The organism is Shewanella profunda (assembly GCF_023283765.1).
GTDB classification, from domain to species: domain Bacteria; phylum Pseudomonadota; class Gammaproteobacteria; order Enterobacterales; family Shewanellaceae; genus Shewanella; species Shewanella profunda.
Map to the genome: position 1 here is coordinate 1 of NZ_JAKILG010000005.1, position 57,671 is coordinate 57,671.

Below are 57,671 nucleotides of genomic sequence, written 5' to 3' on the forward strand. Positions count from 1 at the left end.
TCCGCTAAAAGCCAGTAAACCAACCAAAATAAGAAAGGCAGCATGGAATGGTGATTTTAGGAGCGAGATTTTCTTTGGTTAAGAGATTTAACAAAGCTTAATCCCGCCCTGATTGCGCAGGGGGATTTAACTCAGCCGATAAGTGTGAGCGGAAACGATGAGTTGACTCGTCTGGTTAATGCATTACAAATGATGCAGCGTAATTTAAGGGAAGCGATTGTCCATATAGGCAGTTCTTCTAGTCAGCTTGCCTCTGCCGCCGAAGAACTCAATTCAGTCACTGAAGACTCATCCCGTGGTTTGCAGCTACAAAACGATGAGATCCAACAGGCTGCCACTGCGATAACACAAATGAGTGCCGCCGTCGATGAGGTTGCACGTACTGCCCAACAAACCTCGGATGCATCAACGGAATCCGCTAAATTAGCCACAGAAGGTAAAAACCGAGTCGCCGATACAACGGCAGTGATTATAGAAATTAACGACGAGATGACCACAAGCACGAATGTGATTAATCAGCTGGCCGATCAAGTTGTTTCTATTAGCAAGCTGTTGGATGTGATCCGCGCTGTATCTGAGCAAACTAACTTGTTAGCACTCAATGCCGCAATTGAAGCGGCGCGAGCGGGTGAGGCTGGGCGTGGCTTTGCGGTTGTTGCAGATGAAGTGAGAAGTCTTGCCCATAGAACACAATTATCAGCAGGAGAAATTGAGACTATGGTACGGCAAGTACAGCTTTCAGCCGATGCCGCAGTATCATCGATGGCGACTACAAGTGAAAAAACCAACCAAGCCCGTATCGTTGCCGCTGAGGCGAGTAAAGCGCTAGATCAAATTACGACTCGTATTGTTGCCATCAGTGACAGTAATCATGTGATCGCAAGTGCAGCAGAAGAACAATCAACAGTTGCAAGGGAAATTGATAATAATATTATGACCATTAGAGATTTAGCGGCTCAAACCGCTGCGGGTGCCCACCAAACAAGTTCTAGTTCTGCGGAGCTAACCCGTTTAGCGGTAGACTTAAATAGCCTAGTGGTTAAATTTAAAGTCTAGGTCTAGGTCTAGGTTTGGGTTGTGAACTGCTAAAAAGCCGCTATCTCCTTTGGTGAAGGCGGCTTTTTATTGTTATTACAGTGGCTTATTGATAGGTTTTAGCAACCGCACTTCATACAATCCCCCTGCAATTGAGCCGGGTTTGGCGACAAACTTAAGGTTAAAAGCGGTATTGTGATCGCTTAGCATTTCAGTTGGAATAGGGTAGTCCTGAGTGTAAAAGTCTGCGCCTTTTTCACCGCTTAGTTTGACCCTTGCTAATAGTTTGCCATCGATTTGGATCTCAAACTCTCTGCCCGCATCCAAACCAAAGTAGGTGAGCCTTAAAATTGGCGCTGTTTCCCCCTTCGCATTCAATTGGTAACTAAACCAGTCATGGGCATGGCGCCAATGGCGGGTGCCATTGAGTCCAGCTTCACTCTTCGATGCCTTAAAGAAATGATCCGCTTCGGGTTGCTGCTCTCCCGGTAACACTAAATCGAGTGTCTGCGCGGCAATCCTAGCTTCTTGCTGAGATTTAAGGCTTAGCTGCTGCTGTTTCTGTTGCCACTCATTGGGCGCACTTTGACCGAAATAAACCGTATAGCGGCTGTCGTGGATACGAAAGAAGGGAATAAGCTCCAAGGGTTTAGCCTGATTTATCCGCGCTTTGCCAGTGGAGAACTTAAGCTCACTGAAAGGCAAGCGAGTGATATTCTGTAAAAATGCCGTGCCATCGCTGATAAAAATAGGCGCTTGGTCCGGCTCGCACATGGGCCCCTTGGCAATGTGGCCCATTCGGCTACTATCACCAATAAAGTTTAAGGTTTCTTGCGCAATCGGATGGGTTTTAGCTGCAAGCACAATCGGGCCGTAGAGCACTGAGTAATAGGCTGTTTTATCGGGGATTTGTTCCAGTGTTACTACCATTGGTATGGTAATAATGACTTTATCTCCCCTATGCCATTGTCGCTTAAGCTTGATATATTGTCCGGCCTTCGCCTTAATTTTCTGAATTTCCCCATTGATACTCACCGTTAAGCCCTCATCTTTAACCCAACTTGGATATCGCAGATTAAGGCTAAAATTTGCGTCTTTATTTAAGGTGATTTCCGAGGTGTTTGTATCTGGGAATAAGGTTTTTTGGGAGAGGGTGATGCCCTTAGCCTGCCAATTTACCGTCGAATCGATAAATAGGTTCACATAAAAATCATGGTCATCACTGGCGTAGATAAGCTCGCCGTATTTGGCATGATTCTCAATGCCAGAACCAACGCAGCACCACATGCTTTGCTGGGCTGAGGAATACATGCGGTAGTGATCGGGTCGCATAGGGGTAAAGTAGACTAAGCCGCCGTGTTCTGGATGTTGTGATGACAAAATATGGTTATAGAGCGCACGTTCGTAATAATCGATATAACTTAAATCGGCTTTATTTTCATAGAGAAGTTTAGATAACTTAAGCATATTGTAAGTGTTGCAGGTTTCAGGCCCTTCGGCCGACTCAAGCATGCTGCTGAAATCAGTACTGGGATGAAAATGTTCCCGTACGCTGTTCCCACCAATAGACACTGTGCGTTGATGTACGACTTGCTGCCAAAAATAATCGGCACTCGCTAACCAAACTTTGTTATGGCTTAGCTCTGCAATACGACCAATACCGACAATCTTAGGGATTTGAGTATTAGCATGTAAGCCAGTGAGTTTATCTTCTTGATTGAGGAGTGGTTGGAGTAACGATTGATCCGTATAGCGTTTAGCCAGGGCTAAGTATTTATTTTCCCTTGTAATGGCGTAAACATCGGCTAAGGTTTCGTTTAACCCTCCATATTCGGTGCGCAGCATCAGTTGCAGTTGTTCATCGTTGAGCTGATGACTTAAGTTCAGCATCCAATCGGCAAATTGTATTAACATTTTCTTGGCGGTGGGGTTATTGGTGTAGAGATAAGTATCCCTTAATCCCGCAAATACTTTATGGACGTTATACCAAGGCACCCAAGCTTGGTTGAGGGTAAATAAATCTGCCTCTATTTGGCCTTGCTCGATTTGCTGCCATAATTTAGCGCTATTGGGTACACCGCCAAGATAACCATTACCATGGGCTTGCTGGCATTTTTCAAGTTCAGCCACCATATAATTGAGTCGCTCCAACACGGCTTTATCGCCGGTTGCCGCATACATAAGCGCAAGTGCAGAAAGATAATGCCCACCGATATGCCCATCTAAACCTGTATCTTCCCAATTTGGATAGTTTTCAGCCGTGGTGGTAATACCAGCATCTTTACGATAGGGCGCTAATAGGCGCTCTGGATCCATCGACATGATGTAATCTAGATCCGTTTGTTGTGCCTGTAGAAAAGGCCCTGCAGTTATCCGCACATCGTTTAGGGGAATTGCCGAGGGTGATGCAATTGCAATGGGCGTAAACAGCAAACAACTCACCAATAATGCAGATTTCATTTCAGATCCCTTCGAGATAAATGCTTAAGGTTTTCTTCTTGAACACTTGATGCATAAAAACCGATGTGGCAAATAAAAAAGCCCCTAATGCAGGGGCTAAAAATCACAGTTAACTTACTCTTGGACAGATGGCTTACCAAATACCGGCATACCTGATGCATCCCAGCGAAGCGCCTTGACATAGGTGTGACGGTTTGGATCCCATAATGGGTCGCCTTCAATTTCGGTATAAGTACGTGCGTGATACACCAACAAAACCGTTTCACCATCTTCTGCAAGGGTAAAACTATTGTGTCCTGCACCATAAACACCATGCTCATAGCAACTTTCCATCACAGGGTTTGATGATTTATGCCATTGACTTGCATCGAGTAAATCAGCATTTTCATCAATATGTAGTAAACCCATGCAATAATTTTCATCGGTCGCGCTGGCTGAATAAGTGATAAAGATTTTACCGTTGCGTTTTAGTACCGATGGGCCTTCATTCACCCAAAACCCTTTAATTTCCCATGGGTACTCAGGTTTTGTCAGCATCACGGGGGCTGAGCTTATCTTGTCAGGTGTATCCATCTTCGCGATATAAAGATTACTGTTCCCTTGAATATCAGGGGCTTTTTGCGCCCAAACATAATACAGCTGCCCGTTGTGCTCGAATGTTGTCGCATCGAGACAGAAGGTGTCTATGCCAGTATCGAGCTGGCCAAGGAACTGCCATTCGCCCGTTAGTGGGTTTGCATCATAGCAGCGCAATACATACATACGGTGTTGAAATAGCGCATCTTTAATTTCGCGACTTGGGGCTATGGCGACGTACAGATACCAAGCCCCTTGGTTAAAGTGGAGTTCTGGCGCCCACACTAGATCGGAATAGGGGCCCGTATCGGGTTTATGCCACACATCCACAGGGACAGCATCGGCAAGACCTGCAATGGTGGAGGCTCTGCGTAACTCAATACGGTCGTACTGAGGTACAGATGCGGTGAAATAATAAAAACCATCCGTATGCTTATAAATAAACGGATCAGCACGTTGTTCGATTAAAGGGGTAAGCTTTAACATTTGTGACTCCAAAAACGTAATCAAAAAACTAAATGGATACTTGGGTTTGAGCGCTATCCTTGTGGGCAGTACGCTGTGTATCTGGCGCGTCTTCCCCATCAATAATTTCCATATCTGGCAGTGACTGCTTGATTTCCTCATAGACACGGTCAGATATCTTGTATTTGAACATCAATAAGCCCATCAAGGCATGGAAGGCACCGGGGATGACGGTTAACATCAGTGAAATGCCCATCAACGTCGTGGGACTCTGTTCTTGTCCAGGCAGATAGTTAAAGTAAGTCAATAGCATACCGACCACAAACCCTGCTGCGCCCATACCCGCTTTTTGCGCAAATGAGATCCCGCCAAACGCAAGCCCAGATACCCTATGGCCCGTTTTGACTGTGCCGTAATCGACCGATTCTGAAATCACCGACCAGAAAATGGGTGCATGCAAATCCACCACAAAGGAAATCGCGAAATAGAGCACAAAGGCTAAGACTATGTCTCCAGGTTGCACCGCAAAAAACATCACCACGCTCAAAACCCCTACAGCAATTTGGCTGTAACGGAATAATTTGAGTTTACAAAAGCGCTTAGTGATCCAAGTTGACGCAACCATCGCAAGGATTGCCGCGCCCACCCCTGTCGATAAAAAGGCTGAAAGCATCTTGGCGTCCCCGCCAAGGTAGTAGGTGGCGTAATAGGCGGCAACCGAACCGCGGATCACATAGCCAATTGTGCCAATCACACAAATAGCGGTCAGAATTAGCCACTGATCATTTTTCAACAATAGACGTACTTGCATGGCGATAGGTTTAGTTTCAACCTTGTAGGCTACGCGCTCTTTTGTGGTAAAAAAACAGAACAAAAACAGTAGGGTTGCCATTAACGCCATCACCCCCATGGCCTTTTGATAGCCTGCGGCAATGTCATCGCCGCCCCAAGAGGAAGCTAACATAGGCACGATAATAGTGACTAAAAAGGCGGCAATTTTGGCGAAGAATAACCGATAACCGTTAGCGGATAAGCGCTCCTTTGGGTTATCCGTCAGTACGCTAATAATGGAAATATAGGGAATAGTGACTGTGGTAAAAATGATGGTTACTAGAATATAAGTCGAATAAGCCCAAATGAGTTTGGCGTTATAATCCCAATCCGGTGTACTGAAGGTTAAAAACACCGAGAGCCCGAAGGGGATCGCCATAAATAAGAAGTAGGGACGGTAGCGGCCCCAGCGTGTGGTGACTTTATCATTAATGATGCCCATTAAGGGGTCAGTGATGGCATCAATTAATCGCACTAGTAGGAATAAAATCCCCACATCGGCGGGCTTTAAGCCAAAAATATCCGTATAAAAGAAGGTAATAATTAACATCATTGAAGATATCACTACGTTAACGGCCATATCCCCTGAGCCGTAACCGATCTTTTCAATGACCGACATTTTATGAGAACTCATCAGAAATCCTTATTATATTTTTTATAAACAGTGAGTTAATGTGTCAGCAATGCATACTATTGCATCCCCGATGTTAACACATTTTCTTGCTGTTAATTTTCCGCAGTTGATTGTTACTTATTTGTCTTGATAGTATGATAACCTTAATCATCATACAATAGCATAATAACTATTTTATTAGAATGGGATCTCGTTTCATTAAGGAGAAATGATGCCACGTATTTCTATTACCGCTAAAAAGCACCTTAAGCGACATATGAGTAAGCTCCATTGTGCCTTGTTAATCGGGCTTATGGGTACGATTGGCAGCGTAAGCGCAAAACAGGTCAGTATTCATGATCCTGTTATGGCTAAAGAAGCTGGCAATTATTATCTTTTCAGCACTGGACCTGGCATCACCTATTATGCTTCAACGGACAAAGTGCATTGGACGCTGGCCGGACGGGTATTTGATACTGAGCCCACATGGGCGCGCAGTGTGGCTCCTAGTTTTGATGGCCATCTATGGGCACCAGATATTATTGAGCACGATGGTTATTTTTATCTTTATTACTCTATTTCCGCTTTTGGCAAAAACACTTCCGCGATCGGCGTAACCGTCAACAAGACCTTAGATAAAAACTCAAAAGATTATCAGTGGGTCGATAAGGGAATGGTACTTGAGTCTATTCCCCACCGAGATGCATGGAATGCGATTGACCCTAATATCATCGTTGATGAAAAGGGCACGCCTTGGATGAGTTTTGGTTCATTCTGGCAAGGGCTAAAGCTGGTTAAACTCAATCAAGATTTTGTCTCTCTTGCTAAACCAGAAGAGTGGCACACCTTGGCAAAACTTGAGCGTCCGGCCTTGCTAAATGACACCGAACCCGGCCCCGCACAGATCGAAGCGCCGTTTATCTATAAAAAAGATGATTATTACTATCTATTTGTTTCCTACGGCCTTTGCTGTCGTGCTGACGACAGTACCTATCATTTAGCCATGGGGCGTTCCACCTCTGTCACTGGCCCTTATTTAGATAAAGAGGGCAAAGATATGGCACAGGGCGGCGGTTCAGTGTTGCTTCATGGCACTAAGGCTTGGCCGGGTCTTGGGCACAATAGCGTTTATCAGTTTGATGGCAAAGACTATTTGGTTTTCCACGCCTATGAATCTGCAGATAAGGGTCTACAGAAGCTCAAAATGGCTGAATTAACATGGAATAACCAAGGTTGGCCGACCGTCGACCCAAATGCGCTGACTCAATATAAAAGTGTATTAGTTGACCCAATAGGTAATAAATAACTATGACTCATTCTCTGACAAAATTGATGGCCGCGATGGCGCTCACATTCGGCTTTGGCGCTGGTCTGGTTCAAGCATCGCCAATGCTTGCTGATAATCGTATTACCAGCGAAACCTTCGCCAACCCATTGTTTCGTAATGGCGCCGATCCATGGCTAGAGTATTTCAACGGTAACTATTACCTAACGACAACCACTTGGACCTCCGAGCTAGTGATGCGTAAATCGCCCACCATAGCTGGGCTTGCCGATGCACCTGCGCATAATATTTGGACCGGTGATGATAAATCCCGTTGCTGCAATTTTTGGGCATTTGAATTCCACCCCATGCAAACCGCAGAAGGCTTGCGTTGGTATGTGATTTATACCTCGGGTGTCACAGAAAATTTTGATGGTCAACGCAACCATATCCTCGAGAGTGAGGGCAGCGATCCTATGGGGCCCTATAAGTTCAAGGGCACTCCCATGCCGGATCATTGGAATATCGATGGCAGTTACTTAGAGCACAAGGGGCAGTTGTACTTTTTGTGGTCCGAATGGCACGGTAAAGATCAAGTTAACCTCATCGCTAAAATGACCAATCCTTGGACGGTAACGGGCGATCATAAAGTGATCACTCAGCCCATTTATGACTGGGAAAAGTCAGGCTTAAATGTCAATGAAGGGCCTGAGATCATTCAGCGTGATGGACGCACTTTCCTCGTCCATTCGGCCAGTTTTTGTAATACAGAGGATTATTCTCTCGGTGTTGTTGAGCTAACAGGGGATGATCCTATGGATCCTGCGGCTTGGACAAAATTCGACAAACCCTTCTTCAGTAAAGCCAATGGCGTATATGGCCCAGGTCATCATGGATTTTTTACCTCCCCCGATGGCAGCGAAGATTGGTTAGTCTACCATGGCAATTCATCGCCAACAGATGGTTGCAGTGGCACCCGCGCCGCCAGAGCACAACCTTTTAAGTGGGATGATAACGGCTTACCACAGTTTGGTGAGCCATTAGCCGACAAGCAACAGTTGCCCGTTCCAAGCGGCGAGTTTGGGCCATTAAAAGCCCAAGTCGAAGGGGTGAAATACCGCATCATCAACCGTGATATCAATCAATGTGTAGTCACGAATGCGAAGGGAGAGGTAAGCGTTGGTCATTGTGATGATAAGGCCAGTTCTTGGGTTATCGATCCTGCTAACGATGGTTTATATCGGTTTGCTAATGTGGCCGAAGGTACCTTTTTAACGCAAGCTGATTGCCAAGATGAAAAGGCCTCGGGCGTGAATGCCGCGCCTTGGGTTGCGTCCCGTTGCCAGCGTTGGTCGGTTGATGCGAGTCGTGATGGCTGGTTCCGCTTTGCCAACGACAGTTCAATCAAAAACCTGCAAGCGGCCAATTGCAGCAGCAAAAAGGGCGCGGTTGTGGTTGCCGGTGAAAATCGTGTCAGCGAGTGTACCGACTGGCGTATCGAACCCGTATCCCATTTCGCGATTGTAAATGCCCACAGTGGCCGCGTGGTCTCGGCGCAGCAATGTGACGCAAAGGCGAATGCCAATGTCGCCCAATATGAATACACAGGTAACGCCTGCCAGCAATGGCACGCGACATCCACCAGTGAAGGCTATTACCGCCTGCAGTCAAATCAATTAACGGCGAATAAACAAGCTCAGTGCTTAGTCAGTGTTGAGGGCAATTTACAACTTGGCGCCTGTGATAAAGATGACAGCGAATGGCGTACTGAGTTTATGCCAAATGGTTCACTCCGAGTGGTATCGCGCAAGGGCGGTTCGTCGATGAAAGTCGCGGGCGAGTCCTATGCCAATGGCGACAATATTGTTGAGGATGTGTGGAAGAATACCATTTCGCAGCAGTTCTATTTCAGGGAGATGAAAACCAAATAGCCCAAGCTATTTTAGGGAGGGTGATGTTTCGAGATTCATTTTTGTTTGTTCTGGCCCATATTTGCCAAAATCTGGGGCAGGTAGCGACAAAAATAACCCTGAAACATCAACGTACCCTAGACATGCCGTTCTAAGTTGAGGTCGCTTAACGGCATATTTGTTGAGCTTTAATTGCTCGGCGTGTTGGCAGTAACTGTTTGTCTGTTACTGCTTTTTTTTATCTTAAATTTACCACTGGTTAATTGCTTGCCAAATTAACCGCAAGGCGAGTAGTGAAAGCACAACACTAAATATCGTTTGAAAATATCTATCGGCAACCCGTTTCAGCATTTTAAAGCCAATCCAAGTGCCTAATGCGCCGCTCAATATCATCCAGAATAACAGTGGCCACCAGTCAGCAATCGATATCCCCATGCCTTCAAATACAGCAACTTTAACCCCATGTTGAAGTGACATGGCCATAGCAAAGGTTGCGACGGTACGAAAACGGTCCACTTCAAGCTGTTTAATAAATGCCGCCACTAGCGGTCCTGTTGCCCCCGCAAAAAGAGAAATAAAGGTGGTGATAGCCCCAGCAACTAGTGTCCCCAACGTCCCTAAAACTATCTTCGGCAGTTTGGGGCCCCAGCAGGAATACAGAATAAATGCCGCAATGGTGAGATACATGATAGAAGGCGGTAGGGCAACCAATACAAGGCTACCGAGTAAAGCACCAAGTACTGCACCGGGTAAAAAGGTGTAAATAAATCGCCATTGAATATCCTGCCAGCCGACTACGGCTCGTCCAGCATTTGCACCCAATTGCACCACGCCATGGAGTGGAATAATCAGTTGTGGGGGGAGCACTTGAGCCATCACACCCAGTAACATAACCCCACCGCCAATACCAAAACAGGCGGTAAAAAAAGAAGTAAAACCTGCACTCAATATTAAGAGTACAAAAATATCCGTAGGGATAGTGTCAACGAAAAACCACGATGAGAGCATAAATGTCTATTCGGTCACTGTGTGGGTGTTAACAGTAACAAATCACCTATGGCTTTCAAAGCAGAGGATGTTTTTCACTAAAGGAATACAACGCTATCAGCGATCTTGATTGAAAGCCTGTGCCACTAAACGACCTGTAGCCGTTAAAGTGATGTAGAGCAAGGTAAATGCTAATGTTTGCACGGACACTCATCGCAAAAAGAAAAAGCTAATCAGATGATTAGCTTTTTAAAACGAACGAGATACTAAATCTTTAGCTTAGAACGAGTAGCGAACGCCTAAGGCAAATGTACGAGTGTAGATACTATTTGTACGGTTAAACAAGGTCGAATCCTCGTAGTATTCCTGATACACATCATCCAGCAGGTTAGTGGCATCAAAGCTAAGCACTAAATCATCGGTGATGTTATAGCTTAGTTGGAAGTCTAGTGATTGCTCTGGTTTACGATAGATACCCCGTGGCATTGCAAAAGATGCTGAATCGTAACTGTTTAAGAATTCACTGCGCCACGTGTAGGACATACGTGCACTAAAATATTCTTTATCGTAAATCAGTACTGCGCTGTAGGATTCATCGGAAACTCCGAACATATCACGGGTTGTGACACCTATTTGCTCACCGCTTGAAATGTCGAACTCGGGAATGTCCTGTGATGAGTCTAATAGTGTTGCACTCACTTGAGTGCCTAACCCGTCCAGAAAACTAGGTAAATCGTCGGGGAAATACACTGCACCTAACTCAAAACCAGTCAATTTACCGTTAGAGGTGTTGCCTGGGCGGCTCAGAATAAAAGGTTCATCAACCCCATCACCATCATAGTCATAGAAAATCTTGCTTAATGAGTTGTAGACTAAGCCTTCAATATCTCGACGAAAGTAAGTACCGTAAATTGAGTTACCGTTGCCGAAATAGTATTCCAGCGTTAAGTCATAGTTTTCAGATGTCACTGGATCTAGATTAGGGGTACCGCTATTTGCAGTGCCATTACCTACTTTCGTTAAATCTGGGGTGTAGTAGGTAAAAGAATTTAGGTCCGTAAAATCTGGCTGTCGAATCGTCTCTGTGTAGGCAAAACGAGCGAGTAAATCATCTGTTAACCAGTAACGCATCACTAAACTTGGCAGTAGTTTTGACGTATCCGTGCTATCAGTGGTAATGGCTGTGTACTTGTTTCCTTCTTCATCTTCCGCATCTTTATTGAAGAAAGTCATATCCGAATTTGAAGCTTCGTAACGCACACCGATTTGACCATCTAAACGCTTACCAAAGAGTTCAGTATCAAAATCGGCCATAACATAGGCCGCCCAAGAGTCTTCATCGATATCAAAGGTTTTTTGCATCAGTAACTGATCAGCAGTAAATCCCCAAAGTGCTTCGTATTGACTACGGTTGTTATAAAGATTATAGCCATTGATCACTGCCCATGAATCTGGCACATTTGCTCGGCCGTCGAAGAAACCCGATGTAGTGGTAATCATTGATGGATCTAAGTCATTAAACGCAATATTCTTAGCGCCACTGGCAGTACGGTTTGAGTTAGTGGCACCACGCTGCTCATAACGTGTACCAAACTGCATTTTAGTAAAAATGCTGAAGTCGACATATAGACTACCGTCCATTGTCCAAGACAATGAATCACCTTCGTCTTTACTGGCATTGTCATAGAAGTCTGCCGTTTCCCACAGGTCTGGATTCGTCATGTCTGACTCATCGACGGTGGTATCTGGATTATCTAAATAGGCCCAACTTGGAATACCATCGTCAGCATTAGCATCAATCGCAACACCATACACAGTCGCTTGACCGCGCATCGCCGTGAATTCATTTTCATATTGGCTCTGCTGAAATACCACCTCAGACTTTAATTGGAATTCATCAGTGATGTCCCATTTTCCACCTAAAGCATACACATAACTGTCCGTGCTGGCTTTTGAGTGATCGCCACTGGTAAAGTTATAGGCATTGTAAGCTGTACGAGATTTGACCACATTGGTGCCATCGTAAACTTCGACTCCATCAGCGATCACTTGCTGCCAATTAGCTGAAGAGTCAACGGTGCTGAACAGCATGGAGTTAAAGCTTTCATTTCGGAAACCGTTATAAAAGGCCTCAAAAGTATACTCAGAAGTATCGTTTGGTGCCCATTGTAGTGAAATATTAAAGGCAGGGCGCTCACGCTCACCTTCGACAGTATTGCCAAACATTGCATCGCGGGCGAGCAAATATTCTTTACCATCAATAGTAGCGCCAGCACTGGTGTCAATACCATGAGCTAAACCTTGAGTCCAACCACTGGTTATCCGTGTACCATCTTCGACAAAGTAAGGGAAAGATGCACCAGGAGAAACCGTTTCATCTTTATAGTTAGTACGAATATATGAGACGTTAACCAGAGCACCAATGTCACCAATACTGGTATCCCAGCGATCACTAGCTAATGCACTGAAGTTAGGATCGATTTTATCGGGTTGGTCGGAATAAATGCCCTTAGCCGCAACAGAGACTTTACTGTCCTCAAAATCGAATGGGCGATGGGTGCGAATATCAATTTGACCCGCAATACCACTAGCCACTTGGGCAGAAGAACGAGTTTTAAATACTTCTACACTGCCCAGTAATGCGGCTGGAATATCTGCAATTGCAACGGAGCGGCCAGTAGCAGTGAAAATCTGACGTCCATTAACGGTTGTCGTGACATCGGTTAAACCCCGAATACTGACGACATTGGCTTCGCCACCGGCTCTGTCTGTTACCTGCACACCCGTCACACGTTGTAGGGCTTCAACGACGTTATTGTCAGGAAATTTACCAATATCCTCAGCAACAATAGCATCAACGACTTGAATATTTTGGCGCTTAAGTTCTACGGCTTTATTTAAACTTCCACGAATGCCCTGAACCTGAATAATTTCCATAGGTTCTTCATTCGGTCGAGGTTCGGTGACTTGGGCTTCTTGCTGAGTGACAGGCTCAATATCTACCTGGCTCTCTTGTGCAACATCTTTGTCTGCCGCAAACGTAGCTTGACTGGTGAGAGCGAGAATGATCGCACTTGCCAAATAAGTCTGTTTAAACATCTAGTTAATCTCCGGTAGTTTATTATTTGACCCGGTAAGCCTAAGACACCCACTGACATCCCGGTCTTTTTATCCCACTTCAAAGTCACCTACTTCCCCAACTGTGCCCCTGAAAAGTTAAGAATTTGATAACGCACGTTGCACTGAATAGGGTATTGAACTGCCTTTGAGTGCAAAGTTAACAATGTATGACAACTGTTAAAATCATATTGTATGACTATTGCTGTGTCAACTTGTAGATCCCTGCAATAGCCAACTCATGTCACATTTATCACTGGTTATCCATTTTACCTGAAATTTACTTATCTATTTGTATTTAAACATTATTATTATTTTGTCAACTTACGGCGATGGCGGTATTAGACTAAAGTCGTAAACCCGCAGTAGCAGCCAAGCTCACGCCAGTTCACATATAAAATTCAGAAAATTCCTGTCACAACATATTTACTTCTATTTTAAGAATGCTACTGTTAACTTTAGTGTTACAGTAGTATTGTATTACTTATTTAAATAATGACATTTATTAACAACCAACCTTAATATTTAAACACAACAATAAAAGGATCGACGCTCATGGTGCTTCAACGCTCATTCGTGTCTGTAGGATTGATTCTGGCACTTGCTTCCTGTGGTGGGGACGACAGTAGCTATAGTGCTAACGACACAAACACCTTTACACCTCCTCCTCCGGTTACGTCTGCGGACCCAACCGTTTCCGGTGAAGTGAACTATACCAATGCGGTAGTTCATGATCCCTCCATCATTAAAGATACTGACGGAACCTATTATGTTTTTGGCTCCCATCTTGCTGTGGCGAGTTCAAAGGATTTAATGAGTTGGACTCAAGTCGCTCTTGACGGTGTTGAGTCCAGCAGCTTGTTTAATACTTATGCGACTGAAATCGCAGAAGGTACAGCATGGACTGGGGGGTTTATTGGTTCATGGGCTCCCGATATCAAAAAGTTAGCCGATGGTAAGTATCATTTTTACTATAACTTCTGCGCTGGGCCTGTTAAATCGGATTGTGTTTCCCGCTCCTACCTCGGAGTGGCGACGTCTGACAAGATAATGGGGCCTTATGTTAACCAAGGTTTATTCCTAAAGTCTGGGCATGAGGGTGCCGAAAACCCTGGCGTTAACGGCAAAGACTACAGTGGATATACTGATCCTAATGCTATCGATCCTGCCATTTTTTACGATAAAGATGGCGGCCTTTGGATGACCTATGGCTCATATTCGGGTGGTATTTGGGTTTTACAGCTCGATCCAACAACGGGTAAGCCACTCGATGGCCAAGGGTATGGCACTAAGATCATGGGCGGCGATTACAGTCCGATTGAAGGCTCTTATGTTATCTATAGCCCTAAATCTGAATATTATTATATGTTTACCTCATTTGGTGGCTATGAGCAAAATGATGGTTATAACATTCGTATTGCGCGCTCTAAAAATCCAAATGGCCCTTATGTCGATGCTTCTGGCAAGGATATGATTAATGCGACGGGTAACGCAGAGATGATTACCCCCTATGGCGTGAAACTGATGGGCAGTTTCCTAGTTGACGCCCATCCTGGAGATGTAGGAACAGATAATGGCTATATGTCACCTGGGCATAATTCCGCTTTTTATGATGCAGATTCTGGAAAATATTTCTTAGTATTTCACACTCGCTTCCCTGATACGGGTGAAGGACATAGTGTTCGAGTGCATGAAATGTTTATGAATAGCGATGGCTGGTTAGTCGCATCTCCACAACGTTACGCAGCCATAACGGGCGAAAATATTGTTGATGAATTGGATATTGAAGGCGCTTATAAATTCATTAATCATGCAAAAGACATTAATACTAAAGCACATAAATCTGTGCATATTCAGCTAAAAAGAACTTGGACAAATAAAGGTGCTATAACTGGCGATGTAACAGGGACTTATGTACAAACTGATGATAGCCAAATCACCTTAACCCTTGATAACTTAGGTACATTTGAAGGGGTGTTGACATGGCAGTGGGATCCAAACCAAGCGAAGTTAATGCCGACATTCAGTGCGTTGTCCAACGATGGTGTGAGTATTTGGGGCTCTAAGTTAGTCGATAAAACTACAGATCAAATATTAACGGATACCGTTAATGGGATTAGTGTTGTTTCCGAAGCAACAACGGATACGATTCTTTTACCAACGCAAGGTACTCGTGGTGCAACCATTAATTGGGTTTCAAGTGATGAGGGCGTGATCCGTACCGATGGAACCGTCATTAGGCCCAATGCAGGGGAAGGCGATAAGGTCATCACCTTAACCGCGACTGTGATGGTAAACGGTAAAAAAGTGACTAAGACTTTCCAAGTCACAGTGTTTGCTAGAAAAGCCTATAACCGCATTGCGCACTATAGCTTTGAAAATAATCTAAACGATACTTTGGGATTATTTGCAGCAGGTCAACCTACGGGTGATAGGATATTTAAACCGGCAGAATCAGTTGGTTATAGCATTGGCCTCGAAGGGCAGGCACTTTCCCTTGATGGTGCACACGGTGTACTGCTCCCGAGCGGTATTATCTCAAGCTATGAGTACACTGTATCGTTTTGGGCAAATCCTAGCGTAATAACGCAATCTACTACCGCATTTTTTGGTGCTGTAAATGAACAAGCAGCTGAAGATGGCAGTAAGTTTTCCAACACTTGGATCAGTATGTTACCCCAAGGTTGGGACGGCAATACCATGTTTTGGAGTCATAGCTCTGCATGGTTTAATGGGGTAACGGGTGAGCGTATTCCTGAAAGCACTTGGTCTCACTTAGCTTTTTCGGTGAAAAATGGCTTAGTGAATGTCTATATCAATGGCATTGAAAAATTTAGCCAAGGTAATCTCGCTGATTTCTTCACGGGTAATCAAGGGGTATTTGGCCTTGGGGTCAACTACTGGGATATTCCCTATAACGGTTTACTTGATGAACTTAAGGTATATGAAGGGGCATTAACGGCTGAAGAAGTCAAAGCACTGGATATCGATAAGTTGCCGGATAGCGAACTGTTGGCTTCTGCAACTGATATTCTTGACCTAGGCGATTTAACCGCAGTACGTAAAGACTTAATTTTACCTACAAGTGGCCCTTATGCAGCAGCCATATCTTGGGTATCTTCCGATCCAACTATTATTGACACTAAAGGTGGTGTCAATCAGCCAAGTCGAGATGAAACCGATAAAGTGGTAACACTTACGGCAACACTTAAACTCGGCCAGGCAACCCAAACTAAAGTCTTTACCGCCACCGTAAAATCAAAAGCACCGCCAGCGCCGATAGCAATTTATAGTTTTGAAGATAACCTTATCGACAGCACTGCAAACTTTGGTGCAGGTAATGTGGTGGGTAATTTGATTGGCACAACGGGTGGTGAGATTAGTTATGCCGCAGGTGCTGTGGGTAAGGCCGCGGTGTTTGATGGGGCTTCAGGTATTGAATTACCGAATAACCTGATTAAAGACAATACCTATTCCGTATCACTCTGGCTCAATCCCACAGTACTCAATAACTACACAACAGCACTGTTTGCTTATGCCAGTACATCGAGCTGGACCAGTGTATTACCCGGCGGCCAAAACGATTATGAGCGTTTGGTACTCTGGTCAGGTGAAGCTTGGTATGATGGCAGAACGGGTTATGTGATGCCTAAAGATCAGTGGTCGCATATGGTTTACACCGTCAATGGGGGTGATGTTAAGGTATACATTAACGGTAACTTGATGTTTACTGGGGCTAATTTCCCGGATGTGTTCTCGGTGCCAACCACGAAATTTGCTGTTGGTGTAAACTTCTGGAATGTTCCATTTAGTGGGGCTATCGATGAAATTAAATTCTACGATGAAGCTATTACAGAGCTGGATATCCAGGAGTTATTTGCTGAATCTAACCCATAATTACTGCTAACAGATTGATGTTAAGTTGAAAAGCACTCGAAAGAGTGCTTTTTTATTTACAGGTAAAGCGTAAAGGCTCAATTTCATTATGTGGTGCAGCATTGATTAATATCACAATATGTTGAAAGATGACGGCACTTCAAATTACCTAAGTTCATTATGATTCAGATTGGTATCGGTAAATTATTGATGACAATCCCAGTGGCGAATACCCTAGGGGAAGGAGTGGTATGGGACGATAAAACCCAGTCAATTTGGTGGACCGACATCGAATCTGCTTTGATTTACAACTACAACATTGAGTCTCAATCACTTCGCAAAATACCTACACCGTATCGTGTCGGTTCGTTCAGCTTAACGGATAACCAAGAACAACTTATCGTGGCCTTTGATCGGGGCATTGCTTTATTTCATCTTCAAACATCAGAGGTTCAATGGCTTGCAACACCTGAGTTGAATATTATTGGCAACCGATTTAACGATGGACGAGTTGATAGGCAAGGGCGATTTTGGGCAGGCACTATGGTAGAGGCTCCCCATTCAGTTAGTCAGAATGCCGCGCTATATTGCATCGATAAACAAGGTCAATGTTTAAAAGTATTAGATAAAATCTGCATTTCAAATGGGCTATGTTGGAGCCCAGATGGTTTGACCATGTATCATGCCGATTCACCAAAACATGAGATATTCCAGTACGATTTTGAGCCTAGCACTGCGGCTGTGACTAACAAACGGTCATTTACCAAAACCAATCACCATATTTTTCCTGACGGTTCTGAAGTTGATGCCGCAGGATTTATTTGGAATGCACAATGGGGTGGAGGCCAAGTCGTTCGCTATCATCCTGAGGGATATATAGATTTAATCCTGCCACTGCCCGTTACTAATCCAACCAGTATTGCTTTTGGTGGACCAAAACTAGATTGGCTCATTATTACCAGCGCAAAACATTCACTCAGTAGTGAGCAATTGGCAAAAGAACCCCACGCAGGTGATGTTTTCATCTACCAATTACAAGGTATTAGTGGAGTAAAGGTTCAATCTCTGTACTGCGCCGCTACGTGATATGCATTTGCTGCATTCCATTTACTCACGGGAATGCAGCTTTAGATTTTGATTTAAATAACCTTTGCGATCGACTGCGCTAGATAATCGACATTGTCCTCACTGATCCCTGCAATACTGATACGGCTTGAACCTACCATATAAATGCTGAATTCTTTTTGCAGGCGCGCCACTTGCTCTGGATTAACGCCGAGGAAGGAGAACATACCTTTTTGACGGGCGATAAAACTAAAGTCACGGTCTACGCCATTGGCTTTGAGTTTATCCACTAAAATGGCGCGGTTGCCGTTGATGCGATCGCGCATCACTTTAAGCTCATCTAGCCATTCTTGGGTTAATTCTGCCGATCCTAAAATCGTCTCAACAATCGCTGCGCCGTGAGCTGGTGGCATAGAGTAGAGGCAGCGAACCACATAAAGCAGCACAGATTGGGCGATATTGGCGGTATTGGCATCTTTTGCAATCACAGAGCAGGAACCAATACGCTCACGGTACAAACCGAAGTTTTTCGAGCATGAGCTGCACAGGATCATATTGTCGACCGCGGCTGCCATTTGACGTACGCCGTAGGCATCGATATCCACGCCATCACCAAAGCCTTGGTAGGCCATGTCAATCAGTGGGGTAAAGCCTTGCTCTTTTGTCAGGGCAACCACTTTATCCCATTGCTCTGTGGTTAAATCCATACCGCTCGGGTTATGGCAACAGGCGTGGAGTAACACCACATCATCAGGACTGACTTGCGATAATGCAGCGAGCATCTCGTCAAATTTCAATGATTTGCTATCGTAGTCATAATACGGATACGTTTTAACGGTAATGCCAGCGGCTTCGAACAAACCGATATGGTTAGCCCAAGTCGGGTCGCTCACCCACAATACCGCATTCGGGTTGCAGCGTTTGATAAAGTCACCTGCAACGCGTAGCGCACCTGTACCACCGGGTGTAGAAACGGTGCGGATGCGATTAGCGATAATGGCACTGTGGCCTGCATCAAAGGCTAACTCCGTTATTAAGGTGTTGAATTGTGGTGAGCCCGTTGGACCGATATACACTTTGGTGGCTTCGGTATCGAGACGGAATTTTTCCGCCTTTTTCACGCAGCTGAGAATAGGGGTAACGCCTGTAGGATCTTTATAAACGCCCACCCCTAAATCGACTTTTTGTGGGTGAGTGTCTTCGCGGTATTGAGTCAACAAGCCAAGGATGGGATCTGCTGGCATTGCGATGAGTGAGTTAAACATAGCTCCATCTACCTTTCTGGTTATAGTGCAAACGTGATTGTTCGTATCAGATATGCGTTATTTATCGTTTGAGGCTTAGAATAGCGCGGAAAGGTAACGTATTTAAAGTGAAAACTGTGATTTAGTAAGGCTTATCTTGGCAAAAAAAGCCTGTCAAAAATACCGTTAAATCATAAATTAACCGCCTAAACTTTGCATTTTTGTTATTTTTACACTGAACTCAACAAATAATCCGACTAAAAAGCCATTTTTCTCGAAAAAACGGTTGAATCCTTAGCGACAATCGGTAATTTTATAACGATGAAGCACCAACAAGGTCCCAATCTCCTTTTGTTTGTAATCTTAACTTGACGCTGTGTAGCGTAAAGTTGCCATTTGCCTATTCAGTCCGCGTGATCGTAATGATGACGCCCTAGAGAGAAAGAAGATTTATTCATGAAGCAATTACGTCTTGAACCTGTTGTGCAAGTCCGCGGTGAGATCAATATTCCGGGCTCAAAAAGTATTTCAAATCGTGCCCTATTATTGGCAACCTTAGCCCAAGGCACGACCACGCTCACCAATCTGCTCGACTCAGATGATATCCGCCATATGTTGGCATCCCTAAAGCAGTTAGGGGTGAACTTCCGTTTATCGCAAAACAATACCGTGTGTGAACTCGATGGCATAGGCGGCGTGATTTCATCCGAATCAGCGCAGGAGTTATTTTTAGGCAATGCCGGTACCGCAATGCGCCCATTGTGCGCTGCCTTAACCTTAGGCCAAGGCGAATTTACCCTAACGGGCGAGCCTCGGATGGAAGAACGTCCGATTGGTGATTTAGTCGATGCCTTAAGGCAACTGGGTGCTAATGTCGTTTATCTCAAAAATGACGGTTTCCCACCGCTGACCATTAATGCCACTGGCCTTAATGGCGGTGACGTTGAAATTGCAGGCGATTTATCGAGCCAGTTTTTAACGGCCTTACTGATGGTGGCGCCGCTTGCTAAGGGTAGCGTGAATATCCATGTGAAAGGCGAGTTAGTTTCTAAGCCTTATATCGACATCACGATTGCCCTGATGGCGCAATTTGGCGTGACAGTGATCAACCATGACTATGCCCGTTTTGAAATCGTTGCAGGGCAATGTTATGTGTCACCGGGTAGAGTGTTGGTAGAAGGCGATGCGTCATCGGCATCTTATTTCCTCGCCGCAGGGGCGATTAAAGGCGGTGAAGTCAAAGTCACAGGAGTGGGTCGTTTAAGTATTCAAGGCGACGTGAAATTTGCCGATGTGCTCGAAAAAATGGGCGCAGATATCGAGTGGGGCGATGATTATATTATTGCCCGCGGCTCACAATTAACCGCCGTCGATTTAGACATGAACCATATCCCAGATGCAGCCATGACCATCGCTACTGCTGCACTGTTTGCTAAAGGCACGACGGTTATTCGCAATATCTACAACTGGCGAATTAAAGAAACCGACCGGTTAGCGGCAATGGCGACCGAATTACGCAAAGTGGGCGCCGAAGTTGAAGAGGGCAAGGATTACATTAAAATTACCCCTCCAACTGTGATTAACACCGCTGAAATCGATACCTACAACGATCACCGTATGGCCATGTGCTTTTCGATGCTGGCATTCGCCGATTGTGGCATCACCATCAATGATCCTGACTGCACCTCGAAGACTTTTCCTGACTATTTCGTACAATTTGCCAGTCTTAAACGTTAAGGTGTCAAGACTTACAAACGAATATCCATCTATCTCAAAAATTAGGAAGCCGTATTTGCTCGGCTTCTAATCTTCACAAAAAATCCACGGATTTTGTTTGTCTTTTATTGTACAATGCGGCGCGCTCATTTTCGGGGGCTCACATGATGAACTCACGGATGATGATTATTTTTTTGCGGAGGAATGTATGTCTGAACGGGCTCCTGTAGTCACCATCGACGGCCCAAGTGGTGCTGGTAAAGGTACAATTAGTCAGTTATTGGCTCAGCATTTAGGATGGCAACTGCTTGATAGTGGTGCTATTTATCGAGTTCTTGCGCTTGCTGCAATCCATCACGACGTCGAACTGGAAAATGAAGAATCTATCACGTTGTTGGCGGCACATCTTGATGTGAAGTTTTTAACTGGCAATGATAAAGATCCCGTTCAAGTGATATTGGAAGGTGAAGATGTCACCACGGATATTCGTACCCAAGAGTGCTCAAATGCAGCATCTAAAGTAGCGGCATTCCCACGGGTAAGGGAAGCCTTATTACGCCGCCAACGAGCCTTTAGAACTGCCCCAGGATTAATTGCCGATGGTCGTGATATGGGAACTGTGGTTTTCCCTACTGCATCGGCAAAATTATATTTAACTGCATCTGCGCAGGAGCGTGCCCAAAGACGCTATAATCAGTTGCAGGACAAGGGCTTCGATGTTAATATCGAGCGCCTTTTAAGTGAAATTATCGAACGTGATGAACGCGATATGAATCGTCCGGTGGCTCCTTTAGTCCCCGCCGAGGACGCGCTTGTTATCGATACTAGCGGTAAAGGTATAGATGAAGTGCTTGAGCTTGCGCTTAAACACATCAACGAAAAGTTATCCAACGTTAACTAAGTTAGCCCACTGGATAGGTATTCGTATTAAGGATGATACGGATAATTTGACTGACTCCACGTCTAGGACTGACAGTGGTTTATTAAATAAAGTAACCTAAAACATGACTGAATCTTTTGCTGATCTATTTGAACAATCCCTTCAAACTCTGGAATTCCGTCCAGGTTCTATCGTTCGTGGTACTGTTGTTGCTATCGAAAACGGTATGGTACTGGTTGACGCGGGTCTGAAGTCTGAAAGCCCAATCCCAGCTGAACAATTCAAAAACGCGCAAGGCGTTTTAGAAATTCAAGTTGGTGATGAAGTTGACGTAGCTCTTGACTCTGTTGAAGACGGCTTCGGTGAGACTCAACTGTCTCGCGAAAAAGCGAAACGTCATGAAGCTTGGATCGTTCTGGAAAAAGCTTATGAAGATGCTGAAACTGTAATCGGTATCATCAATGGTAAGGTTAAAGGCGGTTTCACTGTTGAATTAAACGGTATCCGTGCCTTCCTACCAGGTTCTCTAGTTGACGTGCGCCCAGTTCGCGACACCGCTCACTTAGAGTACAAAGAATTAGAATTCAAAGTTATCAAACTAGACCAGAAGCGTAACAACGTTGTTGTTTCTCGTCGTGCAGTTATCGAATCAGAAAGCAGCGCTGAGCGTGATGCACTGTTAGAAAACCTGCAAGAAGGTCAAGCAGTTAAAGGTATCGTTAAGAACCTGACTGACTACGGTGCATTCGTAGATTTAGGTGGCGTTGACGGTTTACTGCATATCACTGATATGGCATGGAAACGTGTTAAACACCCATCTGAAATCGTCAATGTTGGCGATGAAATCAACGTTAAAGTACTGAAGTACGATCGTGAGCGCACTCGTGTGTCTCTAGGTCTGAAACAACTTGGCGAAGATCCATGGTTAGAAATCAGCAAACGCTACCCAGAAAACACACGTTTAACTGGTCGCGTTACTAACCTAACTGATTACGGTTGCTTCGTAGAAATCGAAGAAGGCGTTGAAGGTCTGGTTCACGTTTCTGAAATGGATTGGACTAACAAGAACATTCACCCATCTAAAGTGGTTAACTTAGGTGATGAAGTTGAAGTTCTGGTTCTGGACATCGATGAAGAGCGTCGTCGTATCTCTCTTGGTCTGAAACAATGTAAGACCAATCCATGGGATGACTTCGCAACTCGTTACAACAAAGGCGACAAGGTTTCTGGTAAGATCAAGTCAATCACTGACTTCGGTATCTTCATCGGTCTTGACGGCGGTATCGATGGCCTAGTTCACCTGTCTGACATTTCTTGGAACGGTACTGGCGAAGACGCAGTTTCTGAATACAAGAAAGGCGACGAAATCCACGCAGTGGTTCTGTCTGTTGACCCAGAGCGTGAGCGCATCAGCTTAGGTGTTAAACAAACTGAAGACGATCCATTCAACGCATATTTAGCTGACAAGAAGAAAGGTACTATCGTAAACGGTACTGTTTCTGCAGTTGATGCTAAAGGTGTAACTGTTGAATTGGCTGACACAGTTGAAGGTTACATCCGTGTAGCTGACATTTCACGTGAGCGTATCGAAGATGCATCTACTGTCTACAATGTAGGTGATGCGATCGAAGCTAAGTTCATGGGTGTTGACCGTAAGAACCGTTCTATCAGCTTGTCAATCAAAGCGAAAGACGAAGCTGAAGAAAAAGAAGTAATGGCGACCTTGAATAAACAAGAAGACGCTGTTATTAGTAATGCTATGGCTGAAGCGTTTAAAGCAGCTCGCAAATAATCGCCTGTTGTTAAAGGGTGGTTCGCCACCCTTTATAGGTGACTGTGTTTGGCTTGATAATAGGGGATAGCTAGGATGACAAAATCCGAACTGATCGAAAAACTCGCCACCAGGCAGTCGCAGCTGTCGGCGAAGGAAGTTGAAAGTGCAATCAAAGAAATGTTGGAGCAAATGGCGACAACATTAGAAAGCGGTGATCGTATTGAGATCCGTGGCTTTGGTAGTTTCTCGCTTCATTATCGTGCGCCGCGTACTGGCCGCAATCCAAAAACTGGTTCATCAGTTGATTTGGAAGGCAAATACGTCCCGCACTTTAAGCCAGGCAAAGAACTGCGCGAGCGTGTTGACGCCGTTAATGTGTGATTGACCGCATAGTAAAAGGCCTCCTTATGGAGGCTTTTTTGTATCTAATGTAAGGCAATGCTGGTCAGCTCAGTGAATTTCTTGGATAATCATAAAATTGAAACGCGTTTATGGAGTGCAGCGTGAAATCATTTCTAGTGACTGTCCTAGTGGCACTGTTATTTATTCTGGCGTTGATCTTCGGCGCGCGTAATGAACAAGTGGTAACGATTAGTTATTTTATTGCTCAAGGTGAGTATCGTTTACCTGTTGTATTAGCAATCGTTTTCTTTGCAGGCTTTATGCTCAGTTGGCTATTTGCTTGCTATTATATTGTCAAACTTAAACTTGCTTTAGCCATGACCCGAAAGAAATTGAATGTGCAACTTGCCAAAGCCCCTCAGGATGTAGACGCCTAGTATGCTTGAGATCCTCTTTCTGCTGCTTCCCATTGCTGCCGGTTACGGTTGGTATATGGGTCGACGGAGCATAAGGCAGAATCAAAGTAATCAGCGTAAGCAGCTGAGTCGTGACTACTTTACTGGCTTAAATTTCTTATTGTCTAACGAGTCGGATAAAGCGGTCGATTTGTTTATCAGCATGTTGGATGTGGACGATGAGACTATTGATACCCATTTGTCGCTTGGTTCACTTTTCCGTAAACGCGGCGAAGTTGACCGCTCTATACGTATTCATCAGAATTTAATCGCTCGTCCCACATTAACCAATGAACAGCGTGATATCGCTATGATGGAGCTGGGTAAAGATTATTTAGCCGCGGGATTTTATGATAGGGCTGAAGAAATCTTTATTAATCTAGTGAGTCAAGATGACCACAGTGAAGAGTCTGAAACACAATTAATTGATATCTATCAAGTAATTAAAGAGTGGCAAAAAGCCATTGATATCACAAAACGTTTAAGCCGCAAGCGCCAGCAAGTGCTTAAACCTATAATTGCACACTTCTATTGTCAGTTGGCCGATGAAACCAATGATGATGAACAAAAAATTAAGCTGTTGCAACAGGCGCTTAAACAGGATCCCCAATGTGGCCGCGCCTTACTGACTCTCGCAAAAAAATTTCTCGATATTCAAGATTATCCTCAATGCAAGGCAATGTTAATGGCACTCAAAAAAGCGGATATTGAGCTCTTTGCCGATGCATTGCCGACCGCAAAACAAGTTTACCGTGATACCCAAGATAAAGAGGGCTATCAGGAATTACTTGCTGGGGCTATGGCTGAAGGTGCCGGTGCTTCAGTTGTCGTTGCCTTGGCTCAGCACATGATCAGTCTTGATGAAGTCAAAGCGGCAGAAAATATTGTACTCGATGCGCTATATCGTCATCCAACCATGAAAGGCTTTCAACACTTGATGCAAATGCATTTGCGTCAAGCCGAAGACGGGCAAGCTAAGCAAAGTTTAGCTATGTTAGAGCAACTCGTTGAACAACAAATTAAATTCCGTCCTAGCTACCGTTGTAAGGAGTGTGGTTTTCCATCACATGCGCTTTACTGGCATTGCCCATCTTGTAAAAATTGGGGCAGTATAAAACGGATCCGAGGGCTTGACGGCGAATAATCTATTAGAAAAATATACAGTTTGTGTAACCCCGTTGGAGAGATGATGACCACTAAACCTATCCTAGTAGCGCTTGATTACGATAATAAAAGCCACGCGTTGCAACTCATAGATCAACTCGATCCCAACATGTGCCGCCTGAAAGTAGGCAAAGAAATGTTTACCTTATTTGGGCCTCAGCTCGTTAAGGATATCCATGATCGTGGCTTCGATTTATTTCTCGATTTGAAATTTCACGATATTCCAAACACGGTCGCTAAAGCTGTAACTGCCGCCGCTGAGCTTGGTGTGTGGATGACAAACGTGCATGCCAGTGGTGGTTTAGCCATGATGCAAGCGGCAAAAAAGGCCTTGCTGCCCTATGGGGAGCAAGCGCCTATGCTGATCGCAGTAACGGTATTAACCTCAATGAGTGATGAGGATCTTAAATTGCTGGGCATCAATGTGCCTGCTTTTGAGCATGTTCAGCGTTTAGCGAAACTCACGCAACAAGCGGGTCTCGATGGCGTGGTGTGTTCGGCCCAAGAGGCCACTGCACTTAAGGCATTATTAGGTAAAGAGTTTAAACTTGTTACGCCGGGGATTCGTCCAGTTGGCAGCGATGCTGGCGATCAGCATCGTGTGATGACGCCGCCTGAAGCGATTGCCGCAGGCTCGGATTATTTAGTGATAGGTCGTCCTATTACCAAAGCGGCTGACCCTTTAGCCGCGTTACAAGCGATTCATCAGTCCTTGATTTAGGACCAATATGTGCCCCCATTTGAATGCGGTAGTTTAGGGTATTGAACATACTTTAGTATTTGTACTCACGGTTAACGGAGAACGGCCATGTTTAGCGCTACGATGTTTAATTATCAAGGTAAGAATGTTGTCGTTGTCGGTGGAACCAGTGGTATCAATCTCGCCATTGCGATTGCCTTTGCACAGGCTGGCGCGAATGTGGCGGTGGCGAGTCGTAGCCAAGATAAAATCGATGCCGCCGTGTTGCAGTTACAGCAGGCCAATCCGGACGGTATTCACTTAGGAGTGAGTTTCGATGTGCGCGATCTGAGTGCGTTGGAAGTCGGTTTTGATATAATTGCCTCCGAGTTTGGTTTTATCGATGTGCTTGTCAGCGGCGCGGCGGGTAATTTTCCTGCAACAGCGGCTAAGCTTTCAGCCAATGGCTTTAAGTCGGTGATGGACATCGATTTGTTGGGCAGTTTTCAAGTGCTAAAGCAGGCTTATCCTTTATTGCGTCGACCCAATGGCAATATTATCCAGATTTCAGCGCCGCAGGCTTCTATCGCTATGCCGATGCAAGTACATGTTTGTGCAGCAAAAGCTGGCGTAGATATGTTAACGCGAACCTTAGCCATTGAGTGGGGTTGTGAAGGTTTACGAATAAACTCTATCGTACCAGGTCCGATTGCCGAGACCGAAGGCTTTAAGCGCCTCGCACCGAGTGCGGCATTACAGCAGAAAGTGGCCCAGTCTGTTCCCTTAAAGCGTAATGGAACTGGTCAGGATATCGCCAAGGCGGCGTTATTTTTAGGTTCGGACTTAGCGTCCTATATCACTGGCGTGGTTTTACCCGTTGATGGAGGTTGGTCACTCGGAGGTGCCAGTATTGCGATGACAGAGCTTGGCGAATTGGCTGCAAAAATGTAATTATAATTCTCAATATATTTAATTGATAAATCGGGTAGTAATCCATGGCTAATGCATTACAAGAGCAGCTGCTTAAGGCTGGACTTGCCAGTAAACAAAAAGTTAGAGACGTCAAAACCCAAAAACGCCGTGACAAAAAATCGCGAGTGGATGATGGCTCAAACGCATTAAAGCAAGAAGTGGCTGAGCAAAAACGTTTGCAAGCAGAGAGAGATAAAGCACTCAACGAGCAGCGTTTTGCCGAAGCGACTGCACGTGGGCAAGTGCGAGGCTTAATCAGCGAATTTACTCAGTTCGCGATTAAAATACCAAGTCACGCTGAGATTAAATTTAACTATACTCTTGAAAATAAAATCCATTCTTTATACATAGATGAAAAAATTCAAGCGGAGTTACTGAAAGGGCAATTAGGTATTATTAGGTATGAAGAAAAGAGTTATCTCGTGCCACATAAGTTGGCTGAACGAGTTAACTTGCTCGTACCTCAGTGGTGCGGCTATCTGTGGCAACAGGATCAATCTAAGGAGGTTGTCGTTGAAGATGATCCCTATGCTGATTATGCTATCCCAGATGATTTAATGTGGTAACTCATTGTCTAATCGTGAGCTGACGCGACGACACTCTGGTTGGTAACCCGTTAGAATAATGACCCTTAAGGAAACTTAAGGGTTTTTTTATGGGTTAAATTTATTCCTATCGCAGAATAGAACAGCAAATTTTAGTCGTGGTATCACGATTGTTTTCTGTATTGAACTGGTATAAATTAAAACAACTGTTTTAATCCTACGTTTAAGAGTCTACCAATGAATCCTTATCAAGCCCCGTTAACGGACATGCGTTTCTTGCTGGAACAGGTATTTGATGCGCCAAACACTTGGGCACAATTGCCTGAGATTGCTGAAATGGTCGATATGGACACTGCCAATGCCATCCTTGAAGAAGCAGCCAAGATTAGCAGTGAGTTGATCCACCCGCTAAATCGGACGGGTGATGAGCAGGGCGTGTTGCATCAAAACAATCAAGTGATTACCCCAGATGGCTATAAAACTGTTTATGAACAGTTCTCGCAGGGCGGCTGGATTGGTTTATGTGGCGATCCGGAATTTGGCGGCATGGGTATGCCAAAAATGTTGGGGATCTTAGTCGATGAAATGGCTTACAGTGCGTGTAATGCCTTTACGCTTTATGGCTCATTAACCGCTGGCACGGCTTTATGTATCAATGCCCATGGTACCGAAGTACTCAAGCAAGCCTACTTACCTAAGTTATATTCCGGTGAATGGGCTGGTGCCATGGATATGACTGAGCCACAGGCGGGTTCAGATTTACGCAATATTCGCACTCGGGCAGTACCACTGGATGATGGCAGTTATGCCATTACTGGCAGTAAGATTTTTATAACAGGTGGCGACCATGATCTAACCGAAAACGTCATCCACTTAGTGTTAGCTAAGTTACCTGATAGCAAAGGGATTTCACTTTTTCTTGTACCAAAAATTTCAGTGAATACTGACGGTAGTTTAGGTAATGCGAACGGGGTGAGTGTCGGTTCTATCGAGCATAAAATGGGACTAAAAGGTTCAGCAACCTGTGTGATGAATTATGATAACGCCCAAGGTTTCTTGATTGGTGAGCCTAATCGCGGCCTCGTTTGTATGTTCACTATGATGAACTATGAACGTTTAGCCATCGGTATTCAAGGTTTAGGCAGCGCCCAAGCGGCTTATCAAATGGCGGCCAATTATGCAAAAGAACGTAATCAAGGCGTAGCGGCTGGCGGCTCGCCAACGGGCAGCGAGTCTGATCCTATTATTGTTCACGGCGATGTGCGCCGTATGTTGTTGACCATTCGCGCGATGACAGAGGCCGGTCGAGCTTTATCTGTTTTTACGGGCCAACAACTGGATTTAGCTAAATATGGCCAAGATGAAGTGAGAGCCAAAGCAGCACGTTATGTGGGTTTATTAACACCGGTTGCGAAGGCATTTTTAACCGATCGCGGTTTAGATGCGACAATTATGGCGCAGCAAGTCTTTGGTGGTCACGGTTATATTCGCGAAACGGGTATTGAACAATTAGTTCGAGATACACGTATCGCACAGATTTATGAGGGCACCAATGGGATTCAAGCCATTGACTTCCTCGGCCGTAAAGTGACAGGGGACAATTTAGCTGCGTTAAATGAGTTTGTCGCCGATCTCAAAGCGCAAATGCGCGCATTTACCCATACAGATGCAGTGAAAATTGCGGCAGTGTGTGCTCGTTTAGATGCCCTTGTTATTGTTGCTGAAACCATTAACAGCCAAAAAGTGGCTCAGCCTACATTGATTAATGCTAGTGCGGTCGACTTTTTAGATGCCTTTGGTTATACCCTCTATGGCTTCTATTGGTTAGCTATGGTCGATAAAGCTGCAGATCATGAAGATAAAGCTTTTGCACAGCAGAAAACCTATCTGGCTAAATTCTATTTCGATAAGTTATTACCGAAAGTGGATTATCATTTAGCACAGGTTCGTGCTGGATCTATCAGTACAATGGCAATGCCTGCGGACTTCTTCTAGCACTAAATTTTTGAATAAAAAGCACTGAATTTTCAGTGCTTTTTCATTTAGAGGAATAATTACTGTGGTTTAGCCTTGGAATTGGCTTGAATGGTATTTGTGTCAATTGAGGTTGTTTTGATTTGTAGCTTAGCAATCAATTGGGTTAAAAAGTCTGCACTAAAAGGGGGCTTATGCTGCTTTTTAACCTCTGGACTTATGCCATTTTCGAGCACAACAAACAATATATCGTTTTGCTGTGGTAATCGAATAAACCCCGCTAAATTTGCAATACCTTGCATCGAGCCTGTTTTGGCAAAAATGAGGTTTTTTAGCGGTGGTTTGGTGAAACCCGTTCGGTATTTTAATGTACCACTGACACCCGATTGTGGCAGATTATCGATTAATGAGCTAAAGCGATTATCTCGGTAAATTAATTTGAGAACTGATGCTAACTGGTTAACATTCAGTAGGTTATATCTGGACAGTCCAGAACCATCAACAATATTGGCATTAGTCAAATCAACGCCTAGATCGGTAAGAATGCGTCGCATGGCGGCCGCACCATGGGTAAAACTTCCTTGTGTACGATAATAGTTTTTTCCTATTTGCTTGAACAAGCTATCGGCGATTAAGTTATCCGATTTAAGTAACATCACTTTGAGTAATTCAGGTAATGGTTGTGAGCTATGGCTCGCAATAAGCTTGGCTTTTTTAGGGATACTATTACCCATTCGCACTTTACCAGAAAGTGGCATTTCGACTTTAAGTATGGCTGTTAGAGTATCTCGTGCAAACTGAGCTGGATCGGTTACCGCAATTGCGAGAGGTATGGCTACAGCTCCTGGATAACATCCCCTCAAATGGTAGTTGTTTTGTCCTAAGCGGACGAGATCAAGCTGGCAGAAATCTCGATTGGCTTGTTGATCAAATACGGCGTCACTACTCACCTGTACACCATAACTGCTAGCACGTAACACAACCTTAGAAGGTTGCTTTTCATTGCTTGGGGTAAACTGACCGAAAACACAATTTTGGTTGATGATGTAACTCGAAACTGGCGCGGCATAGCAAATGCCTAAATCATCCCAAACCCAACCCGGTGCTTGTAATTGCTCTTGTTTATCCCCAATAAGATACATGTGGCCATCAATGCCATTGATGCCTTGTTTCACTAAACTGGCAAAAAGGGCTGTTAAGTCCAGTTGCGTAAGGGTGGGATCGCCACTAAAGCGTAAATAAACGCTCCCTGCAATGTGCCCGTTACGGATGGGGGCATCGGTCCATAGCTCAGTTACATAGCGAAACTCGGAGCCAAGTTCTGCCATAGCAGTGACTGCAGTGAGTATTTTTTGCGTGCTGGCAGGGATCAACAGGGTATCTGCCTGCTGGCTATAAATGATGTTATTGCTCGCTAAATCCAGCGCCAATAATGCGGTTTGTGAATGGCGGGGGTTAATATTGGCGATACTTTGACTGAGTGCCATTGCGTTTGGCTCAATCCCGAGTATGTTTGCTTGTTCTGCCCTAGAGCCTATTGAGAGTGAACTCAATATTAACCCAGTGTAGAGCATTGTTTTAAATAACAGATCCATGTTAATGCTCAGTCATATTGTTGGGTTAGCGTTCATTACTGCCATCATCTTTTTCCATAAGACGATAAAGTCTTAGGGTTACAAAAAGTACTAACCCAATGAATAGTGGCAGGATCAATAATCCAAGCTGGGTCTTAAAATGGAAAATCCCCCAAGCTAAGATCAGTGTCAGCGCAAGGGTTAGCAGAATTTTTTTGTTCATAGTTTTCATTTGCTCGGTGTAAAGAGGCTTTAGTTTACGCTAAAACCTCACTTTCGGGGATGTGGAAATACAGTTGGCGAGTTTTTTGTGATTTGGATGCCATTTCCTATTCTGATATTGTTTTAGGCAATATCTGCTCTAAACGGGGTTGATTCATCAGTGTTAAATCGTTTCAGGTCAAATTACCAGCAAAACAATTGGTTTTCAGCGTGCTTTTGGGAGAAAAGCCTTGCCGAGACGCAGTGAAGTCGGTAATTTCTACCCTTTGTGATTTTAGGTTCTAAGGTAATAACTAAACCATGCCTCATATTAGTATGCGCGGCTTACCACAGACAGCCGTTGCAGAGTTTAGCCAAGCATTACTGCAGTCTTTGGCGGCTATATGTAAAGGTAATGCAGAAAGTTTTACATTAGATTGGATCCCAAGCATTAGTTATCGTAACGGTAAGATTGATCAACGCTTTGTCCAAGTTGAGTTACTTTGGTTTCCTAAAGATCCTGATATTCATCTTAAAGTAGAACAAATGATCAGGCTGACAGTGACTGAAGCCTATCCAGAATTAACACATATTGCTGTGATGTTTTTGTCACTGAACCCTAGCGCTTCCTATCAGGGTGGTCAGCATGTTTAAAGGAGGATACCTTGCTAGATAAGCTTGGTGGTATAGCCGTTCAACCCGAGGCTTTAACGTGGTTGCTCACGCCATGCCGATTTAAGGCAGAATTACTCAATCGTATCGAAGGCGCTAAACACAGTATTTATATTGCTGCGCTGTATTTAGAAGATGACGAAGCCGGCCGTGAGATCTTACAAGCCTTGATGGCTGCAAAAGCCCATAACCCTGCATTAGATATCAAGATCCTCGTCGACTTCCACCGTGCAAGACGTGGTTTAATTGGGCATAAGGGTGATAGCGGCAATTATTTAATGTACCGCAGAGTTATAGCTGAAGCTGAATATCCTATCGATATTTTGGGTGTTCCAGTTAAATCCCGTGAGTTTATGGGCGTACTGCATCTTAAGGGCTTTATTATCGATGATGCGGTAATTTACAGTGGGGCTAGTCTTAATAATATCTATCTACAACAGAATGATAAGTATCGCTTTGATCGTTACCATATGATTGAGTCTGTAGAATTGGCGCGCAGTATGCGGTCGATGATCCAGCGCTATATTATCGCCGATCCTGCGGTGTCATCGCTCACTCAGGATGCATATCAAGAAGTTTTACCACATAAAAATGATATTCGTAGTTTTAAACTGCGATTGTCCGAAGCCGAATACCAATTTAACAGTACCAATAGTGGTAACCGAATTACGCCCTTATTGGGGTTAGGTCGTAAAAAAAATCTACTCAATAAAGTTGTGGTTGCTTTAGTTGAAGAGTCTAAGGATGCTCTGTTTATCTGCACGCCTTACTTCAACCCACCCTACATTTTAGTGCGAGCCTTAGCGAAGCATTTACGAAAGGGCAAACGTATTGATATCGTGGTAGGCGACAAGACAGCTAATGATTTTTATATTCCGCCAGAGCAGGATTTTTCAACCATCGGCGCATTGCCTTATATGTATGAGCAATCTTTGCGTAAGTTTGCCAAGCGTCAGCAATGGGCGATTGATAATGGTCAGTTGAATATCCATTTATGGAAACACGGCATCAACAGTTATCATCTTAAAGGAATTAGTGCTGATGGTAATAAACATTTGATCACGGGTTCTAATCTCAATCCAAGAGCTTGGGCATTAGATCTTGAAAATGGTCTTTTGATCCACGATGAAACGGCTTGTTGGAAAAACCAATTTGAAGCAGAGCAAGCCCATATTCTTGAACATACTCAGCGGTTATATCATTACAGTCAAGTCGATACGCTACAAAGCTATCCAGCGCCAGTGAAGAAGATCATGACAAGGATCCGTCGCCTCAAAGCCGATTTTTTACTGCGACGTATTCTGTAATTCTCGTATTTTAACCGTCTCGGATCCATAAAGGCTTTTGAGTAATCGAACCACCTCACTCGTTGAAATATATGCCCACATCGATGTGGGCTTTTTATTGTTTTGGCTGGCTAAGCTGAGCTAATTGCAGTATCAAATCTTGCATAGGCACTTAAAGACATAGTGAGAGCGACAAGCTAGCGTAGTAAAGGCTCTAACGCTGCCGATGGCAGGGAATAGCATGCCTATCTCCTGTGCCAATACTCAAGTATCGCTATTTTTGCAATTTTTCTATCCCAGTTAAAATCTGATACCCTACTGTCACCCGTGGCGGAACAGGATAGTTTTTATTACTCAGTAGCACTATTCCCAACTTCTGTGAGGGAATAAAAGCCGTATAGGCGGCAAAACCACCCGTTGAACCGGTTTTATTGATCCACACATTAGACTGCGGGGCGAGGGGCGGCACTATCGGGTTCACTGGCGTACTGTCAAACACAATTTGCTGTGTGTGTCCCGCGAGCAATCTATTGAGAACAATGGGATATGAATAGTGTTCCCAAATCATATCCTGAATCATCACGCCCACATCAAAGTAGCCGGTATGGGTCTCATCGATAGCCGTTTGCAGTGGCTTTGGTAGTGAGTGCATCTGCATATTCGCCTCAACAAATCGCAGTAAATCCGTGGCAGAAGTTTTAACGCCATAGGCTTCATCGGCTAACACGCCGGGATTCACACGTACAGGTTGATTTTGCTTATTGTAGCCTTGGGCGTATTCGGTCATTTTGTCACTGGGGACGTTGATATAGCTGCCGGTCATGCCCAATTGGGGAAATAGGCTTTGCTCAAGTGCTTGCTGAAACGATTGATCCAGACTTTGTGCGGCAATCATGCCGAGCAGCCCAATACTCGGATTGGCGTAATTCCTATGGGTGCCCGCGGCAAATGACGGTTGCCACTGCTGGAGATAAGCCATTAATTCTGCATTATTAGTCACGTTCTCGGGGACTTGCATCGGTAGATCCCCAGCAGTGTGGGTGGCTAAGTTGATCAGATTAATGTGATCAAAATGGCTGCCTTTTAATGCCGGGACATACTCACTGACCCTATCCGTGAGCTTGAGTTTACCTAGGGCCTTTGCATAATTAGCGAGAGTCACGGTAAAGGTTTTACTGATAGAGCCAATCTCGAACAGGGTATTTTTGTTAACACTTTGCCCCGTGGCTTTGGAGCTCAGCCCATATGGGTAAAAATACTGCTGACCATCAATGGTTAGCCCTATCACCATGCCGGGAATATCGTACTCTGCCATCAGTGGTTTCACTGCTGAATCCACCAGTGACTGTATCTCTTTGGCCGTGAGTGGTTGGGCGAGCGTAGTGTTGGATAATAGCGTCGCGCAAAGAAGTACGCCACTGAATAGCGGGATTGAACCTAGGAGGGCATTTTGTTGCATAATTTACCTTTTAACAAAATTTTATGTATAGGCTGAGATCTCGCCCTGATACTACGGCAATTTCTGACTAAGTTAAGCCCTGACTGCATACTGGCTTAAATTTTCCGTAAAAAGGTCAGTGACAGGTTAATGGTGCTGGCGGGGTGTTAACTCGAGGTAATATTGTTCGTTAAGGATTTACACCTATTGTGCTAACTGAACCTATACATTCCTACCATTAAAGCCTATCAAAGGTTCGTGCCATTTAAAGTTCGGATGAGTTAATAGGCATTTATAGCAATAATGCGCCGTGCTGATTGCACCTGTTAAGTCCAAGGGATAAACTGCGCCACCGAAACCCTGTTACAACCCATAGTGAGTTTGAAAGAGAATTGGTTTTTATGGATCTAGCCCCCCATGCAGTGCACCGTTTATATCAGTACCGTAAGTCTATTTCGACCAAGCCCTTTGGCGCACGCGGTAAAAAACTGATCCGCTGTCCATTATGCCTATTGGGAGAGCAATTCTGCACCTGCGCGCTGCGCCGTCAGTTACGCACTCAAGCCAGTTTTTTGCTGATCATGTATAACGATGAAGTGTTGAAACCGACCAATAGCGGACGGTTAATTGCCGATCTTATCCCAGATACTCATGCCTATATTTGGTCACGTACAGAACCTGAAGCAGACTTACTCGCCTTGCTCACTTCATCGCAATATCAACTTTTTTTGGTCTTTCCTGCCCAATATGCTGAGCAAGGGCAAAGGGTACTGAATCAAGTCTCTATGTCGACATTGGCCGAAGGTAAAAGGCCGCTGCTGATCATGCTCGATGGCAGTTGGCGTGAGGCGATTAAAATGTTCCGTAAGAGCCCTTATTTACACTCGTTGCCGTTATTGTCGTTCGATCCTGACACGTTGGCGACGTATGCATTGCGTAAAGGGAGCCATGATTTTCAGCTTGGTACTGCCGAAGTCGCGTCGTTAGCGTTAGCAGCTATAGGCGAGGCGGCCAACGCGAAAGCCTTAAGTACTTGGTTCGATTTATTTGTCGAATCCTCCTTACTCGGTCGTAATCGCCGCTGCCGTGAAGATCTACTGCCGATAACAAACTTCACCGATGCTTTTGAGCAGGCCTACGAACAGGCACATAATATTCCTAGGTAAGACCTCGTTAGGTCGTCTCTAGCAAGTATTTAGTCCGTTAAAATAAAAATCCCCTAGCAAGTAGGGGATTTTTGTCTAAATTGATTTAACTTTTAGCCTCTGAGGCTAAACTCCAACCTCTTTACCATCTAGCTTACGGATGACCACAGTTGCAGCTCGTGGGCGCAGGGTGGTGCCCGCGGGTGTTTGTTCTGCGGCATTAGCCGAATAAGGCCAATTACCAGGATGTTGAATATTGACAAACATTGAGGTGTAATCCGGGCTAATTGCAAAGCCTGTCACTTCACAATCATTAGGGCCAACGAAGAATCGCTTCAACTCCATCTGATTACTCGCCGTGACGGTCAACTGTTGTTCTTGGCTATCCACGAGAGTGGAGGGCACAATTGCCAACATTTGATCATTCGTCTCTTCAGCGACTTCCTTAGCACCATTGTCGGTTTGAACCCACAAAATACCGCGTTGATCGAAGGCTAAACCATCGGGGCTGGCAAACTGATTTAGGTCCGTTAAACCTGATAAGTTCGTCTCGGTATTGCCATCACTTGGCGAACCAAATACGAAAATATCCCAAGTAAAATCAGTGTCTTTATCGCTTTCATCCCAACGAATGATATGGCCAAAACTATTTTTTAATCTTGGGTTGGCAGGATTCGCTTCGGTACGTTTCGAGTTGTTGGTCAGTGTCAAATAGATTGAGCCTGTAAATGGATCGACCGCACACCATTCGGGGCGATCCATAGGCGTTGCACCAACGAGATCCGCAGCGCCTGCGGTGTTAAGAATAATTTCGGCTAAGCTGGCGAAAGTATTACCTAAGGTTTTACCGTCTGTCGTTTGGCTATCTAAGGTCAAAGGTAACCAAACACCGCTGCCATTTTCATTGAATTTAGCGGCGTACAAGGTGCCTTCATTCATATACTTATCGCCGATTTGCAGACGGTTACTGCTGTTGGCGTCTTTTGCATCCCAAGCGGCGGCCGAGACAAATTTATAGAGGTATTCAAATTGTGAATCATGGCCAGAATAAAACACCACCGGCTTGCCTTCGGTCAATTTACCAAAAGTACAGCCTTCATGGCGGAAACGACCGAGTGCGGTACGTTTTATTGCCCGCGATGTTGGATTGAAAGGATCAATCTCAACGATATAACCGTGGCCGTTCGCTTCGTTGCGATAGTCATCCTGAGCACTTGCTCCCTTAGGGGTCACATCGAAACGCGCAAATTCATCGAGACGCTCCTCATCGTGGCCCGCGAGATCATCCCAGCCATAACGAGTGCTGGTTTTACTGATCCCAGTACGACTTTGCTCGGCGGTTAACGTGGCTCGATTGACGAAATATCCCGGCCAGTTTTCTTCACAGGTCAGGTAAGTGCCCCAAGGCGTATACCCATTGCCACAGTTATTGAGCGTACCGCGAGCTTGGCTTCCATCGGGAGAATAACGGGTTTCGAGTTGGGAAGAATAGGCTACTGGGCCCGCGAGATCCATGACACTCGCCCCCGTAAATCGACGGTTATGGCTATCATTTGCCACCACTTCCCACTGATTATTAACCAGTTTAATCCGTACTACGGTGACACCATGGGCGTTAATTTCTTTGCGAACTTCATCGACAATGGTACGCAAACCTGAGGTTGCATCAACTGTAGGTCCAGCCGGATGTAATGCAACTTCATCAATATATTCATGGTTAATGCAGAGTAAGCCATCAGTGCCAGCATCATTTAATGGGAAAAAATGCATACCATCGTGATGCATACCCACTGAGTTGGCTTGATCATCTGCTGTGTTGCTACCATCGCTTTTCCATGGAGAAGCTTTTGAGTTTAACGGTGTTCCCCATGGGGCAAGTACTTGCGCGGTGTAGCCTTCAGGTATGACTACCGCATCTAATCGAGTGCCAGCCACTGAGGTAAAGTTTAATTTGGCACTGCTTTTGGTAGGTGGCAATGTTGGTACAGGATCAACTGGCGTCGGTGCTGATGAGCTATCCGAGCCACAGCCTGTTAATCCTATTCCAGCAAAAGCAGTCATGGCGCCGAGGCCTAATCCGCTTTTGACAAAATTACGGCGAGATAAATGCTTATCCAACACTTGGTTAAACGGCTCGTTTTTACTTTTATTATAAAGTGTAGGATCAAAGGTGGCCTTGCTCATGTTTCACCCCAAATATGTGATATGGATTAAATTTCGAGGCCCAGCCTAATGAGTTGGTGTGACAATAAAGATGCATTTAGATGACAAAAATGCTGCAATGCCACTAGGTATTTTTACATTCATGATCGCGTGAGTGATAAATCCCACTAGAATCAATTGATGCAAAGCGCGTGACATATACTTACACTCACGTAAAATCACTCACTCTGATATGTGTTCTTATCGTAGAAGTTGTAATCATTAGGGATATGAAAAATGGCTGAGGACAGAAAAATTGCCGTATTGTGCCGTATAGAGCCTGGGTGTCTTGGTCCTGATGGAAGAGATCATATTGAAGCTTTCTGTTCTTTAGCACAAAAGGCGATGCAACATTTTGATGTGGATGTTGGAACTTGGCTACTCACACCAAGATACGATAAAACCCTCGATGAAATGCAATATAGTGTTGCAAATAAACTGCTTTCACGGACGCAGGCGAGTAAATACTTTAACCTGATTGGACGTGATATTGCGGTTTTTGAAGAAAGGTTTGAAAATAAATTAGCATCACTAATCAGTCTTTATCTGGCAAGAAAACACTAAAATAGTGAACATAATGAAGTACTATTCTATTTGATGAATAAAGGATTTTCTCGAGTCATTTATACTGCTCATATTTATGCGCTAATCGCTAAATAAACCAAGCTAATTCAGTAGATCTCCCTATTGCAGTAATTAACCCCATAAAGTTAGGCAAAATTTGTTAAACTGTATATCAGTTTCACATTTCAGCTTGTTCACCCCTAAGGTTAGGCAATGTTTCACTCAACCCCAGAAAAGCCTCTTGCAGATAATGCTGACAGCTATAGCACTTTATTGCAGCAGCAATTTGGTTTTTCAGCCTTTAGGAATGGTCAATACGAAACGATTTCGCAGCTATTAGCTGGACAATCTAGCCTCGCCATTTTTCCGACAGGATCGGGAAAATCCCTGTGTTATCAATTTACCGCTTTACAGTTGCCCCATTTGACCTTAGTGATATCGCCCTTGCTGGCATTAATGAAGGATCAACTTGAATTTTTGCAAGCAAAGGGGATTGCAGCGGCAAGCATAGACTCGACTCTCAATACGGAGCAGAGTAAGCAAGTCATGATGGCCGCGCGTTCGGGTAAGCTCAAAATTTTGATGGTATCGGTTGAGCGTTTTAAAAATGAACGCTTTAGGCAATTTATTCAATCGGTACCACTGTCGATGTTAGTCGTTGATGAGGCACATTGTATCTCTGAATGGGGACATAATTTCCGACCGGATTACTTAAAGTTACCCGATTATGGACGGGAGCTTGCGATCCCATTAGTGCTGCTATTAACGGCAACCGCTACCCGCAAGGTAAAATTGGATATGGCGGCGCGGTTTGATATCGCTCCTGAGCACATAGTTCAAACGGGTTTTTATCGCCCCAATTTAGATTTATGCGTTATCCCTGTATCAAGCCAAGAAAAAAACAAGTTGCTGTATCAACAAATCCGCCAATATGCAGGGGCGGGAATTGTTTATGTCACCCTTCAACATACGGCAGAGCAAGTTGCAGAACTGCTCACGCAACAAGGTATTATTGCTAGTGCTTACCATGCGGGATTTGAAGATGCGAAACGCCAGCAAATTCAAAATGATTTTATGCTGGATAGATTGCAGGTTGTCGTCGCGACCATTGCCTTTGGTATGGGGATTGATAAAAGTAATATTCGCTTTGTTATCCATTATGACTTACCTAAATCTATCGAGAATTACAGCCAAGAAATTGGTCGAGCGGGTCGAGATGGTCAACGCTCCCACTGCGTGACCTTGGCTAATCTTGATGGGATGAATACAGTCGAAAATTTTGTTTATGGTGACACGCCAGAGCGAAGCGGTATTGAGAACATTATTGAAAATATCAAGCAAGAACAACATAACGGACGTTGGGAACATCAGTTAAATACGTTATCTAGCATTAGTAATATTCGTCAGTTGCCATTAAAAACGCTTTTAGTTCAGTTAGAAATACATGGCGTAATCAAACCCATCTATGCCTACTATGCCGATGTAAGTTATCGATTTAACAAAGATAAATCAGAGATTTTAAGTGTTTTTAATCCAGAGCGGCAGGTATTTTTATCTCAAATTTTTGATCACACACACATGAAACGGGTTTGGGGCGTTTTAGATTTTGATGCACTTTACAGTGCAACGGGAGTAGAGCGCAGTAGAGTATTAACAGCGCTGGAATATCTAGCTGATAAACAATGGATTGAACTCGAAACTAAAAGAATTACAGATGTTTATCAAGTCGATAGTGTTACTTTGGCGCAACCCTCGCTAACAGATGATCTTCATCAATACTTTACGGAAAAAGAGCATAAAGAAATTCTCCGCATCGGACAATTAGTGCGTTTTTTCGAGTTAGAGACGTGTTTGAGCTACAATTTATCTCGCTACTTCGATGACCAAAACACACCACAGCACTGCGGCCATTGCAGTGTTTGCCGCGGAAATGTGGCTAAGTTAACTTATTCTGCAGATCCTGTTTGGCCTGATGAGTCGCAAATCCGAGCAGATTTACTCGAACTACAAACCCACGTAAAAATGAAAGGAATGCTTGCGTTATCACTCGATACCCAATGCCGATTTCTGGCAGGTATGGTGGTTCCTATTTTTAGTCGACTACAGATCCGTAAACTCAAGGGATTTGGTCGTTGTGAAAAATTAAGATATGCAGAAATAAAACAGAAAGTTGCGTCACTACTGGCGGACTAGATGATAAAAGGATTGAACATGAATAAGGCTGTTAAAAAGATGCTCGCCAACCATGAGAGATTAATTCATTCCGGCGAAGTGACTGTGCTATCCCATACTCAAAGAGAAAAGGGCGAGTGGGTACAACATACCGTAATGCTCGAAAACTGTGATGTGCCGTTTAAATTTCGTCGCGTAAAAAAATACAAAAATTTAGAAGGGCAGAAAGTGAGTGTTGTCTATTACCCAGAGACTGAAATGGTGGCAGGTTTTGAAATTGAGATTATGCAAGTAGTTAGAATTAAAAGATTTTAGTAATGTCCATCGGATCTTGACTTTGTAACTCAAGTCAAGATCCGAAGGGCATTCACCTTAAGCTCAGTTTCAGAATACCTTATTTAGCATACTGGTAGGCAGAATCTACTTTCCAAGTTCTAAAACGTAATTCAGTACCTTCTGGCAGGTAAAAGACTTTAGGTAAGCGGCTATCGTAGCGCATTTTTAATTCACCTGGGATGCGAACAAAAGCTTCTTTTTTTGCCAGTTCAAAGCAAGCCATCATGGTACTTGGACCTTGTGAGACTTCATCCACTTGATAATAGTTGTAACCCCACCCCTGTACTGAATGTTCTTTCAGCTCGCCGTTTAAACCGTGTTTGTTACAGTCGATGAGCTGAGTCTGGCCTATTTGGACTTCAAGCATATAGTTTTCTTCATTCTCTAACTTAGGCAGCGTAAGAATATGTTGCACCATGCCAGCACTGGGTGCGGGAAACATTTTCGAGACTTCTTGCTGTGTATAGTTCTTTGATGTAAAACTCATCACGCTGATCATAGGTGCATTTAATCCTGTTTGATTGGGTGGACTCACCGCAGCAGCGTTAAAAGATAACAATGCAAAAGTAAGAGGCACCATCGCAGCATTAAGTAGATGAGTCAATTTCATTGTGTTCTCCCTAATGGTTCAAATAAGTCGTCGTATAAACAAAAAGTTCCGCTCTTTGTCGAGCTTCAGCCCCTACAAACGAAACAGAATTTAAAAAGGGTTAAAAGTATTGGAAAATTTCACCCAATGAATTTGTTGTACCTATTAAAGTTTAATTCATCTTCGACCGAGATGTGTACCCTAAGTGATATTGATGTAAGTGGTTTAAAAAATGAAGATACCGATATGGTACTGAATGACCACTTAAGAAGTTTTAAAAGGCTCTTTTTGAAAATGCAGTGCTATAGGATTTTTTGCTACCAAACCACATCATAGAAGATGTAAAGCTAAGGGATATATTGATAAGATTGTTCAAGCATATGAATTTTAAGCAAAAAATGGTACACCCGAGTGGACTCGAACCACCGACCCCTACCATGTCAAGGTAGTGCTCTAACCAACTGAGCTACGGGTGCACTGTTTGAATTTCAAATTTTAGACTCTTTGAAGAGAGTGGTACACCCGAGTGGACTCGAACCACCGACCCCTACCATGTCAAGGTAGTGCTCTAACCAACTGAGCTACGGGTGCATCGTTTATTTCTTGATGGTCTGAACCACCGACCCTTACAGCCTGTTGTCAAATGAGTAGGTAGTGCTACTCTTTTTACTCAGCTGAGCTACGGATGCATTGTCAAATTTCACGCACTGTCCAAAAGCATTGCGCTTTGGAACGAGCGCTATATTAGGGGGATAGCGAAAGGCTGGCAAGAAAAAAAAGCGATTTTATCGTTAAATGGTGAATTGCTGTGCAACTTGTCCAGTGTTTCAGCAACGATGCTGATAAAATCCTTATTTCTAATGATGTTGATCTAATTGTTCCCATCCAAATCAAACCGATAAACAAAATGGCGAGCATCGATACTCACCATTAATTGTTATCCCAATCCGCCTATGGAGGTGAATGTTTACTGGATTAATGATGTACGCTATTACCTTCAATAAGGCTTAAATGTACACCATGCTTTTGGATATAGCGTAAGCGTATAAAAAACAACAGTGCTGCAGAGGTCAGTCCTGCAATAAGTCCAGCCCAAAATCCGTGAGCCCCCATAGCGGGAACGAGATAGTCGGTATAGGCCAAGGTATAACCCAATGTCATGCCAATACCCCAGTAGGAAAACAGTGTAATGTAAAAGGCACTACGCGTGTCTTTATAACCACGAAGGGCTCCAGACGCGACCACTTGGACCGAGTCAGATAATTGATATAAGGCTGCCATTAACATCAAACTACCTGCTAAAACAACTACAGCAGGATCATTATTATAGAGTTCAGCAATCTGGAATCTGAATAACACCGTCAATACGGCAGTAGAAAGGGCAAGAGACAGCGCCAACCATAAACCGACTTTAGCAACAACGGCTGAGATATCGGCGCGATCACGACCTAGGTAATAGCCAATACGGATCGAAACCGCGATACCAATAGATAAAGGCAGCATAAAAACAATCGCGGAGAAATTGAGGGCAATTTGGTGACTTGCCACCACAGTTGCGCCTAAAGGCGCAAGGAGTAGTGCGATGATTGCAAATAAACTCACTTCAAAAAATAGCGCCATAGCAATTGGTAGGCCGAGTTTAGTCATTTTTTTCATCGTTTTAAAATCTGGGCGATGAAATTTACTGAACGGAGCCAATGCAGCAAATTTGCGATGAAATTGCATATAAATTGCCATGGCAATCAGCATTGCCCAAAAAACTAAGGCGGTAGCAACACCACAACCCGCACCGCCCATGGCGGGTACGCCAAAGTGGCCATAAATAAAGATGTAATTGGCAGGGATATTTACGGCTAAGCCGACAAATCCAATAACCATTGTCGGTAGGGTATATGAGATCCCCTCGCTACAGCCTCGCAGCACTTGATACAACACAAACGCGGGTGCACCCCATAAAATACCGTCGATATAACCTATGGTTAAGCGGTACAATTCAGGCTCTAAGTCCATTTTAGTTAGCACAAATGGTGCTGATGCGAGGAATATCATCACACCAATACCACCAATAATGGCAAGATATGCTCCTTGGAAGGCCAAAGGTTGAATCGCTTTTTGATTATTTGCGCCATTAAAATGGGCAAATAAGGGTGTAAAAGCCATAAGCAAACCTTGAACGAATAAAATGGCAGGCAACCAGAGGCTCGTTCCTACGGCAACTGCAGCCATATCAACGGCACTGACTCGACCTGCCATTACTGTATCGATAAAGCCCATCATGGTCTGGGTGACTTGGGCAATAAATACTGGCAGTGCAAGTTGGATTAAACGTTTGGCTTGAAAGCCTGAATGTTTCATAAAATACAGCCTTTAACGAATGAGCGAGCAAAAAATGTTTACAGGTATAGTTCAAGCCACCTGCGAGGTGGTTGCAATACGTAAGAAAGATGGCCTAAATACCCTTGAGGTAGCGTTTAAACCTGATTTGCATGAGGGACTTGCAATTGGTGCAAGTGTGGCAAATAACGGGGTATGTCTGACTGTGACTCAGGTTGTTGATGATAGGGTATTTTTCGATGTAGTGGAAGAGACGTTAAAGCTCACCAACCTAGCTAATTTATCGGTAGGTCAAAGTGTTAATGTTGAGCGTTCGTTAACTTTTGGACGTGAAATTGGTGGACACATTCTCTCAGGCCATATCCATACTAAGGCCAAGGTAGTCAATATTAGTCACACAAAGCAGCATTACGATCTGACGCTAGGCATTGAGCCTAAATGGATGGACTACATATTTTATAAAGGATTTGTGGGTGTAAATGGCTGTAGTCTAACGGTTGGTGAGGTGACAGATGCTAGTTTTATGCTGCACTTAATCCCAGAAACGCTCAAGCTAACAAACTTAGGTCAGTGCAAAGTGGGAGATGAATTGAATATTGAGATCGACAGTCAAACGCAAGTTATCGTCGACACAGTCGAGCGCGTACTGGCTAGACGCTTTAGCGATCAATCACGTTAGAAGATTAATAAATTTGTTCGTCGTCAGAGTCTATGTATAGTTCAATAGTACGTCGCAATTCATCTACATGTAAGCGTAAATGGATTGGATTACAGCAAATTCGACAATCATCATAGTAATCTTGATCACCACAGCTGGCATCGATACTGATATGTTGATGATGCCCGCAGTGGGGACAAGCAATCACTTTATTCATGATCCTCATGGCATTATTCCTTCTCTCATATGGGTCGAAAGAGACATAAAATCTTGGAAACCAATGCTGTAAATGAATACACATAGGTTTTAGTTAAGTATATAAGAGTAAAGAGCCATGACTTAGATAAAGTCGATATCAAAACTCGGATAATTAGATGTTATACATATCACCACAATCTGCAGAGATTTTACGTGTGAGTAAACGGTTTATGGCACTCATCAAATGAGGCGTTAATTTTTTACTCTAAAAAAAGTCCTCTATTTCATTGCGTTATAAGATACCATCCTGAGCTTCTTGTCGAATGGTGTTGGTTAACTTTTGTATTTGTTGCTCAAGCACATATTGGATATCAGTTATCTGCATTTCGATGTTTTATGAGTGCTGTGCAATTAACCCGCCAGAGCTGGGGAGTTTGATGAGTGGTGAGTACCAACAGATTGCAAAATCATGATTTTGTTTTTTTTATTGATCCAAGCTGTGCATTTGGGGGGTAATTCGCTTGCGCCCTTTGACAGCTATCCCGTAGAATAAATGCCCTGCTACGCAAGGCGGCTAAGACTCCTGTACTGTCTTAACCTAGCGAGCATGTTACCCAACTTACTTAATCACCAAGTGGCCCTACGTGTGGGTCACCACTGGAAAGGACATTTCATGCCTGTAATTACACTTCCCGATGGTAGCAAACGCGAGTTTGCCCATGCTGTATCGACCCTCGATGTTGCCGCTGATATTGGCCCTGGTTTAGCGAAAGCTTGTATCGCTGGCCGCGTTAATGGCGAATTAAAAGATGCTTGCGATCTCATTGAAACCGATGCTGAGCTATCAATCATTACCGCCAAAGAAGAAGAAGGTGTTGAAATTCTTCGCCATTCTTGCGCGCATTTATTAGGTCACGCGATTAAGCAAATGTGGCCAGAAACCAAGATGGCGATTGGTCCTGTTATTGATAACGGCTTTTACTATGATATCGACCTTGAGCACAAGTTGACTCAAGACGACATCGAAGCCTTAGAAAAGCGCATGCTTCAACTAGCGAAAACTAACTACGATGTTGTTAAACGTGTGGTTAGCTGGCAAGAAGCCCGTGATACATTCGCGGCGCGCGGTGAAGATTATAAGATTGCCATTTTGGATGAAAATATCAGCAAAGACGCTACGCCTGCGCTATATCATCACGAAGAATACATTGATATGTGCCGTGGGCCACACGTGCCCAACATGCGTTTCTGCCAACATTTCAAATTAATGAGCATTGCTGGTGCATACTGGCGTGGCAACTCAGAAAACAAAATGCTTCAACGTATCTATGGTACAGCTTGGGCCGATAAAAAAGCCCTGAGCACACACTTAACCCGTCTTGAAGAAGCGGCTAAGCGTGACCACCGTAAAATAGGTAAGCAGCTCGACTTGTATCATATGCAAGAAGAAGCACCTGGTATGGTGTTCTGGCATAACGACGGTTGGAGTATTTTCTTAGAATTAGAAAGGTTCATTCGCCGTAAGTTAAACCAATACACTTACCAAGAAGTAAAAGGTCCATTGATGATGGACCGAGTGCTGTGGGAACGTTCTGGTCACTGGGATAAATACGCAGAAGCCATGTTCACGACCAGCAGCGAAAACCGCGAATATGCGGTTAAACCAATGAACTGCCCAGGCCACGTGCAGATCTTCAACCAAGGGCTTAAGTCTTACCGTGACTTGCCACTGCGTATGGCAGAATTTGGATGTTGTCACCGTAATGAACCATCGGGTTCTCTGCACGGATTAATGCGCGTACGTGGTTTCACTCAAGACGATGCCCATATTTTCTGTACTGACGATCAAGTTCAGGCGGAAGTGAGTGCGTGTATCCAAATGGTATACGACACTTATTCAACTTTCGGTTTTGAAAACATTGTCGTAAAATTGTCGACTCGCCCAGAAAAGCGTATCGGTGACGATGCCATGTGGGACAGGGCAGAAGAAGCCTTAAAACAAGCTTTACGTGCAAACAACATTGAGTTCACCCTTTTGCCGGGTGAAGGCGCGTTCTACGGACCAAAAATCGAATTTACTTTACACGATTGTTTGGACCGTGCATGGCAATGTGGTACTGTGCAGCTCGATTATGCATTGCCAAGCCGTTTAGGCGCGACTTACGTTGCCGAAGACAACAGCCGTCAAACCCCAGTCATGATCCATCGTGCTATTTTAGGCTCTTTGGAACGATTCTTAGGAATCTTGATTGAAGAATATGCAGGACGTTTCCCTACTTGGTTAGCCCCAATGCAAGTTGTCGTGATGAATATCACCGATAAACAGGCTGATTATGTTCAAGAAATCGTCAAATTCTTCAAAGAACAAGGTATTCGAGCGTCTTTTGACTTGAGGAATGAGAAAATAGGCTTTAAAATACGCGAGCACACCTTAAGGCGTGTCCCTTATTTGTTGGTCGTTGGCGATCAAGAAATGGAAAATAAGGAAGTAGCGGTGCGTACCCGTGATGGTATCGATTTAGGTAAGATGCGACTTGAAGATTTCGCCACTAAAATCCATCAACAGATTTCGCTCCGTAGTCTCAAATTGTTGGAGGAATAGGTCATAAAGATCAAAAAAACAGCAGGGCGTCAGCCGGCCCCTAATAGAATCAATGAAGAAATCACAGGCGTACCTGAAGTACGTTTAACCGGCATTGATGGTGAAGCTATTGGTGTGGTAAGCATCAGAGATGCTCAGAATTTGGCAGATGAAGCAGGTGTAGACCTAGTAGAAATCAGCCCAAATGCTGAACCTCCAGTATGTCGCATTATGGACTACGGTAAGTTCCTTTTTGATAAGGCTAAGTCAGCCAAGGAACAAAAGAAGAAGCAAAAGCAGGTTCAGGTCAAGGAAATTAAATTCCGTCCTGGAACTGACGAAAACGACTATCAGGTAAAACTACGCAACCTGATACGTTTTCTGGAAGACGGGGACAAAGCGAAGATTACGCTGCGTTTCCGAGGTCGCGAAATGGCACACCAAAACCTCGGTATGGATCTATTGAACCGTATCAAGGCTGATTTGGACGAGTATGCGGTTGTTGAATCTTTCCCGAAAATGGAAGGCCGACAAGCAATTATGGTGCTAGCGCCTAAAAAGAAATAAGTAGGGCAAAACTTAAAGTAGCAAAGGTCTATGGCCTTTGCTCGCCTTGCTTTTTATTAAACATCCCAATGCGGAGTTTTAGAAATGCCTAAAATGAAAACAGACAAGGGTGTAGCGAAGCGTTTTAAGAAAACCGCTAATGGTTTCAAGCGCAAGCAAGCACACTTACGTCACATTTTGACGAAAAAAAGCACTAAACGTAAACGTCACTTACGTGCCAAATGTTTAGTATCAAAAGCTGACGTTCCAGCAATCGCACGTCAATTACCTTACGCTTAATTTAGGAGATTAGAAAATGCCAAGAGTTAAGCGTGGTGTAACCGCTCGTGCTCGTCACAAGAAAGTTTTAAAACTAGCTAAAGGTTATTATGGCGCTCGTAGCCGTACTTACCGCGTTGCTGTACAAGCAGTAACTAAAGCTGGTCAATATGCTTACCGTGACCGCCGTCAGAAAAAACGTCAATTCCGTCAACTTTGGATTGCACGTATCAATGCTGCGGCTCGTCAAAATGGTCTGTCTTACAGCCGTTTCATCAACGGTCTGAAAAAGGCGTCTATCGAAATCGATCGTAAGATTTTGGCTGACATCGCTGTATTCGATAAAGTTGTATTTGCAACTTTAGTCGAAAAAGCAAAAGAAGCGTTAAACTAAGAAATTAGTTTGTTGCTGTAGAGAAGGGACCATTTGGTCCCTTTTTTTGTGCGCTATTTTTGACAAGATATAATTATTTTAAATATCTAAGTATTTCTAAAAATTATAGATTTATAAAGGCAAAGTGTTTATGCGATTAAGCGCGCGTAGTTGGCAAAGCCCGCAAAAAAGTTCAGTTCTCTCTTAACGATTTTGGGTTAAAAAATAGCAGGCAAAGCCTGCTATCTGTTCAAAAAGTGAGTCTTTTTATTTTTTAGCGTCTAAATAACGCTCGGCATCGAGTGCTGCCATACAACCAGTGCCTGCAGAAGTAATAGCTTGGCGATAATGTTGGTCCATCACATCACCACAGGCAAATACACCTTCAATACTGGTTTGGGTCGCATTACCTTGAAGACCACTTTGTACTTTTAAGTAGCCGTGGTTCATCTCTAATTGGCCTTCAAAAATACCGGTATTTGGGCTGTGGCCAATAGCAACAAACACACCAGCAACGGCTAAATCAGTAATCGAGCCATCTTTAGTGCTCTTCATCTTAAGGCCCGTCACGCCCATAGCATCACCAACCACTTCATCCATGGTCTGATCTAAGTGAAGAATAATGTTGCCATTGGCGACTTTATCCATCAAACGGTCGATCAGGATTTTTTCTGAGCGGAAAGTGTCACGGCGGTGGATAAGGTGTACTTCAGCGGCAATATTGCTTAAGTACAACGCTTCTTCAACCGCAGTATTACCACCACCAATGACGGCAACTTTTTGGTTACGGTAGAAGAAACCATCACAGGTCGCACAGGCTGATACGCCGCGACCTTTAAAAGCTTCTTCAGATTCTAATCCTAGATAACGGGCTGAAGCACCTGTTGCAATGATCAGCGCATCACAGGTGTATTCTCCGTTGTCACCTTTCAAGCGGAAAGGGCGTTCGGTTAAGGTCACTTCGTTGATGTGATCGAATAATATTTCGGTATCAAATTTCTCCGCATGTTTTTGCATGCGTTCCATCAGTGCGGGACCTGTTAAGTCATCCGCATCACCTGGCCAATTTTCAACTTCAGTCGTTGTGGTTAACTGACCACCTTGCTGCATCCCCGTGATCATTACTGGCTTTAAATTCGCACGCGCAGCATAAACGGCTGCGGTATATCCTGCTGGGCCTGAACCCAAAATCAATAAGTTACAATGTCTGACCTGGCTCATTTTTATCTCCGTGCATTTAGCAAATTGCAAGAATTGTAGGGAATTTACCTGTAGGGGTAAAGCGCTGTTTGGCGATCCTTTTAGATTATGCTAATCGAGTAATTAAGGCGTGTTGACCATATAAGTTTATCTTATGTACTTATTAGGTTTTTATTGGATTGTTATTTCGTAATCATTATAAAAAAACAGCCTCAACAGCGTTGAGGCCGATAAAACCTTTTTACATCAAGATGAGAGATATTATCAGGAAATAAATTAGGCAAATAATGTTGTTGGCATCGTGTATTCAAGATTCAGTGCATGGGCCACTTCTTTACATACAACTTTGCCGTGCATTACATTTAAGCCATTGAGTAAGTGCTTGTCTTGGAGCAACGCTTCTTTATAGCCTAAGTTTGCTAACTTAAGAATGTACGGTAAGGTTGCATTGTTAAGTGCGAAGGTCGAAGTGCGGGCAACAGCACCTGGCATGTTTGCCACACAGTAATGCACAACATCATCAACGATATACGTTGGATCTTGGTGCGTTGTCGCGTGTGATGTTTCAACACAACCACCTTGATCGATTGCTACGTCAACGATAGCACTACCAGGTTTCATACGTGAAATCATGCTGCGTGTTACTAATTTAGGCGCCGCAGCACCTGGGATTAGCACACCGCCAATGACAAGATCGGCTTCTAAAACATGACGTTCAATCGCATCGGCAGTTGAATAAATGGCTTTTACGGCAGAACCAAATTGAACATTTAAGCGGCGTAGAGCATCAATACTGCGATCGAGTACAACAACGTCGGCGCCCATGCCAACTGCCATTTGTGCAGCGTTAGTTCCCACCATACCGCCGCCAATAATGACAACTTTTGCTGGTTCAACACCTGGTACACCACCCAATAACATACCGCGACCACCAGAAGATTTTTCTAGTGCCATTGCCCCGGCTTGGATGGACATACGACCAGCGACTTCTGACATTGGGGCCAGTAGGGGCAGACCACCACGATCATCAGTGACAGTTTCGTAAGCGATGCACACGGCACCACTTTTAATTAAATCTTCCGTTTGGGGTAAGTCTGGCGCTAAATGTAGATAAGTGAATAAAATCTGATCGTGACGCAACATTGCACGTTCAACTGCTTGAGGCTCTTTTACCTTTACAATCATCTCCGATTTAGCAAAAACTTCAGATGCAGTCGCTAAAATTGTGGCGCCAGCATCAACATAATCCTGATCTGAAAAACCAATTCCCGTGCCGGCATTTGTTTCGACAAATACTTCGTGACCTTTTATTGTCAATTCACGAACACTTGAAGGAACCATACCGACACGATACTCGTGGTTTTTAATTTCCTTTGGAACACCAATAATCATCTTTGAGCCTCAATTGCCTGAAAACCCACTTTTAATGGGCATAATTGTTATTTTATAGTGACCTGAACGTGATTAATTCAGGGATATCTAGTATAGTAGCGGCGACGCAGTTTATGCTGCTGAACTTTGGACATACGTAGAATAAAATGTTGTTTTAGTGATAAAGCAAGGTTAAATAAATGGCATATAATAAAAAGAGTCCTGTAAAAGACTTGGATCGCATCGATCGCAACATTCTGAATGAATTACAGATTGATGGCCGCATTTCAAATGTGGAGCTATCGAAAAGAGTAGGGTTAAGTCCTACTCCGTGTTTAGAAAGAGTGAAACGACTCGAAAAGCAAGGATATATCAACGGCTATACTGCGCTGGTCAATCCTCATTTCCTGGGTGCATCCCTACTGGTATTTGTGGAAATCACACTAAGCCGTGATACTCCTGAAGTGTTTGATAAGTTCAATCGTGCAGTGCAACTTCTTGATGATATTCAAGAATGTCATTTAGTTTCTGGCGATTTTGACTACTTATTAAAAACGCGTGTTTCTGATATGTCGGCTTACCGTCGTCTACTCGGTGAAACATTGCTTAAATTACCTTCTGTTTCTGACACTCGTACTTATGTTGTGATGGAAGAAGTTAAACACACCAGTCGCGTAGCAATAAATCATCTACTCTCAGATATCTAAATTACCCTGATTGTATGGTTTTACCATAAGGGGCCAAGGCCCCTTATTTATTGATGACTGAGATATATTTTACATCATTGTTAACCTTGTGCCGCCCTTAAGTTTGCCTGCTTAGGGGCTTATTTTTGTGTCAATTTTGTACAAGTTATATTCTGGAAGTGTTTGTGTCATAAACTATTCTTGCCCAAAAAATACCCATTGACCCGCATTAGGTTACTTTTTGCTTATTATGGTCAAATCTTGCGAGAAAATCAGGCTAATATGCTCCACATTTAGTGGGATTCTGGTATCGTTAGCCCACCTGTTTCATTTTTATGGATTATGTCGTTTGTCTCAAGGAAATAGTGTAAGCACGCTCACCGGGCTGCAACGTCTGCTAGAAGGCGGACTCATCATTTGTTGTGTTCTTGCCACTTATATTTTACTTGCCTTGACTAGCTTTAGCCCATCCGATCCTGGTTGGAGTCAATCGCATTTTCAGGGCGAAATTAAAAACTGGACTGGGGCAGTAGGGGCGTGGATAGCCGATATTCTATTGTACTTTTTCGGGGTAACGGCTTATATCATGCCGATCATTGTGGCCTCGACTGGATGGCTACTCTTTAAGCGCGCCCACGATTTGCTTGAAATTGACTATTTTTCGGTCGCCTTACGTATCATTGGTTTTTTATTACTTATTCTGGGTGTTTCAGCCTTAGCTAGCATGAATGCTAATAATATTTATGAGTTTTCTGCAGGTGGCGTTGCTGGCGATGTGATAGGGCAAGCTATGTTGCCGTATTTTAATAAGCTTGGTACTACCTTACTATTACTCTGTTTTTTAGGTTCTGGCTTTACATTATTGACGGGAATAAGCTGGCTGACTGTGGTAGAAAAGGTCGGTTTTGCGTCCATTTGGTTTTATAAGAGACTTAAAAGTCTACCTCAAGCTTTTAAACGTGAAGATGAAACTGAAGACACCCGTGGCTTTATGTCCGTAGTAGATAAATTCAAGCAACGTCGTGATTCCCAACATGTACTTGAAAAGCCACGCGTACGCGAACCTGCGATGGTTATAAAGACTCCAAGTCATGATGAAATCATCACAAATGAAGCACCAAGTAAAAAAGCTAAGTTGTCTTCACTTGCAAAAATTCTGAGTTTAAATGGAGCTAAAAATAAATCTAACGAAAGAGTTGAACCTCAAATTGATCATCAGGCGATTGCTGAACATGGTCATTTTGAGACCCCGCCTTGGGTAGCTAGGTCGAACACAGCCCATGATGATGACGTTACAGATCTTAATACTCATGTATTTGATATTGATGAAAATGAACCCATGTTCAGTCATGAAACATTCATCGATGATGGTGAAGATGATGAGTTAGGCTTTAGCGATGATGATGTTATTGATTTTGATACCAAAGCATCAACAGGCGCCGTGACACAAGCCCAACGTAAGAAACAAGATCAAAAAGCAAAAATAGTTGATGGTATTGTCATGTTACCGGGGCAAGAGGCAAAACCAGCAGCAAAGAAACCGATGGACCCATTGCCAAGCATCAGCTTGCTTGATGTACCTGATCGTAAAAAGAATCCGATAAGCCCAGAAGAACTCGACCAAGTTGCGCGCCTAGTTGAAGTGAAATTGGCAGATTTCAATATTATCGCCAATGTCGTTGGGGTTTATCCAGGTCCGGTGATCACCCGCTTCGAATTAGAATTGGCACCCGGCGTTAAAGCATCAAAAATATCTAATCTATCAAAAGATTTAGCACGCTCGTTGCTGGCAGAGAGTGTGCGCGTGGTTGAAGTGATCCCCGGTAAAGCCTACGTGGGATTAGAGCTACCCAATAAATTCCGTGAAACGGTATTTATGCGCGATGTGCTTGATTGTACGGCTTTTACAGAAAGTAAGTCTAACTTAACCATGGTATTGGGCCAAGATATTGCAGGCGATCCCGTTGTGGTTGATTTAGGCCGAATGCCGCATTTACTTGTCGCAGGAACAACGGGGTCTGGTAAGTCTGTGGGCGTAAACGTGATGATCACCAGTTTACTCTACAAGTCCGGTCCTGAAGATGTGCGCTTTATTATGATAGATCCCAAGATGTTGGAGCTTTCTGTCTATGAAGGTATTCCGCATTTATTGTGTGAAGTCGTAACCGATATGAAAGAAGCCGCTAATGCACTACGCTGGTGTGTGGGTGAGATGGAACGCCGCTACAAACTGATGTCCATGATGGGCGTGCGTAATATCAAAGGTTACAACGCGAAGATTGCTGAAGCAAAAGCGAACGGTGAAGTGATTTTAGACCCAATGTGGAAATCATCCGACAGCATGGAACCAGAAGCTCCAGCATTAGATAAATTGCCATCGATAGTCGTAGTGGTAGATGAGTTTGCCGACATGATGATGATTGTTGGTAAAAAAGTAGAAGAATTGATTGCCCGTATTGCTCAAAAAGCTCGAGCTGCGGGAATTCACTTAATCTTAGCGACACAAAGACCCTCAGTGGATGTGATCACCGGTTTGATTAAGGCCAACATACCGACACGTATGGCGTTCCAAGTGTCATCGCGCATTGATTCGCGCACCATATTAGATCAACAGGGCGCAGAAACCTTGCTAGGTATGGGTGATATGTTGTTCTTGCCACCGGGAACCGCAGTACCAAACCGGGTGCATGGTGCCTTTATTGACGATCATGAGGTTCACCGCGTAGTTGCTGATTGGTGTGCTCGGGGCAAACCACAGTATATTGAGGAAATTCTTAATGGTGTCAGTGATGGCGAGCAGGTATTACTGCCTGGAGAAACCGCGGAGTCCGATGAGGAATATGATCCTCTCTATGATGAAGCCGTTGCCTTTGTGACTGAAACACGTCGAGGCTCAATTTCCAGCGTGCAACGCAAGTTTAAGATTGGTTATAACCGCGCAGCACGCATTATTGAACAAATGGAAATGCAGGGTATAGTGTCGGCTCAAGGGCATAATGGCAACCGTGAAGTACTTGCTCCGCCACCACCAAAACACTATTAATTTTTTGACTGAATGTCGAACTATAGTGTCAAGCGTAAATGCGCCATTTGAAACACTTTTAAGCAGTAAGGATTAAGATGAAAAACCTTTTGTGCGCAGTGATGTTAACTTCACCTTTATTATATAGTACCGCTGTCTTTGCGGATGATGCACAGCAACTTAGGGATACTCTGGTTAGCACAGCTTCGCTCAAGGCGGATTTTAAGCAGACAGTGACAGATGTGAACAAAAAGGTCATCCAAACTGGCTCAGGTGTCTTTGCATTGGCACATCCTAACCAATTTTATTGGCATTTAACCTCACCCGATGAATCACAAATAGTCGCGGATGGTAAAGATTTGTGGATCTACAATCCATTTGCAGAAGAAGTTGTGATCATGGATTTTGCAGAGGCAATAAATGCCTCACCTATAGCATTATTGGTTCACCGAGATGACACCACTTGGTCGCAATATTCAGTGAATAAAAAGCAAGATTGTTATGAAATTCAACCTAAAGCTATCGATTCGGGCATCATGACGGTGAGTGTGTGTTTTAAAAATTCACAACTGTCTAAGTTCAATGTACTTGATGACAAAGGAAATCTCAGCCAGTTTGATTTGAGTAATCAGAAAGTGATCACTAATGAAGACAAAGTGTTATTTAAGTTTGTCTTACCCGACAATGTCGATGTTGATGATCAGCGTCTTAAAGCGCTTAACTAGGTCGAAGTGTGAGCAGTCTATCTTTTAATTTCGCCCCCGATTTTCGTCCTCTGGCCGCTCGTATGCGGCCACGGTCGATAATGGAATATATTGGCCAAGCCCATTTGTTAGGTGAAGGCCAACCACTGCGTAAGGCATTGGAAGCGGGGCGGGCTCACTCTATGATGTTGTGGGGACCTCCGGGGACGGGTAAAACGACCCTTGCCGAGTTGATAGCCCATTATTCCAATGCCCATGTGGAGCGAATTTCAGCGGTTACATCAGGTGTAAAAGATATACGTGCGGCCATTGAGCAAGCTCAAGCTATTGCGGGTTCTCGAGGTCAGCGTACGTTGTTGTTTGTTGATGAAGTTCATCGCTTTAATAAAAGTCAGCAGGATGCATTTTTGCCATTCATTGAAGATGGCACTGTGATTTTTATCGGCGCGACTACCGAAAATCCCTCATTTGAAATCAACAACGCTTTGCTCTCTAGGGCAAGAGTCTATCTTATCAAACGCTTAAGTAATGATGAGATTGCACATATCGTGACCCAAGCCTTGGCCGATACTGAGCGTGGCCTTGGTCTGCGGCAACTCGAAATGCCTGAGAATGTGCTCATAAAACTTGCTCAACTTTGTGATGGCGATGCGCGTAAGGCGCTAAATTTACTCGAGTTGATGGGTGATATGGTTAGTGATAACGGCACATTTACCCTTGATATGCTGGTTCAAGTGGCGGGGCACCAAGTTGCTGGATTCGATAAAAATGGCGATCAATTTTACGATTTGATTTCGGCTGTGCATAAATCTATTCGCGGTTCTGCGCCCGATGCGGCACTTTATTGGTATTGCCGGATCCTGGAAGGCGGCGGCGATCCGCTCTACGTTGCAAGGCGACTACTTGCGATTGCTTCTGAAGATGTGGGAAATGCAGATCCTGCGGCAATGACAATTGCGCTCAATGCTTGGGATTGTTTCCACCGAGTTGGGCCTGCCGAAGGTGAGCGAGCGATTGCGCAGGCCATTGTTTATCTGGCTAGTGCACCTAAAAGTAATGCTGTATATACCGCATTTAAAGCGGCGCGAGCACTGGCGCGCGAAACCGGCCAAGAGAGTGTTCCACACCATTTACGTAATGCACCAACACAGCTAATGAAAGATATTGGTATGGGGGAAGGGTATCGCTATGCCCACGATGAACCTAATGCCTATGCCAGTGGTGAAAGTTATTTCCCTGAATCCCTGCACACTGCCCAGTTTTACTTTCCAACTGAACGGGGATTTGAGAAGCGAATTAAGGATAAGTTGGTACAATTAACCCAATTAGACAAAGCCAGTGAGAACAAGCGTTATGACTAACGTCCTATTAGTTGCCCTAGGCGGTTCAATTGGTGCTGTTTTTCGTTATCTTATTACAATATTCATGATCCAAGTATTTGGCAGCAGTTTTCCTTTTGGTACACTATTGGTCAATGTTATTGGTTCATTTTTTATGGGCGTGATATACGCTCTGGGGCAAATGAGTCATATCAGCCCAGAACTGAAAGCGCTAATAGGTGTTGGTCTATTAGGCGCGTTAACAACGTTTTCGACT

At 44.1% G+C, this 57,671-nt stretch carries 45 protein-coding genes, 2 tRNA genes and 1 pseudogene (1 of these 48 running past the window's edge); 31 read left to right on the forward strand and 17 right to left on the reverse strand.

The genetic code is table 11. The annotated features are described in order from the left end of the window. Positions 1-111 precede the first annotated feature (111 nt). Positions 112-1,056, forward strand: a pseudogene (locus L2744_RS04045) (methyl-accepting chemotaxis protein); the annotation flags it as partial. A gap of 75 nt (positions 1,057-1,131) precedes the next feature. On the opposite strand, the gene L2744_RS04050 reads toward L2744_RS04045, so the two are convergent. The 3 genes from L2744_RS04050 to L2744_RS04060 all read right to left on the reverse strand — a co-directional run bounded on the left by L2744_RS04050 (position 1,132) and on the right by L2744_RS04060 (position 6,001). After that, on the reverse strand, positions 1,132-3,495 hold the full coding sequence (locus L2744_RS04050) for a glycoside hydrolase family 127 protein (RefSeq protein ID WP_248990718.1): 2,364 nt from the start codon (positions 3,493-3,495) through the stop codon (positions 1,132-1,134). A 114-nt stretch (positions 3,496-3,609) separates the two neighbouring features. Further along, a complete protein-coding gene (locus L2744_RS04055) occupies positions 3,610-4,557 on the reverse strand; it encodes a glycoside hydrolase family 43 protein (protein WP_248990719.1) in 948 nt (315 codons plus the stop codon). 28 nt (positions 4,558-4,585) lie between these two features. Beyond that, a complete protein-coding gene (locus L2744_RS04060; RefSeq protein WP_248990720.1) occupies positions 4,586-6,001 on the reverse strand; it encodes an MFS transporter in 1,416 nt (471 codons plus the stop codon). 211 nt (positions 6,002-6,212) lie between these two features. On the opposite strand from L2744_RS04060, the gene L2744_RS04065 reads away from it, so the two are divergent. After that, positions 6,213-7,286: an arabinan endo-1,5-alpha-L-arabinosidase gene (locus L2744_RS04065; RefSeq protein ID WP_248990721.1), complete on the forward strand. Its 1,074-nt coding sequence runs from the start codon at positions 6,213-6,215 to the stop codon at positions 7,284-7,286. Between the two features lie 2 nt (positions 7,287-7,288). Then, positions 7,289-9,175, forward strand: a complete 1,887-nt coding sequence (locus L2744_RS04070; protein WP_248990722.1) for a family 43 glycosylhydrolase — start codon at positions 7,289-7,291, stop codon at positions 9,173-9,175. A gap of 228 nt (positions 9,176-9,403) precedes the next feature. On the opposite strand, the gene L2744_RS04075 is transcribed toward L2744_RS04070, so the two are convergent. Together L2744_RS04075 and L2744_RS04080 are read right to left on the reverse strand one after the other, a co-directional pair. Further along, entirely contained in the window at positions 9,404-10,162 is a 759-nt protein-coding gene (locus L2744_RS04075) for a sulfite exporter TauE/SafE family protein (RefSeq protein WP_248990723.1), read from the reverse strand. A gap of 258 nt (positions 10,163-10,420) precedes the next feature. Beyond that, positions 10,421-13,240: a TonB-dependent receptor gene (locus L2744_RS04080; protein ID WP_248990724.1), complete on the reverse strand. Its 2,820-nt coding sequence runs from the start codon at positions 13,238-13,240 to the stop codon at positions 10,421-10,423. A gap of 573 nt (positions 13,241-13,813) precedes the next feature. Here L2744_RS04080 and L2744_RS04085 point away from each other — a divergent pair. Then, positions 13,814-17,155: a LamG-like jellyroll fold domain-containing protein gene (locus tag L2744_RS04085; protein ID WP_248990725.1), complete on the forward strand. Its 3,342-nt coding sequence runs from the start codon at positions 13,814-13,816 to the stop codon at positions 17,153-17,155. Between the two features lie 159 nt (positions 17,156-17,314). Beyond that, positions 17,315-18,220 (forward strand): SMP-30/gluconolactonase/LRE family protein, encoded by a 906-nt coding sequence (locus L2744_RS04090; RefSeq protein ID WP_248990726.1) that lies wholly within the window; start codon positions 17,315-17,317, stop codon positions 18,218-18,220. Between the two features lie 53 nt (positions 18,221-18,273). Here L2744_RS04090 and L2744_RS04095 read toward each other — a convergent pair whose 3' ends face one another. Further along, on the reverse strand, positions 18,274-19,464 hold the full coding sequence (locus L2744_RS04095) for an amino acid aminotransferase (RefSeq protein ID WP_248990727.1): 1,191 nt from the start codon (positions 19,462-19,464) through the stop codon (positions 18,274-18,276). Positions 19,465-19,899: 435 nt separating this feature from the next. On the opposite strand from L2744_RS04095, the gene aroA reads away from it, so the two are divergent. The 10 genes from aroA (at position 19,900) to L2744_RS04145 (ending at position 29,965) form a co-directional block, all read left to right on the forward strand. Beyond that, complete coding sequence (aroA, locus tag L2744_RS04100) at positions 19,900-21,180, forward strand: 3-phosphoshikimate 1-carboxyvinyltransferase (RefSeq protein ID WP_248990728.1); 1,281 nt, start codon at positions 19,900-19,902, stop codon at positions 21,178-21,180. Positions 21,181-21,367: 187 nt separating this feature from the next. After that, positions 21,368-22,060: a (d)CMP kinase gene (cmk, locus tag L2744_RS04105; RefSeq protein WP_248990729.1), complete on the forward strand. Its 693-nt coding sequence runs from the start codon at positions 21,368-21,370 to the stop codon at positions 22,058-22,060. Positions 22,061-22,163: 103 nt separating this feature from the next. Next, on the forward strand, positions 22,164-23,831 hold the full coding sequence (gene rpsA, locus L2744_RS04110) for a 30S ribosomal protein S1 (RefSeq protein ID WP_248990730.1): 1,668 nt from the start codon (positions 22,164-22,166) through the stop codon (positions 23,829-23,831). Between the two features lie 75 nt (positions 23,832-23,906). Next, positions 23,907-24,194: an integration host factor subunit beta gene (gene ihfB, locus L2744_RS04115; RefSeq protein ID WP_248990731.1), complete on the forward strand. Its 288-nt coding sequence runs from the start codon at positions 23,907-23,909 to the stop codon at positions 24,192-24,194. Between the two features lie 122 nt (positions 24,195-24,316). Beyond that, positions 24,317-24,592 (forward strand): LapA family protein, encoded by a 276-nt coding sequence (locus tag L2744_RS04120; protein ID WP_248990732.1) that lies wholly within the window; start codon positions 24,317-24,319, stop codon positions 24,590-24,592. A 1-nt stretch (position 24,593) separates the two neighbouring features. Beyond that, positions 24,594-25,754: a lipopolysaccharide assembly protein LapB gene (gene lapB / locus L2744_RS04125; RefSeq protein WP_248990733.1), complete on the forward strand. Its 1,161-nt coding sequence runs from the start codon at positions 24,594-24,596 to the stop codon at positions 25,752-25,754. A 45-nt stretch (positions 25,755-25,799) separates the two neighbouring features. Next, entirely contained in the window at positions 25,800-26,495 is a 696-nt protein-coding gene (pyrF, locus tag L2744_RS04130) for an orotidine-5'-phosphate decarboxylase (protein WP_248990734.1), read from the forward strand. Positions 26,496-26,582: 87 nt separating this feature from the next. Continuing rightward, on the forward strand, positions 26,583-27,404 hold the full coding sequence (locus L2744_RS04135) for an SDR family oxidoreductase (RefSeq protein WP_248990735.1): 822 nt from the start codon (positions 26,583-26,585) through the stop codon (positions 27,402-27,404). Positions 27,405-27,448: 44 nt separating this feature from the next. After that, the gene (locus tag L2744_RS04140) at positions 27,449-27,991 is read left to right on the forward strand and encodes a DUF2058 domain-containing protein (protein WP_248990736.1); all 543 of its coding nucleotides are present in this window, start codon (positions 27,449-27,451) and stop codon (positions 27,989-27,991) included. A 216-nt stretch (positions 27,992-28,207) separates the two neighbouring features. After that, positions 28,208-29,965 (forward strand): acyl-CoA dehydrogenase C-terminal domain-containing protein, encoded by a 1,758-nt coding sequence (locus tag L2744_RS04145; protein ID WP_248990737.1) that lies wholly within the window; start codon positions 28,208-28,210, stop codon positions 29,963-29,965. A 59-nt stretch (positions 29,966-30,024) separates the two neighbouring features. On the opposite strand, the gene dacB is transcribed toward L2744_RS04145, so the two are convergent. Together dacB and L2744_RS04155 are read right to left on the reverse strand one after the other, a co-directional pair. After that, entirely contained in the window at positions 30,025-31,539 is a 1,515-nt protein-coding gene (gene dacB, locus L2744_RS04150) for a D-alanyl-D-alanine carboxypeptidase/D-alanyl-D-alanine endopeptidase (RefSeq protein WP_248990738.1), read from the reverse strand. A gap of 25 nt (positions 31,540-31,564) precedes the next feature. Further along, positions 31,565-31,741, reverse strand: a complete 177-nt coding sequence (locus tag L2744_RS04155; RefSeq protein WP_248990739.1) for a hypothetical protein — start codon at positions 31,739-31,741, stop codon at positions 31,565-31,567. A gap of 299 nt (positions 31,742-32,040) precedes the next feature. Between L2744_RS04155 and L2744_RS04160 the strand changes: the two genes are divergently transcribed. After that, complete coding sequence (locus tag L2744_RS04160) at positions 32,041-32,373, forward strand: tautomerase family protein (protein WP_248990740.1); 333 nt, start codon at positions 32,041-32,043, stop codon at positions 32,371-32,373. A gap of 11 nt (positions 32,374-32,384) precedes the next feature. Further along, on the forward strand, positions 32,385-33,698 hold the full coding sequence (gene pssA / locus L2744_RS04165; RefSeq protein ID WP_248990741.1) for a CDP-diacylglycerol--serine O-phosphatidyltransferase: 1,314 nt from the start codon (positions 32,385-32,387) through the stop codon (positions 33,696-33,698). A 253-nt stretch (positions 33,699-33,951) separates the two neighbouring features. On the opposite strand, the gene ampC is transcribed toward pssA, so the two are convergent. Then, on the reverse strand, positions 33,952-35,136 hold the full coding sequence (gene ampC / locus L2744_RS04170) for a class C beta-lactamase (protein ID WP_248990742.1): 1,185 nt from the start codon (positions 35,134-35,136) through the stop codon (positions 33,952-33,954). Positions 35,137-35,516: 380 nt separating this feature from the next. Between ampC and L2744_RS04175 the strand changes: the two genes are divergently transcribed. Next, the gene (locus tag L2744_RS04175; protein ID WP_248990743.1) at positions 35,517-36,281 is read left to right on the forward strand and encodes a tRNA-uridine aminocarboxypropyltransferase; all 765 of its coding nucleotides are present in this window, start codon (positions 35,517-35,519) and stop codon (positions 36,279-36,281) included. Between the two features lie 105 nt (positions 36,282-36,386). Here L2744_RS04175 and L2744_RS04180 read toward each other — a convergent pair whose 3' ends face one another. Next, on the reverse strand, positions 36,387-38,444 hold the full coding sequence (locus L2744_RS04180) for a PhoX family protein (protein WP_248990744.1): 2,058 nt from the start codon (positions 38,442-38,444) through the stop codon (positions 36,387-36,389). Between the two features lie 255 nt (positions 38,445-38,699). Between L2744_RS04180 and L2744_RS04185 the strand changes: the two genes are divergently transcribed. From L2744_RS04185 to L2744_RS04195, 3 genes are all read left to right on the forward strand, one after another. After that, on the forward strand, positions 38,700-39,026 hold the full coding sequence (locus L2744_RS04185; RefSeq protein WP_248990745.1) for a hypothetical protein: 327 nt from the start codon (positions 38,700-38,702) through the stop codon (positions 39,024-39,026). 213 nt (positions 39,027-39,239) lie between these two features. Next, positions 39,240-41,219 (forward strand): RecQ family ATP-dependent DNA helicase, encoded by a 1,980-nt coding sequence (locus L2744_RS04190; RefSeq protein WP_248990746.1) that lies wholly within the window; start codon positions 39,240-39,242, stop codon positions 41,217-41,219. 18 nt (positions 41,220-41,237) lie between these two features. Then, entirely contained in the window at positions 41,238-41,513 is a 276-nt protein-coding gene (locus L2744_RS04195) for a hypothetical protein (RefSeq protein WP_248990747.1), read from the forward strand. A gap of 79 nt (positions 41,514-41,592) precedes the next feature. Here L2744_RS04195 and eco read toward each other — a convergent pair whose 3' ends face one another. From eco to L2744_RS04215, 4 genes are all read right to left on the reverse strand, one after another. Then, the gene (gene eco / locus L2744_RS04200; RefSeq protein WP_248990748.1) at positions 41,593-42,144 is read right to left on the reverse strand and encodes a serine protease inhibitor ecotin; all 552 of its coding nucleotides are present in this window, start codon (positions 42,142-42,144) and stop codon (positions 41,593-41,595) included. A 378-nt stretch (positions 42,145-42,522) separates the two neighbouring features. Continuing rightward, positions 42,523-42,599, reverse strand: a tRNA-Val gene (locus tag L2744_RS04205). 38 nt (positions 42,600-42,637) lie between these two features. Then, positions 42,638-42,714 (reverse strand) — tRNA-Val (locus L2744_RS04210). A 384-nt stretch (positions 42,715-43,098) separates the two neighbouring features. Next, a complete protein-coding gene (locus tag L2744_RS04215; RefSeq protein ID WP_248990749.1) occupies positions 43,099-44,478 on the reverse strand; it encodes an MATE family efflux transporter in 1,380 nt (459 codons plus the stop codon). Between the two features lie 34 nt (positions 44,479-44,512). Here L2744_RS04215 and L2744_RS04220 point away from each other — a divergent pair, with 34 nt between their 5' ends. After that, positions 44,513-45,136: a riboflavin synthase subunit alpha gene (locus tag L2744_RS04220; RefSeq protein WP_248990750.1), complete on the forward strand. Its 624-nt coding sequence runs from the start codon at positions 44,513-44,515 to the stop codon at positions 45,134-45,136. A gap of 4 nt (positions 45,137-45,140) precedes the next feature. Here the strand turns inward: L2744_RS04220 and L2744_RS04225 are convergent, their stop codons facing one another. Continuing rightward, entirely contained in the window at positions 45,141-45,341 is a 201-nt protein-coding gene (locus tag L2744_RS04225; RefSeq protein ID WP_248990751.1) for a CPXCG motif-containing cysteine-rich protein, read from the reverse strand. A 645-nt stretch (positions 45,342-45,986) separates the two neighbouring features. On the opposite strand from L2744_RS04225, the gene thrS reads away from it, so the two are divergent. From thrS to rplT, 4 genes are all read left to right on the forward strand, one after another. Further along, on the forward strand, positions 45,987-47,915 hold the full coding sequence (thrS, locus tag L2744_RS04230) for a threonine--tRNA ligase (protein WP_248990752.1): 1,929 nt from the start codon (positions 45,987-45,989) through the stop codon (positions 47,913-47,915). Between the two features lie 3 nt (positions 47,916-47,918). Continuing rightward, positions 47,919-48,461, forward strand: coding sequence for a translation initiation factor IF-3 (gene infC / locus L2744_RS04235; RefSeq protein WP_012089240.1), 543 nt, complete (start codon positions 47,919-47,921; stop codon positions 48,459-48,461). A gap of 84 nt (positions 48,462-48,545) precedes the next feature. Further along, complete coding sequence (rpmI, locus tag L2744_RS04240) at positions 48,546-48,740, forward strand: 50S ribosomal protein L35 (protein ID WP_006081653.1); 195 nt, start codon at positions 48,546-48,548, stop codon at positions 48,738-48,740. 16 nt (positions 48,741-48,756) lie between these two features. After that, the gene (rplT, locus tag L2744_RS04245) at positions 48,757-49,113 is read left to right on the forward strand and encodes a 50S ribosomal protein L20 (RefSeq protein ID WP_006081652.1); all 357 of its coding nucleotides are present in this window, start codon (positions 48,757-48,759) and stop codon (positions 49,111-49,113) included. Between the two features lie 246 nt (positions 49,114-49,359). Here rplT and trxB read toward each other — a convergent pair whose 3' ends face one another. Together trxB and ald are read right to left on the reverse strand one after the other, a co-directional pair. Continuing rightward, positions 49,360-50,313, reverse strand: a complete 954-nt coding sequence (gene trxB, locus L2744_RS04250) for a thioredoxin-disulfide reductase (RefSeq protein WP_248990753.1) — start codon at positions 50,311-50,313, stop codon at positions 49,360-49,362. 255 nt (positions 50,314-50,568) lie between these two features. After that, positions 50,569-51,684, reverse strand: coding sequence for an alanine dehydrogenase (ald, locus tag L2744_RS04255; protein WP_248990754.1), 1,116 nt, complete (start codon positions 51,682-51,684; stop codon positions 50,569-50,571). 179 nt (positions 51,685-51,863) lie between these two features. On the opposite strand from ald, the gene lrp reads away from it, so the two are divergent. The 5 genes from lrp to crcB all read left to right on the forward strand — a co-directional run. Beyond that, a complete protein-coding gene (gene lrp, locus L2744_RS04260) occupies positions 51,864-52,370 on the forward strand; it encodes a leucine-responsive transcriptional regulator Lrp (protein ID WP_007647640.1) in 507 nt (168 codons plus the stop codon). A gap of 328 nt (positions 52,371-52,698) precedes the next feature. Continuing rightward, complete coding sequence (locus tag L2744_RS04265; RefSeq protein WP_248990755.1) at positions 52,699-55,392, forward strand: DNA translocase FtsK; 2,694 nt, start codon at positions 52,699-52,701, stop codon at positions 55,390-55,392. Positions 55,393-55,469: 77 nt separating this feature from the next. Beyond that, positions 55,470-56,096, forward strand: a complete 627-nt coding sequence (gene lolA, locus L2744_RS04270; RefSeq protein ID WP_248990756.1) for an outer membrane lipoprotein periplasmic chaperone LolA — start codon at positions 55,470-55,472, stop codon at positions 56,094-56,096. Between the two features lie 8 nt (positions 56,097-56,104). Further along, positions 56,105-57,436: a replication-associated recombination protein A gene (locus L2744_RS04275; RefSeq protein ID WP_248990757.1), complete on the forward strand. Its 1,332-nt coding sequence runs from the start codon at positions 56,105-56,107 to the stop codon at positions 57,434-57,436. Further along, a protein-coding gene (crcB, locus tag L2744_RS04280) for a fluoride efflux transporter CrcB (RefSeq protein ID WP_248990758.1) crosses the window boundary here: on the forward strand, positions 57,429-57,671 show its 5' portion. Its footprint extends 132 nt past the window's final position; 243 of the gene's 375 nt are visible here — the first part of the coding sequence; the start codon lies at positions 57,429-57,431; its stop codon lies off the right edge, out of view. Before L2744_RS04275 ends, crcB begins: the two co-directional genes overlap by 8 nt.

What these genes read in the sequence shown, in the direction of transcription:
- L2744_RS04225 (WP_248990751.1), bottom strand. Translation starts at nt 45,341, where the DNA reads ATGAGGATCATGAATAAAGTGATTGCTTGTCCCCACTGCGGGCATCAT.
- L2744_RS04135 (WP_248990735.1), top strand. Translation starts at nt 26,583, where the DNA reads ATGTTTAGCGCTACGATGTTTAATTATCAAGGTAAGAATGTTGTCGTT.
- L2744_RS04095 (WP_248990727.1), bottom strand. Translation starts at nt 19,464, where the DNA reads ATGTTTAACTCACTCATCGCAATGCCAGCAGATCCCATCCTTGGCTTG.
- cmk (WP_248990729.1), top strand. Translation starts at nt 21,368, where the DNA reads ATGTCTGAACGGGCTCCTGTAGTCACCATCGACGGCCCAAGTGGTGCT.
- dacB (WP_248990738.1), bottom strand. Translation starts at nt 31,539, where the DNA reads ATGGATCTGTTATTTAAAACAATGCTCTACACTGGGTTAATATTGAGT.
- L2744_RS04085 (WP_248990725.1), top strand. Translation starts at nt 13,814, where the DNA reads ATGGTGCTTCAACGCTCATTCGTGTCTGTAGGATTGATTCTGGCACTT.
- L2744_RS04160 (WP_248990740.1), top strand. Translation starts at nt 32,041, where the DNA reads ATGCCTCATATTAGTATGCGCGGCTTACCACAGACAGCCGTTGCAGAG.
- L2744_RS04080 (WP_248990724.1), bottom strand. Translation starts at nt 13,240, where the DNA reads ATGTTTAAACAGACTTATTTGGCAAGTGCGATCATTCTCGCTCTCACC.
- L2744_RS04140 (WP_248990736.1), top strand. Translation starts at nt 27,449, where the DNA reads ATGGCTAATGCATTACAAGAGCAGCTGCTTAAGGCTGGACTTGCCAGT.
- ihfB (WP_248990731.1), top strand. Translation starts at nt 23,907, where the DNA reads ATGACAAAATCCGAACTGATCGAAAAACTCGCCACCAGGCAGTCGCAG.
- L2744_RS04145 (WP_248990737.1), top strand. Translation starts at nt 28,208, where the DNA reads ATGAATCCTTATCAAGCCCCGTTAACGGACATGCGTTTCTTGCTGGAA.
- L2744_RS04220 (WP_248990750.1), top strand. Translation starts at nt 44,513, where the DNA reads ATGTTTACAGGTATAGTTCAAGCCACCTGCGAGGTGGTTGCAATACGT.
- rpmI (WP_006081653.1), top strand. Translation starts at nt 48,546, where the DNA reads ATGCCTAAAATGAAAACAGACAAGGGTGTAGCGAAGCGTTTTAAGAAA.
- L2744_RS04155 (WP_248990739.1), bottom strand. Translation starts at nt 31,741, where the DNA reads ATGAACAAAAAAATTCTGCTAACCCTTGCGCTGACACTGATCTTAGCT.
- L2744_RS04215 (WP_248990749.1), bottom strand. Translation starts at nt 44,478, where the DNA reads ATGAAACATTCAGGCTTTCAAGCCAAACGTTTAATCCAACTTGCACTG.
- L2744_RS04175 (WP_248990743.1), top strand. Translation starts at nt 35,517, where the DNA reads ATGGATCTAGCCCCCCATGCAGTGCACCGTTTATATCAGTACCGTAAG.
- L2744_RS04055 (WP_248990719.1), bottom strand. Translation starts at nt 4,557, where the DNA reads ATGTTAAAGCTTACCCCTTTAATCGAACAACGTGCTGATCCGTTTATT.
- trxB (WP_248990753.1), bottom strand. Translation starts at nt 50,313, where the DNA reads ATGAGCCAGGTCAGACATTGTAACTTATTGATTTTGGGTTCAGGCCCA.
- L2744_RS04060 (WP_248990720.1), bottom strand. Translation starts at nt 6,001, where the DNA reads ATGAGTTCTCATAAAATGTCGGTCATTGAAAAGATCGGTTACGGCTCA.
- L2744_RS04195 (WP_248990747.1), top strand. Translation starts at nt 41,238, where the DNA reads ATGAATAAGGCTGTTAAAAAGATGCTCGCCAACCATGAGAGATTAATT.
- L2744_RS04050 (WP_248990718.1), bottom strand. Translation starts at nt 3,495, where the DNA reads ATGAAATCTGCATTATTGGTGAGTTGTTTGCTGTTTACGCCCATTGCA.
- pyrF (WP_248990734.1), top strand. Translation starts at nt 25,800, where the DNA reads ATGACCACTAAACCTATCCTAGTAGCGCTTGATTACGATAATAAAAGC.
- thrS (WP_248990752.1), top strand. Translation starts at nt 45,987, where the DNA reads ATGCCTGTAATTACACTTCCCGATGGTAGCAAACGCGAGTTTGCCCAT.
- rplT (WP_006081652.1), top strand. Translation starts at nt 48,757, where the DNA reads ATGCCAAGAGTTAAGCGTGGTGTAACCGCTCGTGCTCGTCACAAGAAA.
- lrp (WP_007647640.1), top strand. Translation starts at nt 51,864, where the DNA reads ATGGCATATAATAAAAAGAGTCCTGTAAAAGACTTGGATCGCATCGAT.
- lapB (WP_248990733.1), top strand. Translation starts at nt 24,594, where the DNA reads ATGCTTGAGATCCTCTTTCTGCTGCTTCCCATTGCTGCCGGTTACGGT.
- aroA (WP_248990728.1), top strand. Translation starts at nt 19,900, where the DNA reads ATGAAGCAATTACGTCTTGAACCTGTTGTGCAAGTCCGCGGTGAGATC.
- L2744_RS04070 (WP_248990722.1), top strand. Translation starts at nt 7,289, where the DNA reads ATGACTCATTCTCTGACAAAATTGATGGCCGCGATGGCGCTCACATTC.
- lolA (WP_248990756.1), top strand. Translation starts at nt 55,470, where the DNA reads ATGAAAAACCTTTTGTGCGCAGTGATGTTAACTTCACCTTTATTATAT.
- L2744_RS04090 (WP_248990726.1), top strand. Translation starts at nt 17,315, where the DNA reads ATGATTCAGATTGGTATCGGTAAATTATTGATGACAATCCCAGTGGCG.
- L2744_RS04180 (WP_248990744.1), bottom strand. Translation starts at nt 38,444, where the DNA reads ATGAGCAAGGCCACCTTTGATCCTACACTTTATAATAAAAGTAAAAAC.
- eco (WP_248990748.1), bottom strand. Translation starts at nt 42,144, where the DNA reads ATGAAATTGACTCATCTACTTAATGCTGCGATGGTGCCTCTTACTTTT.
- L2744_RS04065 (WP_248990721.1), top strand. Translation starts at nt 6,213, where the DNA reads ATGCCACGTATTTCTATTACCGCTAAAAAGCACCTTAAGCGACATATG.
- ald (WP_248990754.1), bottom strand. Translation starts at nt 51,684, where the DNA reads ATGATTATTGGTGTTCCAAAGGAAATTAAAAACCACGAGTATCGTGTC.
- rpsA (WP_248990730.1), top strand. Translation starts at nt 22,164, where the DNA reads ATGACTGAATCTTTTGCTGATCTATTTGAACAATCCCTTCAAACTCTG.
- L2744_RS04075 (WP_248990723.1), bottom strand. Translation starts at nt 10,162, where the DNA reads ATGCTCTCATCGTGGTTTTTCGTTGACACTATCCCTACGGATATTTTT.
- ampC (WP_248990742.1), bottom strand. Translation starts at nt 35,136, where the DNA reads ATGCAACAAAATGCCCTCCTAGGTTCAATCCCGCTATTCAGTGGCGTA.
- L2744_RS04185 (WP_248990745.1), top strand. Translation starts at nt 38,700, where the DNA reads ATGGCTGAGGACAGAAAAATTGCCGTATTGTGCCGTATAGAGCCTGGG.
- L2744_RS04190 (WP_248990746.1), top strand. Translation starts at nt 39,240, where the DNA reads ATGTTTCACTCAACCCCAGAAAAGCCTCTTGCAGATAATGCTGACAGC.